Here is a 42592-nt window from a genome sequence, read left to right as displayed (position 1 = left end):
TGGCATCGCAGGCAATTGGCTTTGGTGGAATTTTGTTTTCGGCGGTGTGCTCACAATTTTCTTTTTTGCAAAACTTTGGCGACGCGCGGGTGTAATGACGGACGTGGAATTTATCGAACTGCGCTACTCGGGAAAACCAGCCGCATTTCTTCGTGGATTTCGCGCGCTCTATCTCGGATTGTTTCTCAACTGCATCATTATGGGTTGGGTGAACGTCGCGATGATGTCCATTCTCGAAGGCATTTTTGGCATCGCACATTCGCAAAGTATTTTTTACATCGCCGCGTGTATGGTGCTTGTTGCAGCATATTCGGCAATGTCGGGATTGTGGGGCGTTGCGGCGACAGATGTGTTTCAATTCGTGTTTGCAATGGTCGGAACGCTTGTGCTTGCGATTCTTTTACTACAACTTCCACAAGTCGGTGGAATAACTGGATTGCAAGAAAAACTTCCAAAATATTATTTTGATTTTTTTCCTAATGTTGGAAATGCAACTTCGGAAATGGGAACAACGCTCGCAATTTCCGTTATGGGATTTCTTGCGTACATCGGAATTCAATGGTGGGCATCGTGGTATCCGGGAGCAGAACCGGGCGGCGGCGGTTATGTTGCGCAGCGAATGATGGCGGCAAAAGATGAGCGACACAGCGTGCTTGCAACATTGTGGTTCACCGTTGCGCATTATTGTTTGCGTCCGTGGCCCTGGATTCTTACGGGACTTGCAACGCTTGTCTTGTATCCGCAACTTTCGCTCGCCGATAAAAAACTTGGTTACGTTTTTGCGATGCGCGATTTTCTTCCAACGGGATTGCTTGGATTGTTAGTCGCTGCGTTTTTCGCGGCGTATATGTCCACGATTGCAACGCATTTAAATTGGGGAACATCATACGTCGTGAATGATTTTTATCGCCGCTTTGTAAAAAAAGAAGCAGAGGAAAAAGAATATGTTCGCATTTCAAGAATTACGACGATACTATTAATGCTCGTTTCCGTTGTCGTTACAATGTTTATTCAAACGATTTCCGGCGCGTGGTCATTTATTATCGAAGCAGGCGCGGGACTTGGACTTGTGTTGATTCTGCGTTGGTATTGGTGGCGCGTAAATGCGTGGAGTGAAATCGCCGCAATGCTTACGCCGTTTTTTATGTATGCGTATATAAAATTTTTCACCGATATAACGTTTCCCAACTCGCTGTTCTTTATTGTCGGCGTTACAACTATTGTATGGCTCGTTGTTACGTTTCTTACAAAACCAACGGAAGAAAATGTTCTCAAAGAATTTTACACACGCATTCGTCCCGGCGGAATGTGGAAACCAATTGCACAACTTCTTCCGAATATTCAAACGGATTTTCATTTTGGAAAGCAATTGCTGCAATGGTGCGCGGGAGTTGTGTTAGTGTATTCTTCTCTTTTCGGCGTTGGAAAAATTTTATTTGGTGAAATTAGTTTTGGCGTTGCATTGCTCGTTATTGCGGTTGTGTGTGGCGGCGTGTTGTGGAGAGGGATGAAGGAGTGAAAGAAATTTATTGTAATCAGATATTTTTCTTTTGTAAAAACTTCAACATAAGTTACACCAAAACGAAGAGATGATATTGTTAAAAATAAAATCGTCTCATTATTCCTCAACCACAACTGCTGTTTCGCTCGCGCTTACCATCAGCATCGAACCTTCTCCAACGGTTTCGTAATCTAAATCAACGCCGATAATTACGTTTGCTCCCAAGGATTTTGCCTGATACGTCATTTTTTCCAGTGCAATATCTCTTTTGCTTCGCGCAATTTGTTTTCAAACGCCGCCGGGTGACGAGCGTTGTAAATTCCCGCAAGCAACATTGTTTCTCCGCTGACGATTCCGAAGTAGCGTAATATTTTTTTCACTTCAATAGTATTTGTTGTTACGATGAGCATAGTAGTTTTCTATTAAAATTTTCTGTAGAATATAAAACCGTTCATAAATTTTCAATAACTTTTTTAAGAAAAATTCTTCCATAAAATAATGCACGATTTTGAAATTACGATTATCGGCGCAGGTGTTATTGGACTTGCAATTGCAGCGCGAGTTTCTCGAAATTGTTCGCGCATACTTGTAGTGGAAAAAAACGAAAAATATGGAATGGAAACCTCGAGCCGTAACAGCGAAGTTATTCACGCGGGAATATATTATCCGCACAATTCACTCAAAGCGCGTTTCTGTGTCGAAGGAAATAACGAATTGTATTCGCTGGGCTATGCGCACAACATTCCATTTCGGAAAATTTCAAAAATAATTGTCGCCAATTCAGAAAACGAAATTCCCTCGCTGGAAAATATTTTTCAAAACGGTATTGCAAACGGTATTGAATTACGTCTGCTCGATAAAGAATCAACCAAAAAACTTGAACCAAATGTCAACGCTGTTGCTTCCATCTTTTCGCCGACAACGGGAATTATCAGTGCGCACGGCTTGATGGATTATTTTTTTCACACGGCAAAAAATAACGGCACAATAGTTAAACATAATTGTTGCGTTACTGAAATTTCACCTAAGTCGAACGGTTATTCAATTATTCTTCGTGAAAAAAATTTGCACTCAGAGGTTACTTCAGAAAAAATTATCAATGCAGCCGGATTATTTTCTGATGACATCGCATCGCTTGCGGGAATGGATATTGATAAGGAACAATACCGACAGGCGTTTTGTAAAGGTTCATATTTTTCCGTTGTTCCGCATAAAGCGAAAATCCTTTCGCGTTTAGTATATCCTATTCCCAACAATGAAAGTCTTGGGGTTCACGCAGTTCTTGATTTGGGAGGAAATCTAAAATTCGGTCCCGATGTTGAATTTCTTGAAGAAAAAAAAATAAATTATTCCGTTGATGAAAATAAACGTTATGCATTTGCATCCGCAATTCAACGAATGTTTCCTTCGATTACTGTAGAAGATTTATCTCCCGATATGAGCGGCATTCGTCCGAAGTTGCAAAAGAAAGGAGATGCGATGAAAGATTTTATTATCGTGAACGAAAAAGAAAAAGGATTCAATGGTTTTATTAATCTTATAGGCATTGAATCGCCAGGACTCACTGCATCGCCCGCAATTGCGAGATATGTGGAAGAATTATTGAATCAGTGATTATTACAATATACGTTGATGTTCCCAAACAATGATTTTAAAACACATCTGAAAGAATTTTCTTGTTATACCGGCGAAAGTTTGTTTTCGGAAAATAAAAAAATGCGTGAAGAACAATTATCCCTTGGCAAGTTAACGATTCCCGTTTTTATCAATGAGTTCTGGACTTCGAAACAACGGCAAGCGCATTCATTGCACGAAATTTCGTATCGCGCATGTTTCAAACCGCAACTCCCGCGTTTCTTTATTCAGCGTTTCACGAAGCCGGGCGATATTGTTTATGACCCGTTTGCAGGAAGAGGAACAACGGTCATCGAAGCCGCATTGATGAAGAGGAATGTCATTGCCAACGACATCAATCCGCTGAGTAAAATTTTATACAAGCCGAGATTTTTTCTTCCCGAAATTTCTGATGTTGAACAACGTTTGAATGAAATTTCTTTTGAGGAACATGAAGTTTCCGATATTGACCTTTCGATGTTTTTTCATTCGAAAACATTGCAGGAAATTCTTTCGTTGCGAAAATATCTTTTTCTGAAAAATAAATTTTCTGACGAAGATTTTCTCGATGAATGGATCCAGATGGTTGCAACCAGTCGTCTTACGGGACATTCGAAAGGATTTTTTTCCGTGTATACCTTGCCGCCGAATCAGGCAATTTCTGCTGAGCGTCAAACGAAAATAAACATACAGCGAAATCAAATTCCCGAATATCGCAACGTGAAAAACATCATTGTAAAAAAATCGAACGACTTGCTTCGGAATATTTCTTCGGAAGAAAAAAATATCCTTCGGAGGATTGCGCGAAAAGCAAAATTTTATTCCAACGATGCACGATGCGCGAAGGAAATAAAAAATAATTCCGTTCAACTCACCGTTACGTCGCCGCCGTTTCTCGATGTTGTTCAGTATGCAAATGACAACTGGCTTCGGTGCTGGTTCAATGGTTTTGATGTGGATAACATTGGAAAGAAGATTACGGTGTGTAAATCGCTTGACGAGTGGTGCGGCGTAATGAAATCTGTGTTCAAAGAATTGTTTCGCATTACGCAACAACATGGTTATGTTGCGTTTGAAGTTGGCGAAGTGCGTAAAGGGAAAATTCGTTTGGAAGAAAATATTGCAGCCATCGGAATCGAGACAGGATTTTTGTGTGAGGGAATTATGCTGAATACGCAGCAGTTTACCAAAACTGCAAACATTTGGGGCATTGCGAACAACAGCAAAGGAACAAACACGAATCGCATTGTCATTTTCCAAAAAGCACGATGATAAATTTTCCCTGTATTATACTTTCGAGAGAAATGATTGATGCGGCAACACGACGAGTTCCTAAAACAAAAGTGAACAGAGCGATTGCATCGTCTTTGATACGCTTGCAGGAATTTGATGCTGAATATCAGCAGGCAAAGGATAAATTTGAGATGTGAGATTGAAAATCTTCTTTGGAAAATTATCCGATGGCTTTTCGCACAAAACCGTCGGAATTTTTTAGCAACTCTATTGCTTTTTTTCGTGAAACACTTTTTTTGTGCATAACGATTGCAACTTTGACGTTTCCGTTTGTTTCCCCAAGAATTTTTTCCGCTTCGCCGTATGTAATGTTTAAGATAGTCATTAGAATATTTTTTGCTCGTTCGCTGAGTTTATTACTTTTCAGTTGCAAGTCAATCATCATATTTTCGTACACTTTTCCCAAACGAATAAACGATGCAGTAGTCAGCATATTCAGAACCATTTTTTGTGCCGTTCCGCTTTTCATCCGTGTCGAGCCGGTAATAATTTCGGCGCCGACGTCTATACAAATCGCAATATCAACACAACGGTGAAGCGCGGAAAATTGTCGTTGAGAATAGACGCTTCGGGGATTGGTCGTGAGAAAAATAGTTTTTGCTCCAACTGAAGTTGCGTATTGCATCGCTGAAACAACATACGGAGTGCGAATGCTTGCCGCAATGCCGCAGACAACGTCGCGAGCAGAAACGTTTTTTGCGCGCAGATCTTTTCCCGCCTGTTCTTCAATATCTTCTGCGCCTTCGATAGATTGCACCATTGCTTTTTTCCCGCCGGCAATTATTCCTTGCACCATTTCTTTTTTTGTTCCGAATGTTGGCGGACATTCCGTTGCGTCTAATATTCCTAATCTTCCGCTTGTCCCTGCGCCAACATACAATAATCGCCCGTTGGTTTTCAATGCGTGAACAATGATATTCACCGCTTTCGCAATGCTCGAAAAATCTTTTTCGACTGCGAACGGAACGAGTTTATCTTCTTCGTTGATGATGTGAAGTATTTCAGCAACCGATGCGCTGTCAATTTTCATCGAGCGGAAATTTCGTTTCTCGGTGTGCAATGTGCTAAGCTGTTGGAAAATGTTATTCACGATGGTACAGTTTTATGTTTTAAAAAATTGCGTTGCAAAGTTAGAAAAAGCGAATTTGAAAAACAAAAAATTTTACACTGCAAGCAAATGGTTTTTCCAATGAATTGAATTTTCGCAGAATGAAATCATATATTTTGCCATAATTTTTTTTCACAACAACGCAATCAACAAGTTTCGTCTCCACACGTATGAACGCTTTCGCACGAATGCCTTCCACGACTTCTGAAGAAGAAATTTCTTTGAACAAAGAATTTTTTCCTGCTTTGATGTTGTTAGATTCGCTTCCCGATCTTTGCTTTCTTGTTTCCAACGATGGAGTAATTCTTGAAGCGAACAACGTTGTATGTGCAACGCTTAAACGACCGAAAGAACAACTTCTCGGTTCGTTGCTTGCGTCGCATATAATATCGAGTGAACGCTTGTTTGTTGAAGAAACGCTCAACAAATGTTTTCTTACGGGTAGTAATCAGCAATGCACTTCGCAATTTCATTCTTCCGACAGAACATCGGTAAACGTTCAAATGTTTTTTTCGCCAGTTTTGCTCCCTCATAAGAGAGAGTATCGCTTGTGTGTCGTCAATGCGCGCGATGTTACGGAACAAAAGAAGCACGAATTGGATTTTCTCCGCTTCTTCAATGTTGTGGAACAAACAGTGAACCCGATTCAAATTACCGACGTCAAAGGTAATATGATTTATGTCAATCCTTCGTTTGAAAAAGCGAGCGGATATTCGAAAGAAGAATTGCTGGGAAAAAACCCGAGTATTTTTAAAAGCGGAAAACACTCCAACGGATTTTGGAAAAATGTTTGGAACACCATCAATTCGGGAAAAGTTTGGGTGGGCGAAATTGAAAACACGCGAAAAAACGGTGAACCGTTTTTTGCTCACGTTCTTATTTCTCCAATTATTGATGAAAGCAAAACACTCGTCGGATTTTTAGGAGTGCATCGCGATATCACCGAGCAAAAATATCTTGAACAACATCTTATCCACGTGCAAAAAATGGAGAGCATCGGAACACTTTCCGCAGGCGTAGCGCACGAAGTAGGAAATCCGCTTACCTCAATTTCTTCTATCGTGCAAATTATTCAACGCACAACCAAAGAAGGTTTCACGAAAGAAAAATTAGAACTTGTTAAAAGTCAAATCAACCGCATCTCCCGCATTCTTCGCGACCTTGTAGATTTTTCGCGCCGCTCGACGTACGAACTGCAACTGACGGACATCAATAAATGCATCCGCGAATCAGTAGAAATTGTTCGCGTCGGAAAAAAAGCAAAAGGAATTTCTTTCAACTCCTCACTCGATGATACGGTTCCATTGCTCCGTATTGTTCCCGACCAAATTCTTCAGGTCTTTATCAATATTCTTATTAACGCTGCGGACGCGTTGATTACCAAAGCAGAACAGCAGCATTGTTCCGTCGAATCAATGAAAGCGGAAATTTCCGCAACAACCCAGGCGCACGGAAAATACGTATCCATTTCTATCTGCGACAATGGGACGGGAATTTCTCAAGAGCATTTGGAAAAAATCTTCGAACCGTTTTTTACGACAAAGAAAATTGGCGAAGGTACAGGGCTTGGACTATGGGTAAGTTATGGCATCATCAAAAGTTTTCAAGGTGATATTCAAGTTCACAGTGAAGAAGGCAAAGGAACGACCTTTACCGTTATTCTCCCCATCAATTTAGAAATCTGATTTTATATGGAAAAAATTTTAGTCGTTGACGACGAACAAATCATCCGCGAATCTCTTTCCTTCATCCTTAAAAATGAAGGATACGAAGTGAGCGAAGCATCTAACGGAAAAGAAGCGTACGAAAAAGTGCTTGAGAGTGCATACGATTTGGTTATCACCGATATCGAAATGCCCGAAATGAAAGGCATTGATTTGTTAGAACACATCACCACAGCAAGTCCGCAAACGCTGGTGTTTATCATAACGGCGCACGGTTCAATCGAAACGGCGATCCAAGCGTTACGAAACGGCGCAAGCGATTATATTTTAAAGCCCGTCGAATTTGACGAACTCGTTGTAAAAATTCAGCGGCTGCTCGAGCATCGCCGCATTTCTATCGAGAATAAATTATTACGCAAGGAACTTCTCGATAAGTATGATTTTTCCAAATTAATCGGGAAAAGTACCGCAATGAAAAAAGTGTTCGATATGATTCAAACGGTTTCCGGAACAAGTAGCACAGTTCTTATTACGGGAAAAAGCGGAACAGGGAAAGAATTGGTCGCGCGCGCTATTCATTACAACAGTAAACGAAAAACAAAACTGTTTGTTGTTGTGAACTGTGGAGCAATTCCGGAAACATTGATTGAAAGCGAGTTATTCGGTCATAAAAAAGGAGCGTTTACCGGAGCGGCTTCGGACAAAGCAGGATTTTTTAAAACTGCGGATAACGGCACTTTGTTCCTGGACGAAATAAGTGAAATGCCGTTTCAATTACAAGTGAAATTACTTCGCGCACTGGAGCAAGAAGAAATCATTCCCGTTGGTTCATCAACGCCGATTTCTATTGATGTTCGCATCGTTGCGGCAACGAATCGTGATTTGCTGAAAGAAGTGGAAGCGGGAAGATTTCGGGAGGATTTATATTATCGTTTAAATGTTGTAGAAATCCATCTTCCTTCGCTCGCTGAGCGAAAAGAAGATATCCCGTTGCTCATCGAACATTTTGTTCAGAAATTCAGAAGAGAAATGAATAAGAACATCAAGGGTGTGGATAACGACGTGATGAAACATTTGCTGGCGCACGAATGGAAAGGAGAAATCCGCGAACTGGAAAATATCATCGAGCGCGCGGTCATTTTTTCTACCGATGAATTTGTTTCGATGAAAAGTCTTCCGGAATTTTTTCAAGTAAGTACGGAAAAAGCGATTGCTCGCAACGATATGTCCTTACGAGAAGCATTGGATGAAGTAGAAAAACAATTTATTTACACTACGCTGGAACGGTTTGAATTCGATAAGGAAAAAACAGCGGGGCAACTGAAAATAAGTTTGCCTACGTTATACAGAAGAATAAAAGATTTAGGTATTCCTCAAACGTAAGTGAACTTCTGAAAATCTTCAAGGTTTCTCTTTGAAGGTGCGATGATAAAATTTTTAGCATCCCAATGGTTCATCAATGCAAACCTTGAAAGTTTTGCGCCGATACGCAATAGTTATTTTTTCCCTCTTCTTGTTTCTTGTGCTTGTTTTGCTAATCGTTCGAACCAGGAAAGTTTCCGGTTTTTCGGTTCAATTTTTTTCAACGGTTCATCGTTGTGTGATTTGTTGACCAACCACTGTTGAGCAATCGAGAGAAGATTGAAAAGCGTATAATATAAATTCAATCCCGAGGGAAAACTATTGAACAGAAAGAACATCATCACCGGCATCATCCACACCATCATTTTTTGACGAGGGTCCGTCGTTGTTTGTTTGGATTGCCAAAATTGTGTTATTCCCAGCATCAATGCTAATCCGCTAATTTCCTGCGAATTAAAAATAGGAACGGAAAATGGAAGAGTGAATAACACATCGGGCATAGAGAGGTCGTGAATCCATCCGACAAAATGCGCCTGCCGTAAATCAATGGTCGAACGAAACACAGAAAACAAAGCAAAAAGAATCGGCATCTGTAAAATAATTGGCAAACAACCTCCGGCGGGATTTACTCCATAATCGGTGTACAATCTCATCACCGCTTGATTCATTTTTGTCGGGTCTTCTTTGTGTTTTTCTTTTAACTCAGCCATCATCGGCTGAAGTTTTTGCATCTTCCTCATCGAATCCATACTTTTTTTCGTCAGCGGATGGAGGAGAATTTTGATGATAATGGAAAATACAATTAAGACAATTCCGTAATTTGGAATCACATAATGCAAACCGTAAAAAATAGGAAGCAACACATATTCAGAAATCGGACGAACAATCCACGCCCAACCGAGGCTCAACATTTGGTCAAGTCCTGCGTCGTACGAAAGTAATATATCTCTGTCAAGCGGTCCAAGGAAAATTGTTTCGGCGCAACGTTCTTCTTGGTTTCCTTTGAATGGAAGTTTCATCGCGACTTTGTATTCTTCTTTCATTCCAGTACCGCCAACAGTGATATGCTTTCCTTCCAGATACCCGCCAACGCTTTTTTGTTCGTTCGAAAGAATAGCAAATCCGAAATATTTGTTATGCGTTCCCACCCATTCGGTTGTTCCCGAAAAATTTGATTTCGGAAATTCGTCAGAAGAAGCGGCGTCAATAGTTTTCAGTTCGCCGCCGCTGTATGCAATTGCTTGCGCAAACTCTGCTTCGTCAACGCTGTTATATTCTGTAAAACGAATCCCGCGTTCCCACACGAGTTGATATTCATCTCCCGCAATGATATTTTGCATTCCGATAAAATGCTGTTCGGTACGAAAACCATATTCACCGCGCTTAAAAATATACTTTCGAATCAGTGTGCTTGTTTCAGAAACCGGGAGAACAAATTCAAGTGTGTATTCATCGGCATCGGAACTTGAAATATCGATATGCGATGCAGGGTGCGAAGTTTGAAAATACAACGCGTTCGTGTTGATGATTTTTCCTTCGGTAGAAGAAAATAACAAACTTAAATCTCCCAAGTTCGTGTTTTCTACCAATTGCACCAGCCGTTTTTTACTCCACGAAGAAAATTTCTTTAACGTCCATTTTTTCAACATTCCACCTTTCGATGTAAACTCTGCAGAGAACAATTCGTTTTCGATGTGAATAATTTTTTCGGTTCCCTGAGCAAACGGCGCAAAAAAATTTCCAAAAACTTTTACAAACCGGTCATCGCTTGAATCCGCGATTGATATGTCTTGTGGAAAAATTTTTTGCGTAACAGAATCCAACGGTTTTTTATATGGCGCAGATTGCGAATCTGCAATAGTTCGTTGTGGTGGCTGCTGTGGCGTTGGCGCAATATACATCATCCACACCATCAAAATTAGTCCGATGAGGATGAAACCAAATGTTTCTCGTTTTTCCACGGTTGTATTTAAAAAATGTTGAATAGAAGAAATATAGAGTTGTTACATGTGTGCGTGCAAATTCGTCGGGGAAACATTACTTTCTTTCGGGAACGGAATCAAATCCTCCCTGGTGAAACGGATGACATTTTGCAATTCGTTTCGCCGACAGCCACAAAGCGGAAAGGAATGAATGTTTCTTAAATGCATCAAGCGCATAGTTTGAACACGATGGCTGAAATCTGCATTGGTTCTGCGGAAGTATCGGGGAGATAACAATTTGGTAAAAACGGATGAGGGTACGCACGTACGTAAATAATAAATGAAGTTGATGAAAAACGTTCTATGATTTATTTTCGATGCTCTTTGCTTGTTGTGTTTGATAATTTTTCCACCGAAGAAGTGAATCCAACAAAACACCCATTTCTTTTTCAATTCGTTGAAACGAAAGATGTTTCGGAACCGATGCTTTTACGTTAAAAAAAGAAAACAACAGCACTATTGGTTGTTGATGCAATTGACAAAATTCAAAAAGTTTATGTTTCTGAATACGATATGCCTCTCGCAACAACCGTTTCAAACGATTTCGCTCTACTGCGGTTTGCACTTTACGAGAAACAGAAAAGCCAACAAGAACAGGAACGTCTGTTGGCAAATGTTTCAAAGAGAGACGAGTTCGTTCAAGCGCAAAACACAGAATGTGTTCCTGGGAAAATCGTTGTCCGTTGCGATAAACTTCTGTAAATGCGCCGTATCCGCGGAGAATTTCTTTTCGCGGAAGCGAGTTGCGAAGCAATAAACGTATCGTATTATTTTTCGTCGCTTACAGTAAGTTTCCAGCGTCCCTTGGCGCGGCGGCGAGCAAGGACGGCTCGTCCATTTTTCGTTTTCATTCGCTGACGAAAACCGTGAACATTTTTTCGATGGCGGTTGCTTGGCTGAAAGGTTCGTTTCATAACTATGAAGTGCAAAGAATAAATGAATGAACGGAATGTTCATTCCGCATTGATAAAAAAACCGTTCCGGATTTTTGGGAACGGGATTCATTTTTAAAATGGGAAAAAGATAGGGAAAAAAGGAACGCGGGCAAAATTCCGTTTTACGACAGCGTGTAATTTGTAAATGTTTTCTTTTGAATTCTACTTTTCTAAAACACGTGTCCTTTTTTGAATTTCCACACACTACGAATGTAATTACCGTTGTCAAGCGCGGTTACTGTTGGAAATTTCTTTGTAAGGTTTTTGAATTGAAATCATGGGGTGAAGTATACCGTACGATATTGAAATCGCCAGATTTCAACTTTCTATGTTGTAAGTTGGTAATTGAAAGCAAAAAAGAAAGCCCTCAGTGAATTCTCATTGAGGGCTTTTGTATTTATGGTTTAATCTTCTTCCATTTTTCCGCGGAAGCGTTTTCCTTTTCCTGGCATTTTATCCTTCATTTTTTCTTGCATTCTCTCTCGCACTTCGCTCCAAAATTTTCGTTCGAACACAAGCCATTTTGCCATTTGTTCCGGTGAAAGCAGGTCTTTTACTTCGTTATGAAACGCGTTTCGTTCGTTGGTAATTTTGGGGTCGATGTCAAAGAGCATATTGAAAACGCGTTCAAATGATTTATCTGTGGCTTTTGCTTTGATGAGGATTTCAAGTGTGTCAAGCAAATCATTTCGGTGTTTTTGTAATTCATGAACAGTGTTTTCGTGTGCATTGAGTTTTGCAAAAAAACGAATGGATTTTTCTTCGTTTAAGTCCAACACTTCTATTAGTTTTAGTTTACGAAATTGTTTTATGCGTTCTCCACCGGGACGCATTGGCATTTCATCCGATTGCGAAAACGAAAACAGTGTTCCGAAAAGCAAAAGAATAAGAAGTGAATATTTATTGTTGAGTGTCATAATTATTTCTTTCTGTTATAGTTGTCGGGAAATTTTTTTTCTAATGTTGAAACAAGGAATTGCGCATCTTCATCGGAAAGCGTTTCCAATAAAATTTTTTCGTCGTTTTCTAATGCGGAGGCACCAGTGAAAAGTAAAGGCGGATGTTCATCTACAAGAGTTTGCAAAACTTCGATATCGTCATCACTGAATATTGTTTCTTCCTGTTGCGCAGGAGAAAGATATTCTTCTGTCAAATCCAGGGAAGCAAAATCTTGTAAATCGGTTTCATTGATATCTCGAGTAATGGATTGTAATTTTTCATCAAAAGATTTTTCGGAAGTCTTGAAGAGCGAACCGAAAATAAACACTATCGCTATTGCGGCGAGAGATGTTATCGCTTGTGCCGTGCGCCAATAAACGTTTTGCTTACGTTTCTTTTCGATGCGTTGATGTACTCGCGGGAGAAGAGTAATAAAATATTGTTGCGGGGGAGAAGTGTATTGTTGTTTCATCTGCGTTAACGTTTGTTCCAACTCCATTGTTTCTTGTTTGCAACCATCGCAATGTGAAAGATGCAGGAGAATTTCTTGATTATGTTCGTCGCTTTCTTTGTTCTTTATCCAATCCGGGAGAAGGGATTGAATTTCATTGCAGTGCGTGTTGTACATACTTTTGAATTTTTTTAAATGCATGGAAGTAATTTGCTTTTAATCCACCAATCGAGCGTTTCAGCAGATGCGCGATTTCTTCGTAAGAAAGTTCATCATAAAATCGCATAACGAATACCGTGCGTTGTTGTTTTGGTAATTTTTCGACCGCTTTCTCGACTACGTGTTGCAGTTCTTTTTTTTGATAGAGTACGTCGGGATGTATTGATTCGTCCATTACTTCGAGCGGCAATGAATCGTCTTCATTTATACGGAAAAATTGTTTCACTTTTTTTGCACGAATTTTATTGAGAGAAATGTTGACGGCGATTCGGTAAAGCCACGTAAAAAATTCCGATTCCATTCTGAAATGTTTTAATGCGCCGTACACTTTGACGAAAACATCTTGCGTAACATCATCCGCGTCGTCGTGGTCAAGAACAATTCTTCGGGCAATCCAATATACACGTTCCTGATATCGCCGAACAAGTTCATTGAATCCTGCAACATCACCGCTTCGAAATAATGCGATGAGTTCTTCATCTGTTGTAAGTTTTGCCGTTACTCGTGTTTCGTGTGTTTCCACGTATTCGTTTGATTGTGAACGATGGTTAGATGATATAAAAACGAAAGAGGTTTAACGATAGAAAAAAAATGCCGAGCGAAAACTCGGCATTGTAAGTAAAGCAAAATCGCGTTCAGACATTGAATCAGGTTTATGCCATAACTTTACAGAATCTATCGAAAGCGGATTTTAATTGTTCTGCAATTGTTTCCGGTGGATTAGTTTGAAAATGATGCCGTTCAATTGCATAGACAACTTTTCTATTTTGGAGAAGCCACATCGAAGGAGATGTGGGAGCAAACCCTACAAGGTATTTTCGCACTTGTTCGGTTGCTTCGACATCATTGCCGGCAAACACGGTAATTTTCTTTTCGGGCAATATGTTGTTTTTCATTGCAATTCGTAACGCTGGACGAGCAGACCCTGCTGAACATCCGCATACAGAATTGATGAAGAAAAATAACGTTCCGTCGGTACTAGCAATGAGGGAATCAATTTCTTGTGCAGTTTTAATTTCTTCGAATCCTAAATCTGCAACTTCTTTTCGCATTGGTTGAACACGAGTTTCGGGGTACATAAGTTCCTTTTTTGATTGTTAATAATTTTTTGAAAAAAAGATAGAAATAATTTGTGTGAAAAATAATTTGTTAGAATTTCGACGTGTTGATTTTCTTTCTTGATTTTTTTACGGATTCTCAATACATTTAACCCAGAAAAATGTATCTAATTCATGCGGAATTGTCGTCTATCGGCATTTGATATTTCTTTTATAAACAATTATATTTTTTAGGTACCAGTATGAAACAGCATTCTGTTCTTCTAATACTGTTAGGAGTGCTTTCGCTTTCTCCTATCTATTCTCAGGTCAATCAAGCGTGGCTTCCTCCTCCACGTTATAGTCTTCCTAATTCAAATGAGTTTCCATCTTCTGTTTGCGTTGATGGCTCCGGAAATGTTTTTGTTGGAATAACGGCTGTTACCAATACAGTAACTGGCGACAGGGATTGGGTAATTTTAAAATTCAACACTACGGGAACTTTAATAGAAGGTGGTGGATGGCCTGTAAAATTTCTCAATGAATTAGGAAGTGATTCTCTCGCAGCGATGAAAATAGATTCTCGCGGAAACCTCTATGTATGCGGAAGAAGATATTATCCATCTCTTGGCGGAGGACAAGCCAATAGTTTTACTGCAAAAATTGATGGAAATTCCGGAGCAATACATTGGAGTAGTTATTATAGTCTTCGCCAAAGTAGCGGATTTGACGAAGCGCGGGCAATAGCAATAGATGAAGAGGGAAACGCTTATGTTACAGGAACATCAGAACAAGGTACAAACGGATTTTATAAATTGGTAACAATTAAGTTTCCCAAAAATTTATCCGGAGTAGATTTGAACGCAAATGATGCGGCATCGTGGATTACTATGTATGATGGTGGTTATGGTGATGATATTGGAAAAGCAATCGCTATTTCTCCCAGCGGAATTGTTTATGTTGGAGGATATAGTTCTGGAGGAAATACAAGTTTCGATTTCATCTCATTGGCATACAATAGTATTAGCACATCTTCCGGAGATACTGCGCTATGGTCATACAGGGCGAATGGTCCAATTGATGGGGTTGATAGTGTGGTAGCAGTGGTATCAGATAATAATGATAATCTTATTGTTACGGGACTATCAAAATCTTCAACGCGCAATGATATCTTAACAATAAAATATTCTCCAGGTGGAACAGAAATTTGGAAAAAGCGGTATAACTTATCAACCTTTTTCGTGGACGAAATTCCTGTTGGCGTTGCCGTTGATAAATCAAACAATGTATATGTTACAGGAACGGCATATCGGGGAACACCTAAAGACGATATCTTTACCATAAAATATAACGGCACTACTGGAGATACGATATGGACAAGCGCATTGAATGGACCTCTGGTGAATTCCATAGATGGTGCGACATCTATTATCGTCGGTCGCGATTCCGCGGTTTATGTTTCAGGATTTACTACTGCGGATAGCGCGCGAGGATACGGAAACTTTTTTGTTGCAAAATTGAATCCTGCAACGGGGAAAAAAATATGGTACGACACGACTAATGGAGAAACAAACAACAACGATTTTCCTACTTGTATGGCAATTGACCATACAAATTCAGTATATCTTGCGGGAAGAAGTATCGGTACCGACGGTACGTATGATGTTATGGTTCAAAAATATGTTTCATCGGGGGGGGGGTGATTGCCGGTCAAGTCATTGACGATTTAGACGGCGATACATCTACAACACTTGACCAGAAGGGATTGAAGGATTGGAAAGTTGAGATGTACACAACGACGAACGTATTCGTAGATTCGACGCGAACAGATAATAAAGGTTATTATAGTTTTTACAAATTAGGAAACAATTCTGTTACGTATGATGTTCTGTGCGATTCGATGTACCCATTCAGTTATTTCGCAAACCACGGAACCGGCGGCGTTTCACAAATCGTTCTCGGCTCGAGAAAAATCCGCGTGAATGTGAATTTTTCATCTCAACAAGGAATTTCCTCTAATAATGATTTTTACAATCTTCGCGACCCGCGCTACGCAACCGCTCCGCAAGAAAGTCTTATTGCATTTACGACGAATAAAGCAGTTAGAATTTCATGTACAAAATCTCCCAAATCAAAACCAACGTGGCTCAATGTACGGGATACTGCATGGGTACGAACAGATTTATATAATCCAACGAATATGAAATTATCCGGGTTAGTTCTTGGTGTTGCACAACCAAGCACAACAAATGGATATACCATTCTCCTCAAAAAATATAAAATCAAAAATGCAAGCATTACCACAACGGACAAAAGTGCAAAAACGCTTTCAAAATTTCTTCCTTCCAATAAAGAAATAGAAAACGGAGATTGGCTAAAGCCGCCCGCAGACGCTCGATGTTTTAATATTTACAATAAAAAACCGTGGGCCAATGAAAAAAATCTTGGTTACCAAAAAAGTCCACAGTATAAAAAACATCCCAATCATCTTGCGGGAGAGTTAATGGCGCTTCGCATCAATATGATGGCAAGCGACATCGGTATAACGCCCGAAGAATTTCCCGATTTAGTGTTTATGGACAGCACGAATCTTAGTCATCCATTCAATAATTTTACCGTGTGGGAAATTGCAGATAAAATTGACACAGCGATGAGCAATTGTAGCGGAAGTCTCGATTACGCGCTTCTTGATACACTTGCTCGGAAAATAAACACGGCATTCAAAGGTCCAGTTGATACCATTTCGCGATGTCCATTAAAAGTTTTCGGAAATGTTAGATTGAAAGACGTTTCGTTTCTGTACAAACCAGATACGTTAAAACCAAGACATCGTTACGTAAGGAATGCTGTAATTTCTAGTCCACTTGAATCGTATGAACTCGACCAAAACTATCCAAATCCGTTTAATCCGACAACGACCATACGGTTTTCCATTTCGTCATTATCTATTGTTGAACTTACTGTATTCAACATTCTCGGTCAAGAAGTAAAAACCATTCTCAGAAAACAAGTATTGGAAGAAGGCGCATACGAATTTCCATTCGACGGTTCACCATATGCAACTGGTGTGTATTTTTATCGTTTAACAACGTATGTTCCCAAAACAGAACAAACAACGTCGTCCATTCGAAAAATGCTTTTGCTGAAATAATAATACAGCATCAATTACGAACGGCGATTGAAAAAAAACGATCGCCGTTTTTTTCTCCAATGCTTTTCTTCCTATTTTTATTTCGAAAGAATGAATTCCAACATTCCCAAGCATGTTTCTCGTAACCGAATGATAGAAAAAGAAGTAACCATCGTTAATCGCGCAGGGATGCACACGCGACCTGCGGCGGCGTTAGTAAAAATCGCATCGAAATACCAAACAGAATTTTTTATTTATAAAGACGGAATGGAAATTAACGGAAAAAGCATCATTGGCGTAATGACTCTTGCGGCAGAGAAAGGCTCAAAACTCTCTCTGCGGTTTGTCGGAGAAGACGAATCTGCAGCCGCGACAGAAATTCTTGCGTTGTTTGAACGCGGATTTGATGAACCTTAACGTATGGACTTGAATGGAACTAGATAATAAATCATCATCAGAAATTGTGCTTCATGGAATTGGAGCCGCACCCGGAATTGCAATTGGCTGTGCGTGTTTATTTTCAAAAAACGTTCCCCAAATCATCGAACGCACGCTTCATGATGAAGAAATTGACACAGAAATCGAGCGATTACGTTCTGCATTAGAGCGATCACAAAAAGAGTTACGAAAAATTTTATTGTTTGCAGAACAAAAACTCGGCGACCGAACAAAAATTCTCGAAGCGCAAATGATGGTGCTTGAAGACCCCATTCTGCTGGAAACGTTATACAACCGCATCCGCAACGAAAAGAAAAATGCCGAAATAATTGTATCGGGAGAAATTGAAAAATACCAACAATTGATGCTTACAGCACACGACGAGTATATGCACGAGCGAGCGCATGATATGGATGATTTGAAACTGCGCATCGTTCGTTGTTTGCAAGCGCAAAAACTTATTTCGAAAATTGAACGCGGCTGTATTATTGTGTCGCACAATCTTACTTCTGCAGATACGGTGATCCTTAGTAGGAACGAAACGCTTGCTTACGTTACGGATTTAGGAGGAATTACTTCGCACGCCGCATTGTTTTCCCGCTCGCTGAATATTCCCGCCGTTGTTGGCTTGAAAGACGCGACGCGTTTTGTTCAGAATAAAGTTCCAATGATTGTTGATAGTTACTCCGGTACAGTTATCATCAATCCATCTCCGCAACGCATTTCCGAATATGAAAGCAAACGTAAAGCGTATATGGAACACGAACGCAAACTTTCCGGACTTCGTGAACTTCCAGCAGAAACTTCCGATGGGAAACGCATAGAACTTGCAGCGAATATTGATGGTGAAGAAGAAATTGAATTTTCCCTTTTGCAAGGTGCGGATGGAGTTGGTTTGCTACGAACAGAAAATTTAATTGTAGGAAGCGAGATGCTGCCAAGCGAAGAAGAACAGTATTCTATTTATAAAAAAATCTCCGACAAAATGTATCCGCACAAAGTAGTGATTCGAACGTTCGATGTTGGCGGAGATAAAATTGCCCCCAACTCCATTGAAGAAGCAAATCCGTTTCTTGGATGGCGCGGAATTCGCGTTTCCTTAGACGATACTGATGTCTTTCTTACACAACTGAAAGCGATGTTGCGCGCAAGTTCAAGAAAAAATATTTATATCCTTCTTCCGATGATTGCAAGTTTGGAAGAAGTGCGCACCTCGAAACTTTGGCTGGAAAAAGCGAAAGAAGAACTGTACCAAGAAAAAATTCGTTTCGACAAACACATTCAATTGGGTGCGATGATTGAAGTTCCTTCCGCCGTGTTGCTCATCGAAGAACTTGCAAAGGAACTGGATTTTTTCAGCGTTGGAACGAATGATTTAACGCAGTATATGCTTGCTGTGGACAGAGGCAATCCGTACGTTTCCAATTTATTTAACGAACTTCATCCGGCGGTGCTGCGTTCGTTACATCAGATTGTTACCGCGGCGCATAAAGTTGGGAAATGGGTTTCGTTGTGCGGGGCGTTGGGAAGTAATCCGTTGGCAACTTCAATACTTCTTGGCTTGGGATTCGATTCAATTAGTGTTGAACCGTCGGTGCTTCCGGAAATCAAAAAAATTATTCGTTCTCTTTCGTTGAAAGAAGCAAGAAGCATTGCACAAACAGCGTTGCATTTTACAACCACGAGAGACATCGAGCAATTTCTCTTGGGAATTTTAAGAAAAGAATTTCCGGAAATTGCAGAACGTTTGTAATACTTCTGCGCGGGGAAAAGTGCGTTAACGATTAACGAAATCTCCGTGTAAATTTTTTGGAGCCAATTCTTGTTTTAAAATATTTTCAAACCGTCATTTGCTTATGTAATTGTCTTCTAGTATTTTTCCGTTGAGCAATAAACTAAACACACCAAATCCCGAAGGCGCATTTCTTGCTTCTTTTGAATGCACGAGTTTGACGATGTTCAAGTCTATTCCATGTTCGGAAGCGGCTGCGGCTTCTCTCACATCATTTACAGATTTTTCATTCCAAGGACATTGGTCGGCATATATCAAATTCCATCCCGAAAATTTTTTTTGATTTTTTTCCCATGCAATGAATGAACAAATAATTTTTCGCTGCAATCGGACGCCAAGCAAATTCCGAAGGAATATATTCTATAAAACCGATTTGTTTCTTTCGGGCATCAAGAGCAATGTTCATTCTCAATCCTACGCGGTATTGTTTTTTGAACCACTCAATTTTCGCTTGCTGTCCTCGTGCGGAATTGTTTTTGATACAAAATATTCCGACGGAATGCACGTTGTCAGGAGTTACATCAAGTATCGTTATGCTGCTCATCGCACACTGTTATTTGCACAAAAATATTTTATACGAGATTCTCTTCTTCTGTATGTTCTCGGAGATCTTCCAATAAGTTTTTTTTTCGCGACGCCGCAACCGCAAGTTTATCACAACGCTCGTTATATGTATTATCGTTATGACCTTGTGTCCAGCACAATGTAACTTCGTGTTTTTCAAGCAATGGAAGCAACCGTAACCATAAATCAACATTGAGTGTTTTCTCACGCTTATTGCGTTTCCAGTTGTTTTCTTTCCATTTCGTTAACCATCCTTTGTTGACTGCTTGTACAACATAGTTGGAATCGCAAATCAACGTTACTTTGCACATTTCGTTTAATGCAGAAAGCGCATTGATGACTGCAAGAAGTTCCATTCTGTTATTCGTAGTGTTCTTGTAGCCGCCGGAAATTTCTTTCTGTGCATTTCCGTACAAAAGAATTGCCGCCCATCCGCCCGGTCCAGGATTTCCGGAGCACGCGCCATCGGTATAGATTGTAATATGCTTCATACTCGGTTCAAACATTGCTGAAAAAATATATTTTCATCGCCGCAAAAATTGAAAAATGAAAATGGTTTTTCTATCTTTGTCCAAAATAATTGAGAAAAAAATGTCTACGCAAGCGCCCGCGCAAGTTCAAATATTTGCGGATACTACGCTCGAAAAAATAGCATACAACAGCGTGCAAACAATTTCAACAAAGGAACCCAACGATAAAACTCGATTGGGTTATTACGTTTGGCGTTGGTTGAAAGTGAAAGAAGGAACGCTTGAAAATGCAGTGCGCATTTCCGGTTCCCGAATGCAGATATCCATTAGTGCAGCAACTCAAATCATTCGCGAAGAATTAAAAAAACACAACGTCGAATCGTAAATCCGCATCAAGAGAAATGATGCAAACAATCATTCGTTACGCTTGATTTGCAACCAATTCGCTTTCCGAAAAAAAATACGCAATCTCGATGTTTCCGTTCTCTGCAGAATCGGAACCGTGAACAATGTTTTCACCTTTATTATCCGCAAAAAGTTTGCGAATAGTTCCATCAGCCGCCTCTTTCGGGTCTGTTGCACCAATGAGTGTTCGATAATCTGCGATTGCATTTTCTTTTTCCAATGCAATAGGAACGCAAGCGCCGGAACTCATAAATTCAACAAGTCCTTCAAAAAAAGGTTTTCCTTTGTGCACAGCGTAAAATCCGCCTGCGGTATCTTTGGTAAGCCGCGCCATTTTCATTCCGAGAATTTTGAATCCTGCTTTTTGAATGCGCGCAAGTATTTCGCCGATAAGTTGTTTTCGTACGCAATCGGGTTTTAAGATTGCGAGTGTACGTTCAAGAGCCATAATGAAGTGTAGTTTTTTGATTTTAAAATAAATGAATTCAAATTATATTTCTGCATAAACATCAATACTGATGCTATTTGGTTTTCCGTTGTAAAGGTAAACAGGTCTTCGGGTCGAAACGGAGGAGTTGCGAAATTGGAACAACATCATCAACGTATTTGACAGCATCTCCTTCGATAGTATAGGTTTTCAAATCTTCAATGAACAGTAGAAATGCAAGCGTAAGCAACGGAGGTGAAAGAAAAAGCGCGCCGCCTAATCCGATTACAATTGGAAGTGAAATATCTCCGGCGCTTGCGGCACCGGTAATTTTCACGTTGACAATGGCAGCGAAAAATAATCGTTGTAGAAAAAGAAACGGTTCTTTTTGTTCGAGCGTAAAATGTTTCACAACGTAGTATTTTCTGTTGATGTTGCTTGTAAAACTTATCGGCGCAGAATGTTTGAAGATATACGGTGAGAATTATTCTTCAAAATGCGTTAATGCGCGAAATGCACGATAACGCGAATGAATATCGCGCTCAACAAGTTCCTGAATTTTTGCTATAGAAAATTTTTCTACACAAAATGACGCAAGCGTGCTTCCATAAACAACGGCGCGTTTTAAGTTTTCATCGGAAATATCGTTCGTCTTTGCAAGCCAACCGATAAATCCACCGGCAAACGAATCTCCTGCGCCCGTTGGGTCCAAAACGCTTTCAAGCGGAAATGCAGGAGTGATGAATGTCGTTTTTTCCGTGAGAAGAATTGCGCCGTGTTCGCCTTTTTTGATGATTAAAATTTTTGGTCCCATCTTCCACAAATGTTTTGCCGCGCGGAAAAGATTTGATTCGTTCGTCAGCAATTTTACTTCGCTGTCATTTGCAAGAAGAACATCAACACGCTCCAACGTTTTTTTTAACTCTGCAAGTTTTCCTTCAATCCAGAAATTCATCGTGTCGCAAACAACGAGCGATGGTTGTTCCATTTGCTCGAGAACGCGGGACTGCAATATCGGGTCAATATTTCCTAAGCAAACGTACTTGCTGCTTCTGTACGATGCGGGAATTTTCGGACTAAAAGTTTGAAATACATTTAAGTGCGTGAACAACGTATCACGATTATTTGTATCGAGATGATACTTTCCTCCCCAACGAAATGTTTTTCCTCCTTGTACAATTTCCAATCCTTCCAAATCAACATTGTGTTGTTTTAAAAGTGCAATTTCCTCGCTTGGAAAATCATCACCGCACACTCCAACCAATTGTGGCAAAGTAAAAAAACTTGCTGCAAGCGAAATATAAATAGCTGAACCGCCAATGACGTTTTCTACTTTTCCTAATGGCGTTTCTATCGTATCAATTCCGATACTTCCGACGACTAATAAACTCATGGGATTTAAATAAAATAATAAAATGAAAAAGCAAAAAAGTCATCAGTATGATTAGTATGCGAAATAAAACCGATTGCGAAATGCTGACCGCTGTACGCTAACCGCAAACTAAAAAATTCTTGAATATCGTTCTGCTTCTTTTTTTCCAACAATAAACTCGTCAACAATTTCAAGCCCGCGAATTTGTCCGTGCCAAACAAGTTTTTCCTTTGAATGTGCAAGCGTCCTCCATTCGTACGCCTGATGTTCTTTCGAGAGAATCGGTTCGTTCGTTTCATCAACTTCTGCGGCAAAAACGGAAATGAAATGAATTGCATCAGTCTTCGCATCAAAGTACGAATTGACAAACGGAACGTGCCACATCGCAAGAGGAGTGAGTTGTGTTTCTTCTTTTATTTCGCGTTGCGCTGTTTGTATTGCAGTTTCGCCGGGTTCTATTGTTGCAGTAATAATTTGCCACATCAACGGATACCGTGTTTCAGAAAAAGAACGCTGCAAAAGAAGGTACAACGCAGAATGTACATTCCGTTTGAACACGCACACTTCAACAAATTTTGAATCTAACGTAGGCACAAAAAATTACGGCGAAAATATACGGGAAAGTTTATAGTTTTTGGTTTTAAGTTTGTAGTTTGCAAAGAAGAAAACAAACCATAAACTACAAACTAAAAACTACTAACTATGCTTGGTGTTATATCCAGAAGAGATATAATCCTCGAAACAAAATACTTGCGTTGCTTTCCCCAAACAATTGTCGGAACTGTATTCAGCGTGTGCGTATCAATGCGTAAATCTTCCATATTCCCATGGTCGCTGGTGAGTAGAATTGTATGCTCATCAAGATTTGTTGCGGAAAAAATTCCTTCGAGAAATTCATCGATCTTGTGAATGTTGGCAATGGCATCGTTCATATTTTGTGCGTGTCCAATTGCGTCGCTGAACGGATGCTCAAACAATACAAAATCGTTCTCATTCAAAAGCGAAGCGAAAATGTTTCCCGCAGCAAATGCCGTGCGCAACGGAACGTCAGCCAATTTTTTTTGCAAAAGGAAATCGTTTGTAAAATCCGGTGCAATTGCTTTGTTGTTCACAATATCATCCAGCCAGCGAAATTGAACATCTGCATATTTTACACACCAAGTTGATGCACTCCAAAATTGTAACCGACGTTCAAAATATTGCGGCGTGTAACCATTTGCAAATGTTGAAGTAAAACCAAGTTTTTTGAGTTGCAGCATTATGCTATGTTCAGAAATTATTTTCCTCAATGTAAATGTTGGATGTCCTGAAACGTGTCGTCCCATTTCTTTGCTCGCATTGATGCCGGTGAAAATAGTTGTTTGTCCCGTTGCGCTTTGTGGTAATCCTTCAACTCCAAGAAATGGGTCTGTAGAAATTATTTTCCCATCGAAAGCGCAATTCGCATTTCCACCATCAGAGAACAGCGTAAAAAATTTTGATTGAACTTTCGTGAATGGATTAAGTTCATTCTGAATAGAACCAATGCCAACACCGTCGAGAAAGAGAAGTGCGATACTCATTTGATTTTCTTATTCACCACGAATTACGCGGATGAAACGCGAATCTTCACGAATACTATCCGTGATAATCCGCGTTATAATTCGTGTAATTCGTGGTTAATTCACACCAACACAAAATCAATCCTTCTCTCCACGCTATCCACGCGCGCAACTTTTACTTCCACTTCATCTCCCATTCGATAACGTTTCTTTGTTCGTTTGCCAATGATGCAATAATTTTTTTCGTCGTACACGTAATAATCATCTTCCAAATCACGCAGACGAATCATTCCTTCCGTCAGTAAATCATTTATCTTTACGAACAAACCGAAATTCGTAACGCCGGAGATAATGCCGTGCAATTCATCTCCGATATGCCGCTTCATATATTCTACCTGCATCACTTTTATAGATTCGCGTTCCGCTTCCATCGCAACACGTTCGCGCTCAGAAGAATATTCACAAACGAACGGAAGATTTTTTTGAAACTGATTTCTTCGTTCTGCGCTCATTCCGTTTCCGTATTCAAACAACAAACGATGCACAATCAAATCTGGATAACGGCGAATTGGCGAAGTGAAATGCGTGTAATATTTGAATCCCAATCCGTAATGACCAATATTTTCTTCGCTGTAAATCGCTTTTGCCATCGAGCGAATTGCAATGTCGTTGATGACATTTTCTTCGGGAGTCCCGCGCGTTTCGTCAATCAATTTTTGCAACACTTTGGAAGTAACATCACGCGGCGGAAGTGAATAACCAAATTGTTTTACGAACTCTGCAAACTCAGCAATTTTTTCCGGCAGCGGTGAATCGTGAATGCGATACACAAACGGATGAATTGAAGTTTGCGTTTTTGTATCACGTTTCTTTGGTTGAACTGCAATATGCTTTGCAACAGTTTGATTTGCAAGCAGCATAAAATCTTCAACCAAGCGATGACTATCGAGACGAACTTTTTTTATTATCTCTGACGGTTTTCCCGATGCATCGAAACGGAATTTTGCCTCTTCACTTCCGAAATCAATACTACCTTCGCGCAATCGTTTTTTCAACAGCACTTGACTCATCTTGTGCATCATCAAAATTTCTTCAACAAAATCTCCTCGCTTTGTTTCGATAACCTTTTGTACTTCTTCGTACGTAAATCTTCGCTTGCTGTTAATCACGGATTTTATTATTTCGTAATTTTTCACAACTCCGCGCGACGTAATTTCCATAATCGCAGAATATGTCAATCTATCAACATTCGGACGCAGACTGCAAATGTTGTTGGAAAGTTCTTCCGGCAACATCGGAACAACAGCATCGGCGAGATACACGCTCGTTCCGCGCTTGAACGCTTCTTTATCGAGTTGTGATTGTTCACGCACGTAATACGAAACATCGGCAATGTGAACGCCAAGCAAATAATTTCCGTTTTCTAAAACTTCCAACGAAACTGCATCGTCGAAATCCTTTGCATCTTCCGGGTCAATCGTGAAAATATGTTTGTCGCGCAAATCGAGACGTGCTGCAATTTCTTTCTCCAAATATTCTGCTGAAACTTCTTCCGCTTCTGCAATTACTTGCGAAGGAAATTTTTCCGGCAATTTAAATTCACGAATTACCGAAAGCATTTCCGCGCGCACTTCACCGCTTTTTCCCAGCACTTCCACAACGCGACCTTCGGGATTGAGATTTCTATCTTCCCAACGCTCGACAACGGCAATCACTTTATCACCGATGCGCGCTTTGTTCATTGCGCTTTTCGGAATGTAAATATCGCGAGAAGATTTTTTTCCATCATCAGGAACAACGAAATAAAAATTGCCGCTTCGTTCAAATCGCCCGACCACCTCTTCCTTTGCACGTTTAATGATGCGAACAATTTCTCCTTCTTGCCGTTCTGTTTTGAATGTATGTTTATGATGATGCTCGGCAAACAACGCAACTTCCACCGTATCGCCATCCATTGCAGTAGAACAAAATTTTTGTGGAATAATAATTTCCGAAAAAGATTCGTTCTCAATTTGCACCAAGCCAAAACCTTTCTTCATCATAAACGTTCCGACATAACGATTAGATTGATGCGCTTGATGTTTGTAATGTTTTCCTTTAACGCGAAGAACGAGTTTTTCTTTTTCCAAAACGCCGAGTGTTTTGCGAAGTTCACCGTACGCACGCTCGTCTTTTATTCCCAATCGCCGCTGTAATTCTTTCGACTTAAACGTTTGATGGGGATAGCGGCGAAGAAATTCTAAAATTGTTTCGCGGAAAGGTTGTTGTTCGGGAAGTTGAGATTTCATTTGTTGTGTTGTCGTGAAAGAAAAATTTAATTTGTGTTACTTTGCGCTTGACTTTGCGTTACTCTGCGGTTGAAAAAGAACGTTGTTTGACCGCGAAGTTACGCAGAGTTTTTCGCAGAGTAACGCAATTAATCATCTTCAATTGATTCGAGCATTGTTTCAATCTTGTCGGTACATTCGATGGGATTTACCATTCGCTCATAGAGAAACGAATCATCAACAAACTCTGAAACTATCCAACGCCAATAATATTCACCGTCAATATTTATTTTCATTGGGATAAGAAATGCTCCAGTCGTAAAAATATAATCTGCTTTGTTAATGGGAATATGTTTTGATGAAGTGGTTTGCATAGAAGAAAGTTCAATTATTTTTAGATTCAAAAAATTTTAAGTTATCTCGTAACCATTGATGAAAATCTCGTTCGCAACATTCTACAAACATTTTAAACTCTTTATCAGAAAATTTTCTTTCTCCTTCTTCCTTATAAAATTTTTTTATTTCGGTTAAGTTGATAAATGTTTCTTTTGATTTCATAGTTTCATTTCTTCCAAATTTATAACTATTTGTATTATTTCAAATCAAGTTTACCGTAATACGCCATTGTCGTTGCATAGACTTCTGCAAAAAACGATTTTTTCTTTTTTGATTTTGAAATTTGGTAATTAGCAAGAAATGATTGTGCTATCAAGAGCAAACTTTTCCTATCAATTACTTCGTTTGAAGAAGAAGGTCGAATTGGTACAATCTCGAATACTTCGTTGTTTAATAGTTGCCATTCTTTTTGAATGTTTAATTTTTTCATATAGTTAAATCCTGTTTGTATTCCAAATTTTTTCAACCTCTTTCCAGAGTTCCAGTTGTCTATTCTTGATACTTTCGTAATTCCATTCTTTCCACTTGGAAGGAATTTCTTTGGTAATGGGAATTGACTTTACATATTGCTTACATTTTTCGATGTAGTTTTTATTGGACGCTTCTCTATTCCGCTTACCTTTTAAAATTGTAATATTCCCGATTCTATTTAAATACTCCATATACGAAGTACTGTCCTTTTCAAATAAAATTTCCCACTCTCCATCAGGACTAACCGGCATAATATGTTCGGCATGTATCTCTTTATTATCCCAATCTATTTCTTCTTGGTCTTCGTTATGGATTCTACATAATATATATTTAGATATACTTACTTTAGGTGAAGCGATTTTAAATGAACTTTGGAATGGTTCTACGTTTTTCAATACACTTTGCTTCTTTATTCTTTCTATTGCCTTAATAATGTCTTTATCGCTCTTTAACTCTATTGCGATCCTATAGTACTCTGACTCTAATTCTTTTGCATCAATTTTGCAAATATTGCTATGTCGAAAAGTCAATATTTCTATTGCCTCACATAATTTTTTAAACTCTTTTTTACTCAGAACTCTTTGTGAATGAAGCAATAAGGGATAACATCTTACCGCACCAAGTGCTCTTAGATTCTTCAAGTGCTTTTCTTCATCATCTGGATCAATAAAGTGTGAGTATATATTTGCAGAATTATCTAATTCTTTTAGGAGTTTATCTACGGTCGTAGTTTTTATTTTGTATTCATATGCTCCGAAAAGGTATTTTTCTGGAAGTGGTGGCGAGAAAAAATCAACAGTCTTAACACTGTTTCCCTTTTTCTCTTCTAACTTTTTTCTAATGTCTAATGCGGTTTCTAACGAATTTATATGATGAAAGAAAAAACTGTCAATGTTCGCGTTTACTTCTTCAAGTTTTTGTCGCATTGAATCCCATTTATCAATTGTTTCATCAATCTTCTCTATTTTATTTTCACGTTCGAGCTTATGACAAATTTCATTCTTTATTAGATCTGACTTAGACAATTCTAAACCTCTTGCATTAAGCGTTTTAAAAAGCAAAATTTTGTCGGAATCGTCTTGACCAGTCATTCTGATAAAATATACTTTTTGCAAAATCATATCCTCAAGATCAGACAATGCTTCAGGTCCACGTTTTTCCTTTAATTGTTTTAATTCCCTTTCTAAAAATTTGTTCGCTGATACCAAGCATTTATAAGATTTTCTTCTCTTGTCATAATTCTGATTGCTTTCACCTTTTACGAGGGATTTAAAAAGTTCTTTATCTCTTTGGTTTGCAACGAGTCTCGGCTCAAGGTTTGTAATCGTTACATTTTTTACAGTATGAGGATAATTGAATAAAATTTTGTCGAGGTTTATTGTTATTTCGTTCGATTCTGCAAGAAGTTTTCTAATATTTCCAAGCAGTAGAAACAATGTTATTAATCTTTGTTGTCCATCAATTATTTCATAAACTTTTTCTTTATCATTTTTTTCTGAAAGTAAGAGTGTGCCTAAATGATGACCATCATCGTTTGCTTCATATATATCGTGGTATAATTCGGAAACTTCATCTATTTCCCAAGAATATTCTCTTTGGTATAGAGGAACATTATAATGAGAATTTGCTAATAGTGTATCTAATGATTCTTGTTTGTCTGAAATTGATAACATAATATTTTCCTTAACAAAGTCTGTTTAAATGGTGAAATACTTTTGTATAATTGTTTTTTCTTTTACTCGTGTCATTTTCCAGTACAAATCTACCAAATTTTCTCCGTTATAATTCCATTCTCCTCGATGACCTAATACGAAAATTTGTAAAACAATCGCGCGGTGTTAGTAAGTTTTCGTTCGCCGACAAACGTTTCGTCTTCCACTTTGCGCTCCACTTCGATAAAGAGATTTTGGAGCGAGCGAGATTTTACCACTTCGCCCAACGGAATTTGGAAACTCACATTTGCGCGCCCGATGTCGTTGAAAATTCGTCCGCCGAATCGCCAGTAGGCATTGAATAATTCGCCGCTCAAACGCACATCCGCTTCTTCCGAAACGCTTCCACCGCGATACGATATTTCTGCGCTGCGAATAAATCCGAATTCATCGCGCAAAAATTCTGTCAGCATCCCCGAAAGCACAGACGTTGTAAATCCCGTAACGACAGACGAACCGACGGAAGAACCAACGTCGAGAACAAGTTGCGAACGTTCGCCGCCGGTTAATTCGTCGCGGAATTTTCCCGTGAGAATAAACGCAAGCGCATCCGATTGCGCATCTTTTCCCTGTTGCGAAAAATCCGTTGTGTCTTGTCCTTCCACTTGTTTCATCGCGATCGAAATTTTCGGTTCTGCGCGCGTACCCGCTATATTCAGTTGTACGAGTATTTTATAATCACTCTGTTGATTTTGCAACGAATCGAATACCGTATGAATTCCTTCATGCGTTGCGAGAATATTCAGTTCCGGATTTTGCAAATTTCCTGTGAACTTCATACTTCCCGTTGCTTTAAATCGTTTGAAAAAATTGTAATATGAATTTTCTCCAATGTTCAAATCGCCCAATAAATACACGCCTTCGCGCGTTTTTCTGTACGAAAGTTTTCCATGCAATTCCGCATACAATTCTTCGCTTGTTGCAGGATTATTGCTGAAAATCATTCGCAATTGATTTGCTCCTTGCGTTTCCATCGTAACATCTATCGCCATTCCTTCAACGACGATAGCGCCGAGAGATTTTTGTAGAACATCCGTGCGCTCACTCCTTTTTGCTTGTAGCATTGATTGTTCTGTCGCTTTCAACAATGGTTGAGAACTGTTCGACGTATCGTCAATAGTAATTATCGGAAGAAACGTTGCAGAATTTTCTTCTGTTTTCTGAATTGCAGGAAAGGTAATATCAGCGTCTTGCACAATCATCGCTCCTTGCAGAACAGAATGTTCAAACGTTCCGCGATACGTAATTCCCGATGTATCCGTTGCCAAAAATAAATTCCCGTATGCTCCTTGTTTTGTTTTGCGAATGGTAGATTTCAACACGAGCAATTGTCCTTTGGCGTGCGCGTTGATGGAATCAATCGAAATTCCGCGCAACGAAAAATATCCGTTGAGAAAAATTTTTCCATCGGAACGGTCCATAGGTTCGTTTGTTAGAACAACATTCGCAAGTCGCATGCGTTTTCCTTCGCCGCGCAACGTTCCGGAAACATTATACCAAAGTTTATTATCTTCGTATTGAAATTTGCCGTTCACCAACGTTATTACGCCGCGATAATCGGGAAGCGTCGTTGTGCCACCAATTGCGAGCGAGCACGCCAATGTTCCTGTTATATTATCGAAACGCGGGACAAATGGGTCAAGCAATGCAAGCGGAATTTCCTTTCCTACAATGTGAAGATTCATTCTGTCATCAGGAAAACGTTGCGGAATATGCGTAAAGGAAAGGTCAATCGGAAGTTCGCCATCGAGCGCGCACGTGAATGGATGCAACGTATCATTCGAAGAAAAATAACATTGCATCGTGAGATTTTTTTCTACGTACGCGCCGAGAAACGATGCAGTTCCCGTCGCAACGTTTTCCATCGCAATATTATTGGACGTTGCGTTAAATGAAATTTCAGGTGAACGAAACGTTCCTCCTAATGTGAACGAACCATTGATTGAACCGGAAAAAACATTTTTTGCTGACGAAGAATTTTCAGAAGAATTTCCTAATAGGGAAACTTCTTGTAAAGAAAAATTTTTTATTTCCACCAGGAGATTCATTGAATCAGCAACAATATCGCCGGAAAATCGTACGCGTTGCGAATCGCGTTGAAGCGCACATTGGTCGAAACGAATCAACGAGGGATACACGCTTACGCGCAGTGTTTCTTCTGCGTTCCATCGGTATGTTTCTTTCGAGAATAAAAATGGAGAACAGAAAAAATTGTAGCGTTCATTTTCGATGGTGAACGTTCCGCGTGTATTAAACGCGTACGCGTTATTCACTATTGTTGAAGCGAAAAAATTGCCTTTCTGTTGTTCTGTTTCCAGAAATAAACGAATCGAATCGAGATGCGTGCCGTTGTAGTATGCGTTTCTCATCGCAGATACAAACCGGATTGTCGTCGCAGAGGAACCGGGTTCTTGTTTTGCTGATTGAATATCGTACGAAATATTTCCATCGTTTGCGCGAATGTCTGTTGCGAACGATTGCTGTTCATCATTATTTTTTTCTGTGTATACGATTGAATCGAAAATAATTTTTCCGATGACGGTTGAGGTATCGTTTGTGGATTGAAAATTACCATTGATGTTTCCCTGAAAACGGAAAGCGGTGTTGCCGGTAAATACGGAAAACGGGGCAAGATTTTTTGCAACAATATTGTATGAAAAATTTTGTTCCTGCATCTTCTGCGTTGTCTCCGGATCTGTTCCTGCGGCGCGTTGCTGTGAAGAAAGTGAAACTTCGTTCAGCAACGATTTCAGTTGTGTGAACACGATATTAGGCGTCGCAAGAATGTCGAACGTTCCTTCAACGGTTGCATCAAGCAATGGAGAACTCAACCGAGAATATTTTTTATCGTGTTGTTGTTGGCTTAAAAACAACGTTACAGTTGCGTTTGAATCTGTTTCGTTTTCATTTCCAAAAGAACGTCCCGCAAATGTTGACGGATGAAAATGCGCTTCGAATGTTGCAGAAAGATCATTCAACGTTTTCCCGTTTGCTTTTCCGGAAAAGTGAAAAGAAACATCGCCTGCATAGTTGGAATTGTTCAAGTATACTGCTGGATTGAAATGCGCAATCGTTCCTTCGCTTTCAATGCTTGTAAAACGGCTGTTAATCAAAGTTGCTGATGCATAAATGGTTCCGTTGGTGTTCTCAATTTCAAACGAGGTGGACGTTTTCAGAATGTTTTTTTGCGCAGAAAATTCTACGTTCAAACGATGGATATTGATTGCTTGTTCGTGTTCCGATGAGAGTTGCACCGAAGAAGAATCAATACGGAAAGTACTTTCGGCAACGAGAGAATCTAGGTGTGTGCCTTTGCCAGAAAATGTTCCGAAAATATTTAATTGCGTTTCAGGAATGGAAGTGTCGATTTCTTGGAAAAATTTTTTCAGATTTACGTGTTGCGCAAACATTTTTCCTTCATATTTCATTTGCGGAGAGCGCCAATCAATTTTCGTATCAATGCGAGCATTTCCTGCGTTGGTATTCAACTCAACGTTCGCATCCAACGTATGAATTGATGCAAGTATTTTTCCTGAACATCGAATTGCATCAAGTTGAGAACATTGAGGCAGTGATAATGAAGGAAACGCAGAAGAAATTTCTGAAAGCATCAATGCGCTTGCATCAATGTTCGTTTCAATGGATAAACTCTCTGCGATAGTAAGACAGCGAATATTGCCCGTGAGTTGAATATAACTTTCAAATGATTCAGCATGAAACGTGCGCAATGCAATGTTTCCAATTTCTCCGCCTGCTTGAATGTCGAGCGAACTTGTTCCTTGAATGTTCAATGTTTTCGGAAGGAACAAAGATAATTCTTCTCCGTTCAATGCGGGCGAATATAACGATAACGCCATCGGTTTATGTTGCAGTGTGTCGAACGAAACTGGAGCAAATATATTGACTCCGTGCAGCGATGCACTCAACGAAAGTTTGCTGCGTTCCGTTTGAATTTCTACACCGTCGGCGCGAAGGAGTGAAGGTGATGCGAGAAATTTTCCGGAAAAATTTCTCACGGAAAATTTTGGCGAATCGAGTTCACAAAAGAAATTTTTTACCGTTGCCGCATACGAATTTTTATCAATCAGTAAAGACAGAAGCGCATTCACATACGTAAGATGCAAGTTATTGAACGGAAACGCGCGCGTTGAATCGGTCAACGTTGCCGAAAGTTTTGATGAATCAACAATAAATACTTCGCCGTTGGTAATACCTAAACGAGAAATGGAAATGAATGTTGTTGGCGTTGTGTGCGATGTATCGGCGGATAAAAATTTTTCGAGATTCCATGTTCCGTTCGAGGATGAATGAATATGAATGTGCGGCTCGAGAAGTTCGGCGGAGTTCAAATAATATTTTCCTCGCAGCGCGGGAAATAAATCGAAGGAAAATTTTGCGCGCCGCGTTTCGACAAACGGCGCATTATCAATTTCAATGGCAATGCTGTCGGTTTCAAAACCGGAAAACAGATTTCCGCGCACCGCTCCGATAAACACCTTTCCGTTGAAGTATGTTTGCGCTTCTTCTGCAATAGTCGCTCGAAGATAATTCCGAAACGAATCTGTTCGCATATACAATATTGCACCGATAAACAGCGCGACGCATACGGCAAGAACCAAGAAACTGTATGTTGCAAATTTTTTCACACGTGTTGCAAGGGCGGAAATTGTTAGCGGTACAATGTGAGAATTCGTTCAATCATATTTGTCGTAGAACGATTCGGAAGAAATTCTATCGTTGCAACTCTTCCGCCGTTTTCTTCAACAATATCTTTGCCGACAATATTTTCTTTGTTCCAATCCGCGCCTTTCACCAACACGTCGGGAAGTATTTTTGCAATGAGATTGAGTGGAGTTTCTTCATCAAACATTACAACATAATCAACACACGCGAGCGAAGAAAGAACAAATGCGCGGTCTTCTTCGGAAACGATTGGACGTTTTTCGCCTTTTATTTTTTTTATGGAAGCATCGGTGTTTATGCCGATAATCAGAACGTCGCCGAATTGTTTTGCTTTCGAGAGATATTCAATATGTCCGCGATGCAGGATATCAAAGCAACCGTTCGTGAATACGATAACCTTTCCGCTTTTTTTCATTTCCCTGCAAAGAAACGCTATTTCGTTATGCGCGATTATTTTTCCCATAGTGTGGAACAGTTATTTTTATTGAATTGTAATTCGTATAAATTTTTTTTCAAGGAATTTCATTGAGCAATGCTTGTCGCAACGCTTCTTTCGAAACGGGAATGATTCCTACTTCGCCAACAACAATACCTCCCGCATGATTTGCAATGACAGCAGATTCTTCAATGGATGCACCGCTTGCGAGCGCAAGAGTCATCGCAGAAATAACTGTATCTCCGGCGCCGGAAACATCTGCGACTTTTTGCGCTTTTGTAGGGATGTGTTCAATTACTCCGTTGTACGTGAAAAGCGTCATTCCTTTTTCGCTGCGCGTAAGAAGAATATTTTTTGCGTTCAGTTTTTCGAGCAGCAATGTCCCTGCGTATTCAACATCAGCGTCCGAAATAATTTTTATTCCCAATGCTTCCTCAGTTTCTTTCTTATTCGGTTTGAATACGGAAATATTTTTATACGCAAAAAAATTCATGGATTTCGGGTCCACCGTAATAATTTTCTTATGAGAGTTTGCAAGTTGAACAATTTTTTCAATCAATGTACTTGTCATGACGCCTTTGTTGTAATCTTCTAAAATAATAGCATCTACGTTACTCAAATGGCGGCGAAGCGAAAATAAAATTTTCTCTTCAATCAGAGAGGAAATATCATTTCTCGATTCTTTGTCAATGCGCACGACGTGTTGATGATGTGCGATAACGCGGGTTTTTACCGTAGTTGGTCGCGTATCATCTTTCACAATTCCATCTTCCGAAAATCCCATTTCACGAACTGTATCTTTGACGAGTTTTCCGCTGTTATCATTGCCGATGACGCCGACAAGGAGCGGATTTCCTCCGAGCGATTTGATATTATTCGCAACGTTTGCGGCGCCGCCAAGTCGAGCAGATTCCGATTCAACGTCGACAACAGGAACCGGCGCTTCGGGAGAAATACGATGCACAGAACCCCAGATATATCTATCGAGCATTAAATCGCCAACAACGGCGATGGTTTTTCCGAGAAAATTTTTGAACAGCGATTCAATTCTTTTTTTTGAAAGTGGCGACATTTCGGTTTTACTATTTTTGAACAAGTGAAAAAATCACTCATTTAACGCTGAAAATATAGAGAGATTTTGATAAGAGAAAAAGAGAGAAGTAAAAAAGTAATAGAAATGTTTTTTGATTCTCTGTATGAAGAAAAGTATATTTTCGTCAACAAATTTATGAAGCATTGCACAATCGTTACAACGGAAGCAATTGTACTCAAAGCAATGAAATACGGCGACACGAGTAAAATCGTTACATTTTTTACCAAAGAATTTGGAAAAGTAAGTGCAATTGCGAAAGGCGCGCGCGGAAAAAAATCGAAATTCGGTAGCGCGCTCGAACCGTTGTCGTACGTATCGTTAGTGTTGTATAAAAAAGATGCACGCTCACTGCAATTGATTTCCGAGTGTTCGTATCTTCAATATTTTGGGAGGACGAGCAATCGTTTGGAATCGCTTTCCACCGCGCTATCTATAATGGAAATGTTGTATTGCGCAACGCACGAAGAAAAAAATGAACCGTTGTTTTATCTTGTCATCGAAAGTTTGAACGCATTACAATACGAGAACAACAACGCATCGCGAACATTGCTTTCGTTTCAACTGCACTTTGCCGCTATGTTGGGATTTCGCTTTCAGTTGGAACATTGTCCGATGTGTCAGCAGACGTTCTCAACGGCGGATTCCGGAAACAAACAGTATTCTCTCGAATTACATCGCGGCGGCTTATTATGTCATTCGTGTTCAAAAAAAATATCATCGCCATTTTTTGTATCTGCGGAAACTCTTTCGACGCTGCGCGTGTTATTGAATCGTAATTTCCACAACATCACAGAGCAACCATTGACTTTGCAAACAGAAAAAGAAATTGCGAATGTACTCAATAATTACTTGCGCATTCATATTGAAGGGTTTCGTGCGTTGCGAAGTGAGCAAATATTTAAGGGTGCGCAACCCATCGTACAATAATTTTTTTCCATATATAATACATTCTTTCTATGACTAAAAAATCATTACTTGCTACGGTATTGCTTGTATGCGTGAGCGTGCTTTTCGCAGCAATCGTTATTTCTGGATTGAAAACCTCAGAAGAAATTACACTAACGGGAGCAAGCGTTTCCGTTGGAACTGCGATTCCTTCATCAACGGCGGTATTTAACACGCAAGAACTCAGCAAAGCATTTATTGAAGTATCGAAAATAGCAAAGCCAACGGTTGTTAGCATTACGGTAACTTCCAAAGGAAAAGAATCGCCGACGGAGGATTTCCATAACTTCTTCAAATTTTTTGACCCGGATTTCAAACAGCAACCGACGCCTTCTATCGGTTCTGGTTCCGGTGTTATTCTCACATCCGATGGATACATCGTTACCAACAATCACGTTGTTGCTGATGTAGATAATGAGGGAGTAGAAATTGTTCTTGATGATAAAAGAAAGTTTAAAGCAAAAGTTATAGGAACGGATCAAACGACGGATTTGGCTGTCATAAAAGTTGAGGCGGAGAATTTACCAGTTGCTTCATTGGGAAATTCTGATTCTGTGCAAGTAGGCGAATGGGTTCTCGCCATTGGAAATCCACTCGGGTTAACTTCGACAGTTACTGCTGGAATAGTTAGTGCCATTGGTCGCGGAAATCTTGGCGTCATCAATCGCAGCGATGGATATGGAATTGAAAATTTTATTCAAACGGATGCAGCAATAAATCCGGGAAACAGCGGTGGCGCATTAGTAAATTTACGTGGTGAAGTTATTGGGATTAACGCGGCGATTGCAACAACGAATGCTCGCTATCAAGGTTATGGATTTGCAATTCCTTCTAACCTGATGAAGACCGTTACCGAAGATTTAATTCGGCACGGAAAAGTACAGCGTGGATATATTGGTGTTCAGATTTCTAATATTGACGAAACAATGGCAAAAGCACTTGGATTAGGAACAGTGCGAGGTGTGTTGATTCAAGTGGTAACCGAAGGAGGAGCGGGAGAAGATGCGGGGTTACAACTTGGAGACGTAATACTTTCCGTTGATGGAGTTGAAGTAAATGCGTCGAACGAGTTGCAAACACAAATAGCAAAACATCATCCAGGAGAAACGGTCGTGCTGAAAATTTTCCGTAACAAGAAAGAAATGGAGATGAATGTAAAATTAAAATCGCGCGGAGATGTGTCTCTTGTTTCGAACGATAGAAAATCCAAAGATGAAACGAGCGGCGACGAAGAACTGATTTCGCACACCAAAAGTTTTAATGAACTTGGAATGACGGTAAAAACACTTTCCGATGAACAAAAATCGCAACGGGACGTTCCTCACGGAATTATTGTTACGAACATTCAACCGATGGGAGAAGCGTCGAAGCGAACAATCGCAAGTAATGATATTATTATTGAAGCGGAGGGAAAAAAGATTACTTCAATAAAAGATTTCGAAACTATCATCAAAGCGCATAAAGCGGGCGATTCGATACTATTGCGTTTGAACCGCTCGAACGGGCAAATGAATTTGGTAGCGATTGAAATTCCGGAATAACGTATCTTCTCAATATTTTTATAAAAAAGAAAATGCCGTGTGCATATAAACGTACACGGCATTGTTTATTTTTATCTCAAAACATCTATGCCTGTTTTTTACCATAAATCATCGAGAGCAAAATTCCGCCGAGTACGGATGAAATAGTACCGAGCAGAAACCACGTCATTATAGGAGAATATGGATACGGATACATTGCATACGTAGAATATGCTGCAGGAATGTGCACCATTAGCCCAACATATAATCCATACCGTACTCCTTCCATTATTCCTTTTCCTTCATATCCTTTCGAGAATACCAGTGTGTAGAAAAATGAAAAGAATAATCCGATAACTTGAAATATCTACATTTTCATTTCAGGTCGAAACATCCCGGGAGCATCCGTCATAAGTTTCTGATATGCGCCGCTTAATATAACGCCGTGGATGAGGTAATCACAAATCTGAAAAAACACAAATACCGCGACGAAGCCGATCCATAATTTTTTGGACATAATTTATTCCTTAAAAGTGTGAGAAAAATTGTATATACTTTTTCTTTCTTGAAAAAAGTTGAGTAAATGATACACACGCTTTTCTTGACAAATCATTTATTTGCAATTAAAATTTATACATTTCCGAACGGCGACTTTCAAACAAATTATTATATTCGTTGAGTTGTTTATCGTTTGCAAGAGAGACATCAATTTCCGCAACAGCAATGTTTGCTTCATTTTCTCCCAAACGAATAAGAATTTCTCCTTTTGGGGTAACGATTTCACTTTTTCCGATGTAATGTAAATTTTCTCCACCTCGATTTTCATCGCCAACTCTATCAGCGAGCGCAGCGAATACACGATTCTCCAAACAGCGTGTTATGAGTGAATCGGGACAATGCGACATTACGAGATTTGCCGGTTGACAAATAAGTTGCGCACCTTGTAATGCAAGCGTTCGCGCGCTTTCGGGAAAATACCAATCGAAGCAAATCATCATTCCAATTGTTCCAAACGGCAAATCGAATACAGGAAAACCAAGATTTCCCGGAGAGAAAAAAATATTTTCGCGATAGAACAAATGCACTTTACGATAGATGCCAATCATTCCGTTTGGACCAACAAGCGCGGAAGAATTGTAATACGTAAATCGTGAATCGTGATTCGTGGTTCGTAAATTTTCTCCTCGCTCCTCGCTCCTTGCTCTTTGCTCTAAACTCTCCGCTCTATGCTCTAGTTCCGCAAATCCATACACAACAAAACAATTTTTCTTCTTCGCAAAAGAAAACATTTCTTGAAACGTAAAACCATCCGTTGTTTCGGCAAGTTGTTCAACTTCTTCTTTGGAAATATAATTATATCCCGTGTTGAACAGTTCGGGAAGTACAAACAAATCCGCATCAACATTTTCCATTTGTCGAATAGCGGATTGAACATTGTTTCTTACTTCTCCGAAAATAGGATTTGTTTGAACAACAGCGAGGCGCATTTTCTATTTTGCTTTTCCCTGATTTGCCACCGACTCCATTGCGCGCTTTACTTCTTCCGCATCGCCAATATATTCACTGTGAAGCGGTTTTAAATTATCGTCGAGTTCATAGAGAAGCGGAATGCCGGTGGGAATATTCATTTGCACAATCGCATCGTCAGAAATATTATCGAGATATTTTACTAACGCTCGCAAACTATTTCCGTGCGCCGCAATAATGACGCGCTTTCCCGATTTGATTGTCGGCGCAATCGTCGAAAACCAATATGGAAGAAATCTATCCACAGTAAGTTTCAGCGATTCGGTAAGCGGAATTTCCTCCTTCTTCAAATATTTATAGCGAGCATCTTTTCCGGGATAACGCTCATCGGAAATTTCAAGCGATGGCGGAGGAATATCGTAACTGCGTCGCCAAATTTTTACTTGCTCTTCGCCAAACTTCGCCGCCGTTTCGGATTTGTTCAATCCTTGCAGCGAACCATAATGCCGCTCGTTCAATCGCCAGGAATTGAGCACAGGAATCCACATCAAATCCATTTCATCGAGCGCAATCCACAACGTGCGAATTGCGCGTTTGAGAACGGAAGTGTACGCGACATCGAAAACAAAGCCGCGTTCTTTTAATGCTTTTCCTCCGCAGTGCGCTTCTTCAATTCCTTTTTCGGATAAATCAACATCAGTCCAACCGGTGAACCGATTTTCTTTGTTCCACACGCTTTCACCGTGTCGAATTAAAACAAGTTTGTACATAAATACCTCTTGTATTTTGTGAAAAAAAATCGTGTTGAATATACAAATTACGATGCAGGGTTTCTTACTTCACGTTCGCCAATTATGAAAACTAATTATTTCATCGCATTACATCGAAGAAAACATTATTTTTCAAATGTTGCTTTTTCGTGTTGTTGTGTCATTGGTTTATGTTTTGTTTGTTGTGAATAAGAAAGTGAAAGTAAAAGTAATGTGAAAATGAGAATGTGTTTCATAAGTTTTTTGTATTTGTAAGACAAACTTCAGTTTGTCAATATATCAAGAAGACGATTTGACCATCGTCTTACGTTATTCAAACTTCTTTACATAACTCCATTTCCATTCATTCCGTTCCGAAACTAATCCCGCTTTCACAGGATTGTTTAAAACATATTCAACGATACGAAATAATTCTTTTTCGTCTCGGACAATGTGGTCGTAACTTTCGTGTTGCCAAAATGCGCCAGTGCGATTGAGGATTTTATTTGCTTCACGTGCAGTACTTCCTTTCAATCCTCGAAGAAATGAAGTTACGATGTATTCGGAATATGGAGCGTTTGTTTCGCTTGTTGCACGAACTTCAGTTCGTGTAGATTCGGTTTCATCACGAACTAAAGTTCGTGTTACGTCTTCTCGAACTGAAGTTCGAGTTACGTCTTCACGAACTAAAGTTCGTGTTACGTCTTCTCGAACTGAAGTTCGAGTTACGGGTTCAGGAACAGTGATTACCAAATGCACGTGGTTTGGCATTATACAATAACAAATCAAATTGTATTCTTTTCCATCGCGTGAGAGTATTGCATCAGCAACAATTTTCGCAACGTCATCATTTGCTAACCACTTCGGACTTTTTTCGCATTTATCTAAATACACATCGAATTTTCCAAAGTACCGCTTTTGTTCGTCGTATGATGGTTTGCCGTCGCGGCGAAGTTTTTCAAATTGTTCTTTCAATTCTACAATGACATTGACGGGAAGTGAGTTAGCCAAACGATACGTAATAAAAAAAGAATTGCCGCTTGATTGGTAATGCGGTAAGTGGCGTTTGTAGTAATGCTTCACTGTTTTCTTTTCTTGCGAATGGAAGTTTGAGTTATATTTCTACGAACTAAAGTTCGTATTACTTTTTCACGAACTGAAGTTCGTGTTACGCTTGTAGAACGAACTTTAGTTCGTTGCATTACCTGCGCTTCGGTTCGTTTTGTTACTCGAACTTTAGTTCGTGCACGCTCAAGCGCAATTCTCTCCAACAGCATACTTGCCGGTTCATCATCTGCATTTTGAGAAACCAACTCTCCTCTGAATGCTTTTGCCAAAATGCTTTGTGGCAATTTATCAATCATAGTTTTGGCTTTGGTGTAGCGGTTTTCTATTTTATCTGCGAACGCAAAAAGTTGTTCTACTTGTTTTACGATTTCTTTTTGTTCTTCAAGCGGTGGAAGTGGAATTGGAATATTTCTAACGATGTTCAAATTCAAATTACTCATTGTGCTTCCTTTTGCTTCACCTTCAAGAAATGCTTTTGTGTTGTTGTTGCTTAATACCCAAAACAAATATTGTGGATTTACTTTTTTTAAGTCAGGACGAAAAAACAAACTTCCTGTTCCACACAACCAACCATTTTCCTTCTTGCCAACCAAAGCACATCTTGCCATTTCTCCTCTTCTTCCCATTATTACATCACCAGTTTGCAAATGATAATTTGACAACTCTTTGAATTTGGTTTTTGAAATTGTCAAATCCATATCAGGAACAATTTCCCCTGCTTGAATATGAGTTGGATTAACTAAAGGAATACCTTTAGAAATGTAATCGTGTTTATGCAGTTGTGTTCCGAAAGGACCAATTTGAATTTCAGAACAAACATTGTTTGCAATTTCTTCAATGCCATTGTTTCCGCTAACGGCTGCGGCTAAAACAGATTGACGGAAGCGTTTGAGGAGTTGTGGAATTTTTTCTAAGCGTTGTTTGTTGCTTTCTGTTTTTGCAAAGAGGGAATCTAATTTGGCTACTATGCGGTGTTGTTCTGCAAGGGGTGAAACAGGAACTAATAAGTTTGAAGCAAAGGTTGTATTGATTCCACCTTGTGCAGAACCTTTAAAGTTTTCTAAAATTTTTTCTTTGCCTTCTTTGCTCCATAAAAAATAAAAAAGAAATTTAGGATTAAACTCTGCACTTGCACGACAAATAAAAACATGCTCATTCACTACTGCTTCATCAAAAGGAAAACTTCCATTTATGAATGAAGTTTTTCCAGTTGTTGCACCGTCTTTTACAATCAATACATCATGTGAATTTATTTTGCCTCTGTTCATTTTTGATGCAAAAGATTTCGGAACGAACTTGATGTTTGTAAAATTAAATCCTCCATCATCATTCAAATGTTCGCCTCCAACACTTGGAACACCTTCAGCAATTCCACGAACTCCACCTTTTGGTCGTGAACCACTTTCAAGAGAAACTAATAATTCCTCCAACTGGACTTCAACCCAATTTGTTGGTAAACTATTCTCCATTTTCAAGCAGGGTTAAAATTTCACGAAGGTCATCAACAACAGTTTCCAATTCTGTAATTGCTTCGGTTGCTA

At 39.6% G+C, this 42592-nt stretch carries 39 protein-coding genes and 2 pseudogenes; 12 read left to right on the top strand and 29 right to left on the bottom strand.

Annotated elements, in window-relative coordinates:
- The coding region (locus FJ218_03710) for a Na+:solute symporter (protein MBM4166010.1) at positions 1-1519 on the top strand (1519 nt) is incomplete at its 5' end.
- A 99-nt stretch (positions 1520-1618) separates the two neighbouring features.
- On the opposite strand, the pseudogene FJ218_03705 reads toward FJ218_03710, so the two are convergent.
- Positions 1619-1911: pseudogene (locus tag FJ218_03705) on the bottom strand (heavy metal-binding domain-containing protein).
- An 88-nt stretch (positions 1912-1999) separates the two neighbouring features.
- On the opposite strand from FJ218_03705, the gene FJ218_03700 reads away from it, so the two are divergent.
- Both FJ218_03700 and FJ218_03695 read left to right on the top strand, forming a co-directional pair.
- Positions 2000-3115 (top strand): NAD(P)/FAD-dependent oxidoreductase, encoded by a 1116-nt coding sequence (locus FJ218_03700; protein ID MBM4166009.1) that lies wholly within the window; start codon positions 2000-2002, stop codon positions 3113-3115.
- A gap of 18 nt (positions 3116-3133) precedes the next feature.
- Positions 3134-4387, top strand: a complete 1254-nt coding sequence (locus tag FJ218_03695) for a site-specific DNA-methyltransferase (protein MBM4166008.1) — start codon at positions 3134-3136, stop codon at positions 4385-4387.
- A gap of 181 nt (positions 4388-4568) precedes the next feature.
- Here FJ218_03695 and murQ read toward each other — a convergent pair whose 3' ends face one another.
- Positions 4569-5489 (bottom strand): N-acetylmuramic acid 6-phosphate etherase, encoded by a 921-nt coding sequence (gene murQ, locus FJ218_03690; protein ID MBM4166007.1) that lies wholly within the window; start codon positions 5487-5489, stop codon positions 4569-4571.
- Between the two features lie 197 nt (positions 5490-5686).
- Between murQ and FJ218_03685 the strand changes: the two genes are divergently transcribed.
- Positions 5687-7201: a PAS domain S-box protein gene (locus FJ218_03685; protein ID MBM4166006.1), complete on the top strand. Its 1515-nt coding sequence runs from the start codon at positions 5687-5689 to the stop codon at positions 7199-7201.
- A 6-nt stretch (positions 7202-7207) separates the two neighbouring features.
- Positions 7208-8563 (top strand): sigma-54-dependent Fis family transcriptional regulator, encoded by a 1356-nt coding sequence (locus tag FJ218_03680; GenBank protein MBM4166005.1) that lies wholly within the window; start codon positions 7208-7210, stop codon positions 8561-8563.
- Between the two features lie 113 nt (positions 8564-8676).
- Here the strand turns inward: FJ218_03680 and yidC are convergent, their stop codons facing one another.
- From yidC to FJ218_03640, 8 genes are all read right to left on the bottom strand, one after another.
- A complete protein-coding gene (gene yidC, locus FJ218_03675) occupies positions 8677-10503 on the bottom strand; it encodes a membrane protein insertase YidC (protein MBM4166004.1) in 1827 nt (608 codons plus the stop codon).
- A 76-nt stretch (positions 10504-10579) separates the two neighbouring features.
- Complete coding sequence (gene yidD, locus FJ218_03670) at positions 10580-10789, bottom strand: membrane protein insertion efficiency factor YidD (GenBank protein MBM4166003.1); 210 nt, start codon at positions 10787-10789, stop codon at positions 10580-10582.
- Positions 10790-10825: 36 nt separating this feature from the next.
- Positions 10826-11248: a ribonuclease P protein component gene (gene rnpA, locus FJ218_03665; GenBank protein MBM4166002.1), complete on the bottom strand. Its 423-nt coding sequence runs from the start codon at positions 11246-11248 to the stop codon at positions 10826-10828.
- Between the two features lie 43 nt (positions 11249-11291).
- Positions 11292-11438, bottom strand: coding sequence for a 50S ribosomal protein L34 (locus tag FJ218_03660; GenBank protein ID MBM4166001.1), 147 nt, complete (start codon positions 11436-11438; stop codon positions 11292-11294).
- A 425-nt stretch (positions 11439-11863) separates the two neighbouring features.
- A complete protein-coding gene (locus tag FJ218_03655) occupies positions 11864-12376 on the bottom strand; it encodes a hypothetical protein (protein MBM4166000.1) in 513 nt (170 codons plus the stop codon).
- A 2-nt stretch (positions 12377-12378) separates the two neighbouring features.
- On the bottom strand, positions 12379-13050 hold the full coding sequence (locus FJ218_03650; GenBank protein ID MBM4165999.1) for a zf-HC2 domain-containing protein: 672 nt from the start codon (positions 13048-13050) through the stop codon (positions 12379-12381).
- Entirely contained in the window at positions 13004-13627 is a 624-nt protein-coding gene (locus tag FJ218_03645; GenBank protein MBM4165998.1) for a sigma-70 family RNA polymerase sigma factor, read from the bottom strand. Before FJ218_03645 ends, FJ218_03650 begins: the two co-directional genes overlap by 47 nt.
- Before the next feature lie 94 nt (positions 13628-13721).
- Positions 13722-14147 carry a BrxA/BrxB family bacilliredoxin gene (locus tag FJ218_03640; GenBank protein ID MBM4165997.1) on the bottom strand — a complete coding sequence of 142 codons (426 nt, stop codon included), beginning with the start codon at positions 14145-14147 and terminating at the stop codon, positions 13722-13724.
- A 221-nt stretch (positions 14148-14368) separates the two neighbouring features.
- Here FJ218_03640 and FJ218_03635 point away from each other — a divergent pair, with 221 nt between their 5' ends.
- The 4 genes from FJ218_03635 to ptsP all read left to right on the top strand — a co-directional run bounded on the left by FJ218_03635 (position 14369) and on the right by ptsP (position 19426).
- Positions 14369-15808: a hypothetical protein gene (locus FJ218_03635; protein MBM4165996.1), complete on the top strand. Its 1440-nt coding sequence runs from the start codon at positions 14369-14371 to the stop codon at positions 15806-15808.
- Positions 15805-17256 carry a T9SS type A sorting domain-containing protein gene (locus tag FJ218_03630; protein ID MBM4165995.1) on the top strand — a complete coding sequence of 484 codons (1452 nt, stop codon included), beginning with the start codon at positions 15805-15807 and terminating at the stop codon, positions 17254-17256. Before FJ218_03635 ends, FJ218_03630 begins: the two co-directional genes overlap by 4 nt.
- A gap of 129 nt (positions 17257-17385) precedes the next feature.
- Entirely contained in the window at positions 17386-17652 is a 267-nt protein-coding gene (locus FJ218_03625; protein MBM4165994.1) for an HPr family phosphocarrier protein, read from the top strand.
- A 13-nt stretch (positions 17653-17665) separates the two neighbouring features.
- Positions 17666-19426, top strand: coding sequence for a phosphoenolpyruvate--protein phosphotransferase (ptsP, locus tag FJ218_03620; GenBank protein MBM4165993.1), 1761 nt, complete (start codon positions 17666-17668; stop codon positions 19424-19426).
- Positions 19427-19519: 93 nt separating this feature from the next.
- Here the strand turns inward: ptsP and FJ218_03615 are convergent, their stop codons facing one another.
- Together FJ218_03615 and rnhA are read right to left on the bottom strand one after the other, a co-directional pair.
- The gene (locus FJ218_03615; GenBank protein MBM4165992.1) at positions 19520-19807 is read right to left on the bottom strand and encodes a hypothetical protein; all 288 of its coding nucleotides are present in this window, start codon (positions 19805-19807) and stop codon (positions 19520-19522) included.
- 230 nt (positions 19808-20037) lie between these two features.
- Positions 20038-20520, bottom strand: coding sequence for a ribonuclease HI (gene rnhA / locus FJ218_03610; GenBank protein ID MBM4165991.1), 483 nt, complete (start codon positions 20518-20520; stop codon positions 20038-20040).
- A 100-nt stretch (positions 20521-20620) separates the two neighbouring features.
- Here rnhA and FJ218_03605 point away from each other — a divergent pair, with 100 nt between their 5' ends.
- Positions 20621-20884 (top strand): hypothetical protein, encoded by a 264-nt coding sequence (locus FJ218_03605; GenBank protein ID MBM4165990.1) that lies wholly within the window; start codon positions 20621-20623, stop codon positions 20882-20884.
- A 36-nt stretch (positions 20885-20920) separates the two neighbouring features.
- On the opposite strand, the gene FJ218_03600 is transcribed toward FJ218_03605, so the two are convergent.
- The 12 genes from FJ218_03600 to rfaE1 form a co-directional block, all read right to left on the bottom strand.
- Positions 20921-21352 (bottom strand): nucleoside-diphosphate kinase, encoded by a 432-nt coding sequence (locus tag FJ218_03600; protein ID MBM4165989.1) that lies wholly within the window; start codon positions 21350-21352, stop codon positions 20921-20923.
- A gap of 73 nt (positions 21353-21425) precedes the next feature.
- On the bottom strand, positions 21426-21743 hold the full coding sequence (locus FJ218_03595) for a hypothetical protein (GenBank protein MBM4165988.1): 318 nt from the start codon (positions 21741-21743) through the stop codon (positions 21426-21428).
- 72 nt (positions 21744-21815) lie between these two features.
- A complete protein-coding gene (locus FJ218_03590) occupies positions 21816-22724 on the bottom strand; it encodes a sugar kinase (protein ID MBM4165987.1) in 909 nt (302 codons plus the stop codon).
- A 108-nt stretch (positions 22725-22832) separates the two neighbouring features.
- The gene (locus FJ218_03585) at positions 22833-23297 is read right to left on the bottom strand and encodes an NUDIX domain-containing protein (GenBank protein MBM4165986.1); all 465 of its coding nucleotides are present in this window, start codon (positions 23295-23297) and stop codon (positions 22833-22835) included.
- Positions 23298-23389: 92 nt separating this feature from the next.
- Positions 23390-24265: a metalloenzyme gene (locus tag FJ218_03580; GenBank protein ID MBM4165985.1), complete on the bottom strand. Its 876-nt coding sequence runs from the start codon at positions 24263-24265 to the stop codon at positions 23390-23392.
- Positions 24266-24366: 101 nt separating this feature from the next.
- Positions 24367-26532 carry a ribonuclease R gene (rnr, locus tag FJ218_03575; protein ID MBM4165984.1) on the bottom strand — a complete coding sequence of 722 codons (2166 nt, stop codon included), beginning with the start codon at positions 26530-26532 and terminating at the stop codon, positions 24367-24369.
- Between the two features lie 128 nt (positions 26533-26660).
- On the bottom strand, positions 26661-26885 hold the full coding sequence (locus FJ218_03570; protein ID MBM4165983.1) for a hypothetical protein: 225 nt from the start codon (positions 26883-26885) through the stop codon (positions 26661-26663).
- A 218-nt stretch (positions 26886-27103) separates the two neighbouring features.
- Positions 27104-27337 carry a hypothetical protein gene (locus tag FJ218_03565; protein ID MBM4165982.1) on the bottom strand — a complete coding sequence of 78 codons (234 nt, stop codon included), beginning with the start codon at positions 27335-27337 and terminating at the stop codon, positions 27104-27106.
- Positions 27338-27341: 4 nt separating this feature from the next.
- A complete protein-coding gene (locus FJ218_03560; GenBank protein MBM4165981.1) occupies positions 27342-29051 on the bottom strand; it encodes a DUF262 domain-containing protein in 1710 nt (569 codons plus the stop codon).
- A gap of 131 nt (positions 29052-29182) precedes the next feature.
- Positions 29183-33736 (bottom strand): hypothetical protein, encoded by a 4554-nt coding sequence (locus FJ218_03555; GenBank protein ID MBM4165980.1) that lies wholly within the window; start codon positions 33734-33736, stop codon positions 29183-29185.
- Between the two features lie 23 nt (positions 33737-33759).
- Positions 33760-34236, bottom strand: coding sequence for a D-glycero-beta-D-manno-heptose 1-phosphate adenylyltransferase (gene rfaE2, locus FJ218_03550; GenBank protein MBM4165979.1), 477 nt, complete (start codon positions 34234-34236; stop codon positions 33760-33762).
- Positions 34237-34285: 49 nt separating this feature from the next.
- Positions 34286-35281 carry a D-glycero-beta-D-manno-heptose-7-phosphate kinase gene (gene rfaE1 / locus FJ218_03545; GenBank protein MBM4165978.1) on the bottom strand — a complete coding sequence of 332 codons (996 nt, stop codon included), beginning with the start codon at positions 35279-35281 and terminating at the stop codon, positions 34286-34288.
- A 105-nt stretch (positions 35282-35386) separates the two neighbouring features.
- On the opposite strand from rfaE1, the gene recO reads away from it, so the two are divergent.
- Both recO and FJ218_03535 read left to right on the top strand, forming a co-directional pair.
- Positions 35387-36229 carry a DNA repair protein RecO gene (gene recO / locus FJ218_03540; protein ID MBM4165977.1) on the top strand — a complete coding sequence of 281 codons (843 nt, stop codon included), beginning with the start codon at positions 35387-35389 and terminating at the stop codon, positions 36227-36229.
- Positions 36230-36258: 29 nt separating this feature from the next.
- Positions 36259-37788, top strand: a complete 1530-nt coding sequence (locus tag FJ218_03535) for a Do family serine endopeptidase (GenBank protein MBM4165976.1) — start codon at positions 36259-36261, stop codon at positions 37786-37788.
- Between the two features lie 85 nt (positions 37789-37873).
- Here FJ218_03535 and FJ218_03530 read toward each other — a convergent pair whose 3' ends face one another.
- The 5 genes and pseudogenes from FJ218_03530 to FJ218_03510 all read right to left on the bottom strand — a co-directional run bounded on the left by FJ218_03530 (position 37874) and on the right by FJ218_03510 (position 42520).
- Positions 37874-38056, bottom strand: coding sequence for a hypothetical protein (locus tag FJ218_03530; GenBank protein ID MBM4165975.1), 183 nt, complete (start codon positions 38054-38056; stop codon positions 37874-37876).
- A gap of 334 nt (positions 38057-38390) precedes the next feature.
- Positions 38391-39254, bottom strand: coding sequence for an acyltransferase (locus FJ218_03525; GenBank protein ID MBM4165974.1), 864 nt, complete (start codon positions 39252-39254; stop codon positions 38391-38393).
- A gap of 3 nt (positions 39255-39257) precedes the next feature.
- A complete protein-coding gene (gene gpmA / locus FJ218_03520) occupies positions 39258-40004 on the bottom strand; it encodes a 2,3-diphosphoglycerate-dependent phosphoglycerate mutase (protein ID MBM4165973.1) in 747 nt (248 codons plus the stop codon).
- A 309-nt stretch (positions 40005-40313) separates the two neighbouring features.
- Complete coding sequence (locus tag FJ218_03515; protein MBM4165972.1) at positions 40314-41066, bottom strand: hypothetical protein; 753 nt, start codon at positions 41064-41066, stop codon at positions 40314-40316.
- Between the two features lie 950 nt (positions 41067-42016).
- A pseudogene (locus FJ218_03510) lies at positions 42017-42520 on the bottom strand (type I restriction endonuclease subunit S).
- Positions 42521-42592: the final 72 nt, after the last annotated feature.

The organism is Ignavibacteria bacterium, assembly GCA_016873775.1.
Taxonomy (GTDB): Bacteria; Bacteroidota; Ignavibacteria; order UBA10030; family F1-140-MAGs086; genus JAGXRH01.
This window is presented reverse-complemented; position numbering and strand designations above follow the sequence as displayed.

Excerpts from the sequence above, each read along its gene's own strand:
- FJ218_03525 (MBM4165974.1), bottom strand. The coding sequence starts at position 39,254 with ATGCGCCTCGCTGTTGTTCAAACAAATCCTATTTTCGGAGAAGTAAGA.
- FJ218_03625 (MBM4165994.1), top strand. The coding sequence starts at position 17,386 with ATGATAGAAAAAGAAGTAACCATCGTTAATCGCGCAGGGATGCACACG.
- FJ218_03605 (MBM4165990.1), top strand. The coding sequence starts at position 20,621 with ATGTCTACGCAAGCGCCCGCGCAAGTTCAAATATTTGCGGATACTACG.
- rfaE1 (MBM4165978.1), bottom strand. The coding sequence starts at position 35,281 with ATGTCGCCACTTTCAAAAAAAAGAATTGAATCGCTGTTCAAAAATTTT.
- FJ218_03600 (MBM4165989.1), bottom strand. The coding sequence starts at position 21,352 with ATGGCTCTTGAACGTACACTCGCAATCTTAAAACCCGATTGCGTACGA.
- FJ218_03640 (MBM4165997.1), bottom strand. The coding sequence starts at position 14,147 with ATGTACCCCGAAACTCGTGTTCAACCAATGCGAAAAGAAGTTGCAGAT.
- recO (MBM4165977.1), top strand. The coding sequence starts at position 35,387 with ATGTTTTTTGATTCTCTGTATGAAGAAAAGTATATTTTCGTCAACAAA.
- FJ218_03635 (MBM4165996.1), top strand. The coding sequence starts at position 14,369 with ATGAAACAGCATTCTGTTCTTCTAATACTGTTAGGAGTGCTTTCGCTT.
- FJ218_03530 (MBM4165975.1), bottom strand. The coding sequence starts at position 38,056 with ATGGAAGGAGTACGGTATGGATTATATGTTGGGCTAATGGTGCACATT.
- FJ218_03685 (MBM4166006.1), top strand. The coding sequence starts at position 5,687 with ATGAACGCTTTCGCACGAATGCCTTCCACGACTTCTGAAGAAGAAATT.
- FJ218_03560 (MBM4165981.1), bottom strand. The coding sequence starts at position 29,051 with ATGTTATCAATTTCAGACAAACAAGAATCATTAGATACACTATTAGCA.
- FJ218_03650 (MBM4165999.1), bottom strand. The coding sequence starts at position 13,050 with ATGCATTTAAAAAAATTCAAAAGTATGTACAACACGCACTGCAATGAA.
- rnhA (MBM4165991.1), bottom strand. The coding sequence starts at position 20,520 with ATGAAGCATATTACAATCTATACCGATGGCGCGTGCTCCGGAAATCCT.
- FJ218_03580 (MBM4165985.1), bottom strand. The coding sequence starts at position 24,265 with ATGAGTATCGCACTTCTCTTTCTCGACGGTGTTGGCATTGGTTCTATT.
- FJ218_03655 (MBM4166000.1), bottom strand. The coding sequence starts at position 12,376 with ATGACACTCAACAATAAATATTCACTTCTTATTCTTTTGCTTTTCGGA.
- rfaE2 (MBM4165979.1), bottom strand. The coding sequence starts at position 34,236 with ATGGGAAAAATAATCGCGCATAACGAAATAGCGTTTCTTTGCAGGGAA.
- FJ218_03660 (MBM4166001.1), bottom strand. The coding sequence starts at position 11,438 with ATGAAACGAACCTTTCAGCCAAGCAACCGCCATCGAAAAAATGTTCAC.
- ptsP (MBM4165993.1), top strand. The coding sequence starts at position 17,666 with ATGGAACTAGATAATAAATCATCATCAGAAATTGTGCTTCATGGAATT.
- FJ218_03590 (MBM4165987.1), bottom strand. The coding sequence starts at position 22,724 with ATGAGTTTATTAGTCGTCGGAAGTATCGGAATTGATACGATAGAAACG.
- FJ218_03570 (MBM4165983.1), bottom strand. The coding sequence starts at position 26,885 with ATGCAAACCACTTCATCAAAACATATTCCCATTAACAAAGCAGATTAT.
- rnr (MBM4165984.1), bottom strand. The coding sequence starts at position 26,532 with ATGAAATCTCAACTTCCCGAACAACAACCTTTCCGCGAAACAATTTTA.
- FJ218_03565 (MBM4165982.1), bottom strand. The coding sequence starts at position 27,337 with ATGAAAAAATTAAACATTCAAAAAGAATGGCAACTATTAAACAACGAA.
- FJ218_03695 (MBM4166008.1), top strand. The coding sequence starts at position 3,134 with ATGTTCCCAAACAATGATTTTAAAACACATCTGAAAGAATTTTCTTGT.
- FJ218_03700 (MBM4166009.1), top strand. The coding sequence starts at position 2,000 with ATGCACGATTTTGAAATTACGATTATCGGCGCAGGTGTTATTGGACTT.
- FJ218_03680 (MBM4166005.1), top strand. The coding sequence starts at position 7,208 with ATGGAAAAAATTTTAGTCGTTGACGACGAACAAATCATCCGCGAATCT.
- gpmA (MBM4165973.1), bottom strand. The coding sequence starts at position 40,004 with ATGTACAAACTTGTTTTAATTCGACACGGTGAAAGCGTGTGGAACAAA.
- FJ218_03535 (MBM4165976.1), top strand. The coding sequence starts at position 36,259 with ATGACTAAAAAATCATTACTTGCTACGGTATTGCTTGTATGCGTGAGC.